Here is a 57671-nt window from a genome sequence, read left to right as displayed (position 1 = left end):
CCCACCGAAGTGGCGCTGTGCGGCCTGCCGCCTGCCGTGGCTTCATGGTCGCTGGCGCTCATCGGAATTACCAACGTTATCGGCAGCCTGATAGTAGGCTGGGCGGTCGGCCGCTGGCGCAGCAAATATCTGCTGTTTGCAATGTATGCTTCACGCGCGCTGCTGATTGCGGCGTATTTGGTGATGCCGCGAACCGATGTAGCGTTTTATCTTTTTGCGGCAGGGTTGGGTTTGACTTGGCTGGCTACGGTGCCGCCCACTGCCGCCATTGTCGGCAAACTGTTTGGTGTGCGTTATTTGGCCACCTTGTTCGGGCTGACTTTACTCTCCCACCAGATCGGCGGTTTTTTCGGAGCTTATCTCGGCGGCACGGCCATCACCGCATTCGGCGACTACGGCTGGATGTGGTATGCCGATATGGCATTGGCCGCAGCGGCGGCGTTGCTGAACCTGCCGATTCGTGAAAGCAAAATAGTGCGGGCAGAGAAAGGGTAAGTTGGACGGGTTTGCCGTTTACCCGGATTGGAGCATGTTTTCAGACGGCCTCAGCGTTTCAGACGGCCTCGAAATAACAACAGGGCGGTTGTTTGCCGCCCTGTTTTTTATGCGCCTGCGGCTTCTTCGAAACCCGTTACCTCCAGCCCGAATCCGGTCAGCCCGTTCATAGAAGAGGGCTTTCCCATCACGCGCATTTTCTGCACATTGAGGCCGGCGAGAATCTGCGCGCCGATGCCGTAGGTTTTCTTATCCCATTTTTTCACTTGGAAACTGTTTTTCGGCAGAGTGCGCTCGAGCAGGGCGCTGCCGTCTTCAGTGCGGTGAAGCAGGATAATCACGCCGCTTTCGGCCTGTTGGATGCGTTGCAGCGCGGCGGGCAGCGGCCAGCTATGGTTGGGGTCGGCCTGGAGAAAGTCCATCGCCGAAAACGGCTCGTGCACGCGCACGAGGGTTTCTTTTTCGGGGCTGATGCTGCCTTTTACCAGCGCCAGATGGGTTTCGCCGGAGAGTTTGTCGACATATACATGCTGCCGGAATCCGCCCCACGGGGTTTGCACGGCGGTGTCGCCCATTTCTTCAAGCAGGCTTTCGGTGCGGCTGCGGTATTCGATTAAATCGGCGATGGTGCCGATTTTGAGGTTGTGCTCTTCGGCGAACTTCATCAATTCGGGCATACGCGCCATGGTGCCGTCGTCGTTGAGGATTTCGCAAATCACGCCGGCGGGGGTGAGGCCGCTCATCTGCGCCAAATCAACGGCGGCTTCGGTGTGCCCGGCGCGCACAAGCACGCCGCCTTTTTGTGAGCGCAGGGGGAAGATGTGCCCGGGCTGGACGATGTCTTCGGGTCGGACGGCGGGCGATACGGCCGTCTGAATGGTAAGCGCGCGGTCGGCAGCGGAAATGCCGGTGGAGATGCCGTGGGCGGCTTCGATGGATACGGTGAAGTTGGTGCCGTATTGCGCACCGTTTTTCTGCGTCATCTGCGGCAGTTTGAGACGCTCGACCAGTTCATCGTTCATCGGCAGGCAAACGAGGCCTCGGGCGTGTTTGATCATGAAATTGACGGCCTGCGGGGTAACGAATTGGGCAGCTATCACCAAATCGCCTTCGTTTTCACGGTCTTCGGCATCGGTGATAATCACCATTTTGCCGGCTTTGATGTCGGCGAGGATTTCGGGAATGGGGGAGATGTTCATGGGTAGCCTTTGGTATCGGTTTGTGGTTTCAGCAGCTGCGGCCGATTGTAATGGCCGCAGGGTAGGTTGGCTATATGGCGAACCCACTTTATTTTCTGCTACGGGCAAACCGCAAGCAGTGCAGACCTCACGAAACCGCTTTTGTTGCCGCCCCGGCGGCCGGTAAAGCGTCTTTTCGGGCTAAGTTGCCGCAACGCTGTAACGGCAGTAAAGCGGATTGATTGTAGAAGCAAATACCGTGGCGGCAAATGCTTTAAAAATAGTTGCATGGCCGTCTGAAAAAACAAGAGCAGGTATCGAGCCTGCTCTTGTGTTTCGGGTGGCTTATTTTTCGGCAAACCAGCCGTAAGCCATAATGCGGTCGAAGCGGCGGGTGAGCAGGTCGGCCATGGGCATATCTTGTGCGGTGCGCAGTTGCTCGGTAAGCACTTCTTTCACGCGCTTGGTTATTTCGGCGTGGTTGCGGTGTGCGCCGCCCAGCGGCTCTTCGATGACGCGGTCAATCAAACCCAAATCGGCCAAACGTTTGGCAGTGATGCCCAGGGCTTGCGCGGCATCGGGGGCTTTTTCGGCGGTTTTCCACAAAATAGATGCGCAGCCCTCGGGCGAAATCACCGAATAAGTGGAGTATTGCAGCATATTCACGAAGTCGCCCACTGCAATCGCCAACGCGCCGCCGGAGCCGCCTTCGCCGATAATGGTGCACAATACAGGCACGTGCAGTTTGGTTAATTCATAGAGATTGCGGCCGATGGCTTCGGATTGGTTGCGCTCTTCTGCGCCGATGCCGGGGTAGGCACCGGGGGTGTCGATAAACGTTATCACCGGCAGGTGGAATTTTTCGGCAAGCTGCATCAGGCGCAGGGCTTTGCGGTAGCCTTCGGGGCGGGGCATGCCGAAATTGCGGCGGATTTTTTCTTTGGTGTCACGGCCTTTCTGGTGGCCGATTACCACCACGCTTTGGCCGTTGAAACGCGCCAAACCGCCGATAACGGCGTGGTCATCGGCAAAATGGCGGTCGCCGTGCAGCTCTTGGAAATCGGTGAAAACAGCGTTGATGTAATCCAGAGTATAAGGGCGTTGCGGGTGGCGCGATACCTGCGACACCTGCGCGGGGGTGAGTTTGTTGAAAATCGACTTGGTCAAATCGGCACTTTTCTTTTGCAGGCGGGCGATTTCTTCGGAAATATCCACGGCAGACTCACCCTGCACGAAACGCAGCTCATCGATTTTTTGAGTCAATTCAGCGATGGGTTGTTCAAAATCCAGAAAAACGGGTTTCATAATCATGCTCTTATTCGTTAGGATTCAAACGTAATGATACGCTAAGGAAACGGCTTTGGCAGCATCTGCCGCGAAATTCCAAAATGCCGCGGGTTGCCGCACGGCTGCGGTTGCGCTGCGGGATATTGACCGCCGCGCGCCCAAACTGTTCAGACGGCCTTTGCGCGCTGAAATTGCTGTTTGCCGGCGGGAGGCGTTTTAGTGCAAAAGCTCCCGATAAGATTGCGTATCTTATGCTAAACTCGGCCGCACATCAATCAATACGGCACCATTATGGACAATGCTCGCAACAACGCCGCCATGCGCCTCGACAAGTGGCTGTGGGCGGCGCGTTTTTTCAAAACCCGCGCGCTGGCGCAGAAGCATATCGAACTCGGGCGCGTGCAGGTGAATGGAGCGAAGGTGAAAAACAGCAAAAATATCAGTGCGGGCGACACGGTGGATTTAACGCTCAATTCACTGCCCTACAAAATCAGGGTGCTGTCGCTCAACCACCAGCGCCGGCCTGCGCCGGAGGCGCGTATGCTGTATGAAGAAGATCAGGAGACCGCCCGCCGCCGCCAAGAGCAGAAGCTGCTCGACCAGGCAAGCCGTGCCAGCGCGGCTTATCCGGACGGCCGCCCCACCAAGCGCGACCGCCGCCAAATCGACAAAATCAAGCGCGGCGGGTGGTAAGCTTTATGAGCGGCGTTTTTCAGACGGCCTGTTTTAATATCGAAACAGGATAATCGAACCTTCCGGCCGTCTGAACAACACCGGCAGGCCGTCTGAGCGGGGTGGCGGGACTTCCGCCGCATTCTTTCGGCGGCAGGCTGCGGCACCATAAAAAAACGGCATCCGCAGCCGCGCAAGGCTGCGGCAGATGTTGGGCAGGAGCATGAATATCGGCCGGTTGGCCGGTTTGCCCGATGAGGGGAGAAGCCGATTTTCAGGCCGTCTGAAAAGCCGCGAAAGTGCGTTTTCAGACGGCCTCAACACGGTTGCCGGGCTGCTCGGCGGCTGTTCGAACAAATGCACCCGCATTAGGGCGGTGGAGCCCCGCTGTGATTCGGAGCCGTGCTCAAAGCGGCTTGGCCTTGTGCAGGCCAAACTGATGGCAGGGCGGCTGCCGGTGTGCGGCTGTCTGAAACCGCCTGCCTGAGGTTACGGAACTGCGGCGGTTTCACGTATAATCCGCCGCTGATTCTCCCCACATTAAAACCGCCATGACCCCAGCCCGACTCGACCACACCGCCGCCGTACTGGCCGGTATGCTTACGTTCAAACAGCCTGCCGATGCGGTTCTTTCCGCCTATTTCCGCAACCACAAAAAACTCGGCCGCCAAGACCGCCGTGAAATTGCCGAAACCGCTTTTGCCGCCCTGCGCCACTATCAGAAAATTTCGGCGGCCCTCGACCGCCCGCACACACAGCCGCGCAAGGCTGCGCTGGCTGCGCTGGTGTTGGGCAGAAGCATGAATATCAGCTGGTTGGCGGGGCTGATCGATGAGGCGGAAGCCGATTTTTTAGGCCGTCTGAAAAGCCGCAAAAACGAGTTTTCAGACGGCCTGAATACTGCCGCCGAGCTGCCCCTGTGGCTGATTGGGCAAATGCGCCCGCACTATAGCGATGAAGCCCTGCTCGCGTTCGGGCGCAGCATCAACTGCTCCGCGCCGCTGGATCTGCGCGTCAACACCCTCAAAGGCAGGCGCGATAAAGTGCTGGCCGCGCTTCAGGCCGAAGGTTTAAACGCTGAAATGCCGCCTTATTCGCCGTGGGGTATCCGTTTGCACGATAAAGCCGCGTTCAACAGGTACCCGCTGTTTCTTGACGGCACGTTGGAGGTGCAGGACGAGGGCAGCCAGCTGCTCGCGCTGCTGCTCGGCGCCAGGCGCGGCGAAACCGTGGTGGATTTCTGCGCCGGCGCGGGCGGCAAAACACTGGCCGTGGGCGCGATGATGGCCAACAAAGGCCGCATTTATGCGTTTGATGTTGCCGAAAAACGCTTGGCCAATCTCAAGCCGCGCATGGTGCGTGCGGGTTTGACCAACATCCACCCCGAGCGCATCGGCAGCGAAACCGACCCGCGCATCGGCCGTCTGAAAGGCAAGGCCGACCGTGTGTTGGTGGATGCGCCGTGTTCGGGCTTGGGCACCTTGCGGCGCAACCCCGATCTGAAATACCGGCAGTCGCCCGAAACCGTGGCCAAGCTGCTGGCGCAGCAGCACAGCATTCTCCATGCTGCTGCTGCCCTGGTGAAAGCGCACGGCCGTTTGGTGTATGCCACATGCAGCATTTTGCCGGAAGAAAACGAGCGGCAGGCGGAGCGTTTCCTTGCGGAACACCCCGAATTCGAGCCGGTGGACTGCGCCGGCCTGCTGGCTGCGGCCAAAGTGGATTTAAACACAGGAGCGTATCTGCGTTTGGACACCGCAACACACCAAACCGACGGCTTTTTCGCTGCGGTGATGCAGCGCAAAGGTTAGGGCGGTTTTCAGACGGCCTCAATTCAGGCGGGGATATACCCCGCCGGCAACATGAATAACGAAATAACGGATATTTCAGACGGCTTCAACGGTTTTGGTAAAACTTCGGCACACAGCCTTTGAAAAACAGCGCGTTGCAGATTATTCGCCGTGTTTGCCCGCGTGCCGGGCGCGGACAATTTCGATAACGCCGGGCAGTACCGAAATCACGATAATCGCGCCCAGCACCAGGCCGAGATTGTTTTTCACCACCGGGATATTGGCGAAGAAATAGCCCGCATAAGAAAACAGCACCACCCACAACATGGCGCCGATAACGTTGTAGCGGATAAAGCGGCCGTAGTGCATATCGGCCATGCCGGCCACAAACGGCGCAAACGTGCGCACGATGGGCACGAAGCGGGCGATGATGATGGTTTTGCCGCCGTATTTTTCGTAAAACCGGTGGGTTTTGTCGAGATAGCTGCGCTTGAAGATCTTGGAATCGGGATTGGCAAAGAGTTTGGCACCGAAATATTTGCCGATGGCGAAATTGACCGCATCGCCGACAATCGCTGCCACAATCAGCAGCAGCACCATCATATGAATGTTCATCCCGCCGATAGCGGCAATGCCGCCTGCGGCAAACAACAGCGAGTCGCCCGGCAGAAACGGTGTAACCACCAAGCCGGTTTCGCAGAAAATAATCAGAAACAAAATGGCGTAAATCCAAGCACCGTATTGCGCGGCCAGTTGGGTGAGGTGTTGGTCGATGTGCAGAATAAAATCGATAACCGATGAAATAAATTCCATTTGAAGCGTGCTTTCGGAGTGTTTTTTAAGGCGGCCGTCTGAAAGCGGCGGCTGTGCCCGGGTTGTGTTCAGACGGCCCAAACAGGGTATAAGGTCTGTTATTTTAAGTGAAAAACCGCAGGCCGCCAAACGGCGCCGCTGCTTGCTGCCGTTTGCTGAAACCGCTTACAATGCAGTGTTTTAAAAAGCCGCGCAAACCACGCCGTGAACCAGTTGATTTTTGACTTTGCCTCCCGCGACTACCCTTCGTTTGATAAATTTCTGGGTAGGTCTAACGCCGAGTTGCTGTATATGCTGCAACAAGCGCAGGGGCAGTTTGTTTATGTGTGGGGGCAGCCCGGTTCGGGCAAGAGCCACCTGCTGCAGGCCTGGGTGGCGCAGGCTTCGCAGGCGGGCAAAAACGCTGTTTATGTCGATGCCGCCGACACCCCGCTGGAGGAAACGGCGTTTGAAGCCGAATATCTGGCGGTAGATCAGATAGACAAACTCGACAGCAGCGGGCAGGCGGTGCTGTTTGAAATATTCAACCGCTTGCGCAACAGCGGCTGCGGATTTTTGCTGCTCAGCGGCGGGGTGCCGCCGCACGCGTTGGTGTTGCGCGAAGATTTGCGCACCCGTATGGGCTATTGTTTGGTTTACGATGTCAAACCGTTGAGCGACCAAGAAAAAATCGATGCGTTGGTGAGTATGGCCGCTGCCCGTCAATTGGTGGTGGAGCCTGAAATCTTTCATTATCTGCTCAATCATTGGCGGCGCGACACCGACAGCCTGATGCAGATGCTCGACACCTTAGACCGCTATGCCGTTTCAATGGGCAAGCGCATCACCCTGCCGCTGTTGCGGCAGCTTCTGAAGGAGCAGGCATGAAAAACCTCGCCATTTTCGATTTGGACAACACTTTAATCAACACCGATTCCGACCACGCGTGGCCGCAATATCTGATTCAGAAAGGCGTGGTCGATGCCGCATACACCCGCGCCCAAAACGATAAGTTCTACCGCGACTACCAAAACGGCTGCCTGAATATCGATGAATTTCTGAAATTCCACTTGGAGCCGCTCGGCCGGTTCAGTAAAGAAGAGTTGGTCGAGATGCACGGCGAATTTACTGCCGCTTTTATTATCCCGCATATTTCGCCCATGCAGAAAATGCTGGTGGAAAGCCACCGCAGTGCCGGTGATGAATTGCTGGTGATTTCATCGACCAACGAATTTATCATCACCCCCATCTGCCGCCTGTTCGGCATCGAAAATATCATTGGAACTCGGCTGGAAACCGGTGCAGACGGCCGCTACACCGGCAATTATGTCGGCACGCCCAGCCTGAAAGAAGGCAAAATCACCCGCCTGAACGAATGGTTGGCTGCGCGCGGCGAAACGCTTGCAGACTACGGCAAAACCTATTTTTACAGCGACTCTAAAAACGACCTGCCGCTGCTGCATTTGGTGAGCGACCCAGTGGCCGTTAATCCCGATGAAATATTGCAGCAGGAAGCCGAAGCCCGGGGTTGGCCGGTTTTGAATTTCAAACTTTAACAAAGGCCGTCTGAATATGCTCCGTTTCAAGCCCGTTATCATCACTGCCACCGCGCCGAGCCGCGAAGAAGCCGAGCTTATCGGCCGCTTGTTGCTCGAAAACGGCTTGGCTGCCTGCGTGCAATATGAAAGTGTCAGCAGCCGGTATATGTGGAACGGCCAATTGTGCAGTGGTGAAGAAATCCGCTTGGTGATTAAAACTGCCCGCTGCCATTACAAGGCGGTGGAAAAAATTATTGTGCGCCACCACAGCTATGACTGCCCGCAAGTGCTGATGCAGCCGGTACAGGGTGGTTTTCTGCCCTATTTGAAATGGATGAAGGCACAGTTGGCACGGTAGCACGCTTTTTAAGCTGTATCCGATCTGCAGGACGGGCTTTCCGCCTGCTTCTGTTTATTGCTCTTGCCGATGATGAACACTACTATAGAAACCCACCCCTTGCCCCCGTTTTTGCCGGCAAACGCCCGATTATTGATGCTTGGATCGTTTCCGCCACCGCGTACGCGCTGGAAAATGGATTTTTATTATCCGAATTTTCAAAACGATATGTGGCGGGTGTTCGGCTTGGTGTTTTTCGGCGATAAAGATTATTTTGTTGAAGCAGGCGGCAAGGCGTTTAAAGAAAGTTTGCTGCGTTCGTTTTTAGCGGAGAAAGGCATTGCTGTCGGCGACACGGCGTATAAGGTACGGCGTTTGCAGGGTAATGCGGCAGATAAATTTTTGGAAATTGTCGAACCGGTGGATTTGGAGGCCGTGTTGGCGTGCATTCCGCGGTGCCGAACCGTGATGACCACAGGTGAGTTGGCTACGGACACATTGCTTGCTCTGATGCCGTCTGAAACTGCCAAGCCGAAAATCGGGGAATATGCCGAAGCGTTGTTTAACGGGCGGAATCTGCGTTTGTACCGCCTGCCGTCATCATCGCGGGCTTATCCGCTGGCATTGGAAAAGAAGGCGGAAGTTTACGGGCATTTTTTCAGGGAAGCCGGTTTGTTGTGAATTTGCCAACTTCGGGGAAGATATAATGAATCAGCTGATTAGGAAGGATCGTGAAAGCGAATGCGCGTTAGCTTGCAGGCCGATTGCTTTATCATCGGAGATACTGTTACCGTCCTAATTTCATCAGGCTTGCCTGATTTTCTGCAACTTTTCAACCGCCAGCAAATAAGGCGGTTGGTTTTGGCGGTTGATAAAACCGTATTTCAATACGGCATATTGCTACTGCGGTAAATCTGCCGCCCATTGTTCCACGGAATGTGCTTCATGGTATCCGGCATCATGGCCGGGATACAGAACCGCTACCAGCAAACCACCCGGTTTCAGCAATGCTAAGGAAGCCGTTAAAGCGGGTATGCTGGTGGCGGCTTGGGTGGTCAGCATTTTGTTGCCGCCGGGAAGCCAGCCGAAATTAAATACCGCAGCGGATAATGGTTCTTCGACATATTCTGCCAATGTTTCATGTCCTGCGCATACATATTCCACTTTGGTTCGGATGCCGGCATCGGCCAATCGGGCGGCAGTTTGCGCCAGTGCCTGCGCCTGTATGTCAAACGCCCACACTTTTCCTCCGGCGCCAACGCATTGTGCCAGCAACAAGGTGTCGTGGCCGTTGCCTGCGGTTCCATCAAGTACGCTTTCACCGGGGCGGATGCTGCTGCGCAGCAAATGATGGGCGAAAGGCAGAATATTATTTAGCAGCATTATCCGGCCGTCTGAAAAAAGAGATATAAAAAATACCTTACCGCATTGTTTCGGTAAGGTATTTGTATTGCTGCCTTATTCGGCCGGCTGTTGGGTTTCTACCTGAACAGGGGCTGCGGCCTGAGTTTGTTTGTGTTCCTGCTGTTGCAAACTCACTGCACGCGCGGGAACAATGGTGGAAATGGCGTGTTTATATACCATTTGTGTTACCGAGGTGTTGCGCAACAATACGACATATTGGTCAAATGATTCAACCTGCCCCTGAAGTTTGATGCCGTTTACCAAATAAATGGAAACCGGAACATGCTCTTTCCGTAAAGCATTCAAAAAAGGATCTTGTAGCATTTGTCCTTTAGCGGTCATTTTTATACTCCGTTATTATGGTTTTGAAATATTCGGGAAAACACTTTGTGATTGTAGCCCTGAATGCATTTTTTTGCCAACACTATTTCGGTAAGAATATGCAAACGTTTTTGGCGTTGTTTCAAAAATCTTCTAGTTGGAATAGCGGTAATGCGGTAGAGCTCTGCCTGCTACGGAAATACCTATGGTTAAAATCCGGTTGGTATTTTTTATGCCGATTGCTTGAAAAAGACAAGCGGCTGACGAGGCAGCCGTTTGTCTGATCCAAACGTTAAAACATACTTTTTTATTTGGTAGGTTTAACGGGAGCGGCAGGCTCTGAGCCGGCGGCAGCATCCGGACGTTCGAAGCCTTTATCTTTCATGCAGGCATCAAAAGCAGCACGGTCTTGGGTGTTGCCTACAGTCTGTTGGCATTCTTGCAGAGCCTGCTCAACGGTGATGTTTGCGGTTTCGGGCGCTTTGTCTTTATTGCTGGAGCAGGCAGTGAGAGCCAGGGCGGTGAAAGCGGCGGCGATTAATACTTTTTTCATGAATACAAGTCCTTTCAATTGAAATGGTTTTCAGCCGTCCGTGAAGTGTCGGACAGGCATGGGCGGCGTTAAGCCATCAAGATGCAGAACGAAGCTGCATTGTGTAGTCAGAGTGGATTTCATTTATTAAGTTTCTAAAAAAATGAAAGAAAGTGCTAATCTCTTATGTAAAAAAACGATCCAAATGTTAAAAAAATAAATTATTTATAATAAAACGTTTTTTAGTGAACTTTATTTCGCAACAAACGCAAAGGCCGTCTGAAAATTTTTCAGACGGCCTTTGTCAGCTTGGTTTCATATTATCCTGCACGCAGGTCAGTCTGCAGTCAGAACCACTTTCATGGCGCCATTTTCAGCCGCATGTTTGAAAACATCATAAGCTTTTTCCAACTCGCTGAACTTAAAGCGGTGGGTGAGCATTTTGGTGTAATCCACCGAGCTGGTGGAAATCGCTTTCATCAGCATTTCAGTGGTGTTGGCATTCACCAGGCCGGTGGTGATGGTGAGGTTTTTAATCCACAGTTTTTCCAGTTTGAAATCAACCGATGCGCCATATACGCCGACTACGGCCAGATTGCCGCCGGGTTTAACGATATCTTGGCACATATTCCAAGTGGCGGGGATGCCCACTGCTTCGATGGCGGTATCAACGCCGTCTTCGCCGACAATACCGGCCACCTGTTTGGCTACATCGCCCGAGGCGGGGTTGACGGTGTGGGTGGCGCCCAATTCTTTCGCCAGCTTCAGGCGGTTTTCATCCATATCGCACACAATCAGCACGGAGGGGCTGTATAACTGCGCGGTCAGCAGAGCCGACATTCCCACAGGGCCGGCTCCCGCGATAAATACAGTGCTGCCGGGTTTTACATCGCCATATTGAACGCCGATTTCGTGGGCTGTGGGCAAGGCATCGCTCAACAGTAGGGCAACTTCTTCATTTACATTGTCGGGCAGGGGAATCAGGCTGTTGTCGGCATAGGGTGTGCGCACATATTCGGCCTGGGTGCCGTCTATCATATAGCCGAGAATCCAGCCGCCGTTGCGGCAGTGGGAATACAGTTGTACTTTGCAGTTATCGCAGGTGCAGCATTTGCTGACGCACGAAATGATAACTTTATCGCCTTTTTTAATATTGTTTACTGCTGAGCCGACTTCTTCAACGATGCCGATGCCTTCGTGGCCGAGAATGCGCCCTGGCTCGATTTCGGGGTTTTTGCCTTTCCAAATCCCCAAGTCGGTGCCGCAAATCGTGGTTTTCACGATTTTCACGACTGTATCGGTGGGGTCGATAATTTGCGGCTTGGGTTTCTCTTCAAAACGGATGTCGCCCGCGCCGTAATAAGCCATTGCTTTCATATTGAATCCTTTGAGAGTGGTTGGACAGTAATGCGGCCCGTTATAGAGCAAACGCTGGTTTGTGTCAGATTTTATTATAAAATTCAATATGTTATATTGTATCAAATAGTGGTGGATCATATTAAAAAGCCGTCTGAAAACAATTGCTTTCAGACGGCCGTACGGCAGGGAATGCGTTAAACCACGGCTTCTTCTTTCTGCTTTTGCGGTTTGACCAGGTTTTCCCGGCTTAATCCGAACATCAGCAGCATCGGGCTGGCCACCAGCACAGAAGAGTAGATGCCGAATACGATGCCGATGGTTAGTGCCATGGAGAAGCCGTGCAGCGCGGCACCGCCGAAAATCAGCATGGAAAGTACCATGGCCTCGGTGGAGCCGTGGGTGATGATGGTGCGGCTCATAGTGGCGGTAATGGCGTTGTCGATAATCTGCGGCACGGTTTTATTGCGCATTTGAGGTTTGCGGAAATTTTCGCGGATACGGTCAAACACCACCACCGATTCATTCACCGAGTAGCCCAGCACCGCGAGAATACCGGCCAGCACGGTGAGTGAGAACTCCCATTGGAAAAAGGCAAAACAGCCGAGAATAATCACAATGTCGTGCATATTGGCGATAATTGCCGAAACAGCAAAACGCCACTCGAAGCGCACGGAAAGGTAGATAATGATGCCCGCCACCACCATGCCCAGCGCCAGAAGGCCGTTGGTTACCAGCTCGTCGCCTACCTGCGGGCCGATGAATTCAACCTGGCGCAGGGTAACATCGGGGTTGTCTTGTTTGAGCAGGTTCATCACATTGTTGGACAGCTGAGCAGAAGGCACGCCTTCTTTGTTCGGCAGGCGTATCATGATGTGCCGGTTGGTGCCCAATGCCTGCACTTGAACATCGCCCAGTTTCAGCGTGTCGAGACGCGCGCGCATTTTGTTGATGTCGGCACTTTGCCGGTATTGCACCTCCATTACCGTGCCGCCGGTAAATTCAACCGAGAAGTTCAAGCCTTTGGTAACCAGAAAAAAAACGGCAGCGATAAATGTTACCAGCGAGATAAACGTTGTGAGCTTGCCATAGCTCATAAACGGGATATCGCGTTTGATTTTGAATAGTTCCATATTGCTTACTCCTTGCCGGCCGTTTCGGTTTCGGGCTTCCACACCGAGCCGATAGAAATACTTTGCAGTTTGCGGCGGCGGCCGTACCACAGATTAACCAGCGCGCGGAACACCACAACCGAAGAATACATCGAAGTGAGAATACCCAAGCAGTGTACAACGGCAAAACCGCGCACGGGGCCGGAGCCGAAAATCAGCAGGGCGATACCGGCAATCAGCGAAGTGATATTGGAATCGACAATGGTTGCCCAAGCGTGCTGAAAGCCTAAATTGATGGCCTGCTGCGGCAGTGCACCTGCACGCAGTTCTTCGCGGATACGCTCGTTAATCAACACGTTGGAGTCGATTGCCATACCCAGCGTCAAGGCCAGCGCAGCAATGCCGGGTAGTGTCAGCGTGGCTTGCAGTGCCGACAGAATCGCTATCAGAAAGAGAATATTGGTGGTAAGCGCGATGGTGGAAAACACGCCCATCAGCCGGTAATACACCACCATAAAGGCAGCTACGGCAGCAAAACCCCAAAGGGTAGAATTGAAGCCTTTAGCAATGTTTTCTTTGCCCAAAGACGGGCCGATGGTGCGCTCTTCCACGATTTCCATCGGAGCCGCCAGCGAGCCGGCGCGTAACAGCAGCGAGGTATCGTTGGCTTCGGCGGCACTCATGCTGCCGGAAATCTGAACACGACCGCCGGTAATGGCAGAGCGGATAACAGGCGCGGTAACTACCTCCGCTTTGCCCTGGTCAATCAACACCATTGCCATGCGTTTGCCCACATTTTGCGAGGTGAGTTCGGCAAAGATATTGCCGCCGGTGCTGTCGAGATTGATATTGACGGCAGGCGCGCCCATTTCGTCAAAGCCCGGTTGGGCATCGTTGATGTTGTCGCCGGTAAGCTCGACCTGCCTGCTCACCAGAGTAGGATGCGGCTGTTCGCCCGCGCTGTAAAGCAATTCGTAACCTGAGGGCACATTGCCCGCCAAGGCCGTCTGAACTTGGGCGGGATCATCGGAAACCATGCGCACTTCCAACGTGGCGGTGCGGCCGATAATGTCTTTGGCTTTGGCGGTATCCTGCACGCCGGGCAACTGCACGACAATGCGCTCCGCTCCTGCCTGCTGAATCACCGGTTCGGCCACGCCCAATTCGTTTACGCGGTTGTGAAGGGTGGTGATATTTTGTTTGAGCGCATCGTTGCGCACTTTGTTGAGCACATCCTGCGACAGCGTCAGCACCAGATTGTTATCCTGCGGGGTCAGCGTGGCTTCGGGAAAATAATTGCGCAGCTGCGGCAGCACTTTCTGTAAGTCGGCGCGGTCTTGAAACGGCACAATCAGGCTGTTTTCGGTTTGGCGCACGGTGCCGGTACGGATTTTCTGGCGGCGCAGTTCGCGGCGGATATCGCCGGAATAGCGCTCAAAGGTTTTTTGCAGGGCAGCTTTCATGTCCACCTGCATGGTGAAGTGCACACCGCCGCGCAGATCCAAGCCCAAAAACATCGGGTTGGCCTTGATTTTAGCCATCCACTCGGGGCTGTCGGCCAGCAGGTTGAGCGCGGTGATATAGCCTTCTCCCATGGTGTTTTCAATCACATCTCGGGCTTTAAGCTGGGTTTCAGTGTCTTTGAAGCGCACTTTCAGCGAATTGTCGGCCACAAACATACCATCGGTTTGAATGTTGGCAGTTTTGAGTGCGGCGGCTACACGCGCTTCGGTTTGATCGTTAATGATGATGGATTGTCGGTTGGTGGATACTTGCACTGCCGGGGTTTCGCCAAACAGGTTGGGCAGGGTATAGATGATGCCCAAAATAACCGTGGCGGCAATCAACAGGTATTTCCAAAGCGGATAACGGTTCATATTAAACCTTTATTTTATAAATACAAACAGCCGCAGCACGAATGCAGCGGCTTTTCAAGCAGCAGGCTTATTCGACTTTGCTGGCGATGGCGTTGCGCTCCACTTCAACTTCTACCCCGCGCGCAATTTCCACAGTAAAAAACTGCTCGCCCACTTTGTTGACTGTGCCTTTGAAGCCCGAAGCCAAAATAACCTTGTCGCCGCGCTTGAGTTCAGCCAACATTGCTTGGTGGGCTTTGAATTTCTTTTGCTGCGGGCGCATAATCAGAAAATAAAACACCACCAAAATCAGCACCAGCGGGGCAAACTGCATCAACATACTCGGTTGGGCGGCATCGGCAGCATAAGCAAAATCAATCATGTTTTCATTCCTTAAATTGTTGGCAGGCGGCAAACAGTTTGGATTGCCGCTAAAAGTAAGCTATTCTAAAGGGCAGGGCGGATTTTTCCAAGAAATTTCCGTATGGCAGGGCTTGAAATGATGCAAAGGCCGTCTGAAAAACATGCAGCGGCGTTGAAAACGGAAAGCACGGCAATGAATATCGTTAAATATATGCGCACCAAATTGCGCCGCCTGCTGGGTCAAAAGGCCAAAACGGCGTGGATCAGCCATCCGCTGTTTCTACAGCACGAACCGGATACCGGTCATCCCGAATCGCCGAAGCGGATCGCAGCTATTGAAGCAGAGCTTGAAAGACAGGGCATCCGGAGCGTGATGCAGGCCGTGCAGGCGTCAGAAGTGGCCGACAAACAGCTGGCTTTGGTTCACCCGCGCAAATATCTGCGCTTTTTGGAGTCGGTGCAGCCGCCTGCGGGCAAAATCTACCGCCTGGATGGCGATACAGTGATGAGCCACGAATCGTTGCAGGCCGCACGCTATGCAGCGGGTGCGGTGGTGAAGGCGGTGGAAATGGTAATGAAAGGCGAAGCCTTTAACGCCTTCTGTGCCGTGCGCCCGCCCGGACATCATGCCCACAGCGGCAAAGCGGGCGGTTTCTGCCTGATCAACAATGTGGCCGTGGGCGCCATGCACGCCATTGCCAATTTCCGCCTGCAACGCATTGCCGTAGTAGATTTTGATGTACATCACGGCGATGGCACCGAAGAAATTTTCGGCAACGATCCGCGCATACTGTTTTTCAACAGCTTCGCGCAGGGGCTGTATCCGTTTCCAGAGACCGGGCGGAGCAAAGAGCGCAACAGCGTTGAAATCGAGTTTGCACCGCACACCGGCAGCCGCATGTTCCGCAAAGCAGTGCGTGAGCAATGGCTGCCCCGTTTGCAGGCATTCAAGCCGGAGCTGGTGCTGCTTTCGGCGGGTTTCGATGCCCACAAACAAGACGAAACCGGTCGTCTGAACCTGCACGAAGCCGATTTTGCCTGGCTGACCCATAAAATCATGCGCGCGGCCGAGAGCGCCGAAGGCCGTGTAGTGTCGGTGCTTGAGGGGGGCTACACCTTGGAAAGCCTTGCCGCATCGGCAGCAGCGCACCTTTACGTGTTGGCTGTACAGGGCAAACCCGAATGCGCATTGCAATACGACAGGCATCTGCGGCATAGTCTGTCGAAGGGGCGGGGAGGCGGAAAGCGGGTATAAGGTGCTACCGCACCTGCTGCTTTATGGAATGGAAAATATCCGTTGGAGCGCGATGCTCTGCACAACCCGCCGAGGCCGTCTGAAACATCAAAATCATCGTGATTGATGCCGTGCACCCATCACGAAAAACGGAAAAAAGCCGGTGTCGGGGGCGGCGTGGTGTATATTTTTGAGGCCTCTATTTATTAAGCACGGGTATTTTATATTCGGCGTTTTAATGCGCTTCGGTTTCCATCAGTTTTTCCACCTCCTGCAAAAATACATCCGCCGGCATCTGCTGCCCCATCCGCCCGCGGATAATGTAGAGATGCCTGGTAAATGTGCCGCCGTTTTGTTTGACAATATCTTTAAAATCATCAATAAAACGCTGCTCGAATTTGCTGTTCATCGAATTGAACAGAATCACCTGTTTTCCTGAAAAATCATGGTTTTTGGCAAACTGATAAATCTGCGGTGCCGGGTTGTACAACCACACGGGCGAGCCGATATACACCGTATCATAAGCACTTAAATCCACTTTATTAGGCGTAATATCCGCATCGGTATTGCGGGCATCTTGTAAGGCTTGTAGCCAGCCCCCCCAATTTGATTGTGGGCAGACTGCAAAGGCAATATATCGGCCCCAGTTAATTGGGTAATTTTGCGCGCCATGATTTCGGTATTGCCCGAGCGGGAGAAAAACACCACCAGGGTTTTGCTTGGCGCTTTATCTTTATCGGGCGCAAATTTTTCGATTAATTGTTGATTTTGCCGGTATTGATAGGAATCTATGCCCACGATAACCGCAGCGGCCGACGTAATGAGCAAAACTGCCGCGCTAACAACCCATAGCATCATTTTCGGGAAAAACCTCATAGCGACCGAATGGCGGCAATCAAACGCCCGGCATGATCAAGCGTATCGGCCTGTATGCGGGCGAGGTCGTCTGGGCTGCCTGCTCCTGCGATGTAGTGCATACTGTGCGAATAAACCGGTGTTTGAAAATCCATGCCGCACAAATGTGCTGTTTGGGAAAATTGCGGAAAAAATGCGGGCAGCTCCATGCCTTCGTGTCCGCCTGCCGAATAATCCTGCGCCGAGCCGCCTGCGGTAAACGAAACAATCAGTTTTTTGCCGTGCAGTTTATCGCCTGTCGAGCCATAGGCGAAACTGTGGGTATGCACGTCGTCGATCCATTTTTTCAGCAACGCCGGCGTGCTGTACCAATAAAACGGAAACTGCTACACAATTACATCGGCGCGGCTTAAGGCTTCTTGCTCGGCCGGCACGTTGATTTGGTAATCGGGATACAGTTTGTCTAGACGGCGCACTTCCACATCAGGCAATTGTTTTTGCACTTCGTTGATAATCAAGGTATTGGTGGTGGAGCCGTCTGAATCCGGGTGCTCTGAAATGATTAAAATATGTTTCATCTTGTTTCCTGAAATATATCGAAGCGGTGTATTTGCAGCATACAAATACACCGCCCGTATTCCATTAAATTAAAAAATAAATCAAATTATTTCATATATTTGTCTAAAAACGCCAACACGGTTGCCGGCTCTTTGCCAAACCAGTTGTAGCCGTCTTTAATCGGCAAACAGTTTCTGCCGCAGGCGCGCCAGCTGTTGGCCGACAGCGAACGCCTGTTTGCCCGAAACAGCAGGCAGCAAGACCAACATATCGCCGGCTCGGTGCGCATCGCCGTGCCGGATATGGCCTTGATGCAGGAAGTGCTGGGTGAACTTTGGGAAAAATTGGCCGGCTTCCCCGATTTGATTGATTGGCGGTCGGATTTGGGCTTGGTCGATGTGGTTGATGCGCAAATCGATGTCGGCATCCGTTTCGGCACGCCCGAAGACAGCCGTTTGATTATCAAAAAAGTCGGCACGGCAGAAGACTACATTGTCGCTAGCCCCGAATTGATCGCACAGACCGGTATGCCGGAAGACTGGCAAAGCCTGCAACGGCATTATCCCCTGAGCGCATTAATCAACCCCAACACAGGGCGGGTATGGAATTGGTATCTGTCCAACCAATACCAATTTTCCCCGGCCAGGCCGAAATTTGTCAGCAACCGCATGGAAAACGAATTGATCGGCGTGTTAAAGGGGCAGGCCTTCGCCTGCCTGCCGCGCCTGCTGTGCCAACCGTATTTATCAACCGGCGAACTGGTGGAATTGTTCCCTGAAATGGAACGCAAGAAGTGGACGGCGTATGTGTACCGCCCGCAACGCACGGTAACACCGCCGCGCATCCGCTTTGTATTCGATGCGTTGGCAGAAATTCTGGCGCAGAAACTAGCCCGTTCAAAACAGCCCGCCCGCCATGCGGACCAAGCTTGACGAAACACTATCCCCACCGCCAAACAGCAGATACAGGCCGTCTGAAAAGGTTTCAAAACATAAGCGCTTTTCAGACGGCTTTGATGCTTCAATCAGGCATTCCGATTTCAAACGGCTTTGGTGTTTTTCAAACCGACCTCCTTTCAACCTTTCAGAGGATCTTGCGTTCGGGTAGGGTTCCTTTTTTCAGACGGCTTGGATTTCGGTAGCGCGGCATATCTGCCGTAGGCGTGGCGGTCAGGAGCGCTTTGTTGTTGCGCTTCGGGTTTTGATAACGGGAACGGGCTTTATGGGGTTTTGGCAATGGCTGTTCTAAGTTCGGGCTAAGGCCGTCTGAAAGGTTTCTTGAATATAAGCGCTTTCAGACGGCCTTGATACTGCGCGGTATAAATTGGAGGGCGCGGTTTCGGCTATGCCGTTGCAGCGGCGGTGTGGTTTATCGGCAGGGGCTGGGGTTAAAGTTTTGGCAGTATTGAAAAGAATGTAAAAATGCCCCCTTTTTTCATGGGGTGCAACACCTTTTCATGGGGTGCAATATATTATAAGGCCGTCTGAAAGGGCATGAGGCCGTTTAATTAAACTCTTTCAGACGGCTTTGATGCTTCCAATCAGGCATTCCGATTTCAAACGGCTTTGATATTTTTCAAACCGACCTCCTGCCTTTCAACCTTTCAGAGGATCTTGCACTCGGGCAGGTTTCTGTTTTCAGACGGCTTTGTGTTTTGACGGCGCTAGGCTATGGCGGTTTTGGGTATTATCGCGTGTCGGCTGCAGCGCGGATTTCCTGTGTTTCCAAAATGCGCACGCCCGGTACTGCCTGTTTGGCGGCTGCTGCCAGGGCTTGCGCCAGTTCTGCCACGGGCATGGGCTGCATGGCGTGCAACAGGCCGATGCGGTTTAAGCGGTTCAATATCCACAGTGCGGTTTTTTCGCCGGTGCGGTCGGTGTTCGGGCGCACCAGGCTCGGCGGGCGGAAGATGCCGGGCGAGGCAAAACCCAGCGCGGTAATATCTTGCTCCAGCCTGCCTTTCATGCGGGTGTAAAACCCTTTCGATGCGGGGTTGGCGTAGGCGGAAGACACCAGCAGCAACTGTGGCACGCCGTTGGCTTGGGCGGCTTGTGCAAACCGGTATGGGTAGTCGTAATCAATTTGCCACTGCGCTTCTTTGCTGCCTGCGTCTTTAAGGGTGGTGCCGAGGCAGGAAAACAGCGCATTGCCGCGCACTTTGTCTTGCCAGATGCGGGTTTGCGCGAAATCGATAACATGAACCGCAAGTTTGGGGTGCTCAACGGCCACGGGGCGGCGCACGAAAATGCTGACCCGCCCGAAGGCGGAATCGTTCAGCAAGGTATCCAACAACGCGCGGCCGGTTGCGCCGGTGGCGCCGATAATGAGGGCGTGCATAGTCAATCCTTTATTTTATTGAGACTACTTTTCCATTGCCTTGCGCGACATTTTCAACACGGTTTTGCGCGGCAGCAGCGGAATTATCCATTCCAAGGCAAACTTCAGTTTGCCTTCGTTAAATGCCACCAGTTCGCCTTTTTCCATTGCCCGATAGCCGTATTCGGCCACTGATTGCGCCGATTTGGCGTTTTTCCATGCGCCCACATCCTGCAAACCGCCGGCATCTACGAAACCCGTTGCCACCGCACCGGGGCACAGCGCGGTAACGGTAACGCCGAATTCGCGCACTTCTTCGGCCAGCGCCTGGCTGAACGAAGTCACATAGGCTTTGCTGGCGTAATACACCGCCTGCAGGGGGCCGGGCATAAACGAGGCGGTGGAGGAAACGTTTAGGATTTTGCCGCTGCGCCGCGCCACCATGTCTTGCAGATAGAGATGGGTCAGCTCGGTGAGCGCGGTGATATTAAGTTGGATCATTTGCTGCTCTTTGGCCAATTCGCGCTCGAAAAAGCGGCCGTGACCGCCGAATCCGGCATTGTTGATCAAAATATCCACTTGAATGCCCGCCTGCTCGGTTTGGGCAAATACTGCCTGCGCGGCCTGCGGTGCGGCCAAATCCTGCGCAATCACGGTAACGTTGCTGCCGTATTGCGTGCGCAATTCCTGCGCCAGCTGTTCGAGTTTGTTTTGCGAGCGCGCCACCAAAACCAAACCGCCGCCGCGTTCGGCGTGAATGCGGGCCAGCTCCAAACCGATGCCGTTGGAAGCGCCGGTGATTAATGCGGTGTGTTTCATGTTGAATATCCTATTGAAAATATAAAGTAAAACAATAACGGTGCGGGGTTGCTCCACCGTGAAGCGCAGACGGCACGGCCTGCGGTTGGGCTGCCTCCCCGTTTTTATTCTGGATTGCCTTAAAAGATGAAATGAAATAGGGTGGCTCCGTATTATTCCGTCCCGCCTGCGGCGCGGCTGCGCTTTGATCCGGAGAACGGTTCGGCATGCCGCCCAAGCGGCAACAGCGGTTCCGTGCTTTCTGCACGGCCTGCGGCCTGCCGGGTGGCGGAAATGGGCCGAGTTTGCTGAAAAGGCCGTCTGAAAAAAGCATTACGGTTTCACCAGTGCGCGCCACATCATTTCAAAAGCGGCCTGCTGCCCGGGCAAGGAAGGCGCTGCCAGATGCTGGATGGCGGTTTCCGCCATGCCTTCCATCATCGGCACCGTGAAATCCAACGGCAGATAAAACCGCCCCGAGCGCTCGGCTTCATCGAGTATCTGCCACATCGGGGCAAACATTTCCCGCGCCTGTTGCCGCGTTTGCTGCGTCAGCAACAGCGAAGATTCCAATTGCCGCACCGCTGCCCGCTCGCGCGGATGACGCAGGCCCCAGTCGGTATAGGCATGCCACCATTGCCGCATCTGCTGCTGCCAATCACCACTGCCGCTGCCTGACACGGCGGCAGCAATATCGGCTTTGATGCTTAAATAGGCCTGGTTAAACAGCGCTTCTTTGCTGTCGAAATAGGTGAACAGGGTTCCGCCGGCTACGCCTGCCTGTTTGGCGATGTTGGCGGTGCTGGCCGACAATCCCTGTTCGGCAATCAGCGCGATGGCTGTTTGTATCAGCGTTTGGTGTTTTCTGCACTTAACGGTCTGGCCATTTCTGCTTCATAATGAATGACTGTTTAGTCATTAAATGGCAGAAAAACGGTGTGCCAAGCCGTTTGGGTGCCAGGGTTGAAAAACGTGCCGCTTGAAAAACTCAGGCCGTCTGAAAACTTTCAGACGGCCTGTTGCACCAATGGTGTTTAAAGGGGTAATCCTAAGGCGCGGAAACCGCGGTTTCGGGCAGCATATCTGCTTCGGTAAATTCCGGCTCGGGTGCGGTTTGGAATATTCTGCCGTTGAGTTTCAGACGGCCGTTATCCAGCTCAAGCAGGGTTTTGATATTGCCTTCATCAATGGTGAGATATTGCCCGTCCGCCATGGAATTGACGGTGCTCTCCACCATCAGGCGCAAAGTTTCGTTGATGTCTTCCAAGCTGGCGCGGCCTTCGGCAAGGTCTTCCGGATTCACGCTGAAAATATTGCCGGCCTGGCTGACGGCGAGCTGCTCGAGCAGTTTTTGCGGCACCTGCATATCGAAGCGGGCATGGGTTTTATCGAGCATGGCGCTGAGATTGTCCATATCGGCCTGGGTGAGCCCGTTGAAGCCCAGCCGGCCTTTCACATCAATTGTGCCCTGCGGTGTTTTGAAGGTGAAGTTTTTAACGTTTAGAACGGGGTTTCGGGTAAACAGGCCGGAGGCTTCGTCGCGGGCGGTTTTCAACAGCTCGCTTTGAATCTGCTCTTCGTTCATTTCTTTTGACGAAAGTTCGGCCATTTTGTTTTTAACGGCCAAAAGGCTTTTGGCATCCAGGTGTTCGGCAGTTACGTTGATGTCGAGCGGGCCGTAGCGGGTGTCGCCGTAAACGAGGGTTTCAAAGCGGAAGCGGCCTTCGCTGTCGATCCATTCGCCGTTTTCACGGGTTTGGGTGTCGAAACTGAGTTTTTCTACGGCGATTTTGGAAGGGGCAACGGTGCCGGTGGGGTTGATAAACGCGCCAATCTGCAAGTCGGTAATCAGATTGACCAATTCATTGATTTTGATGTGGTAGTCGAAACCTTCTTTCCAGTGCATAGAAAATTTATCCAGCTTGAAGCTGCTGCCGCCCAGTGCCAATTGGTTGCCGCCATCGGTGGTTTCGGTACGGATACGCAGGTTTTCCAGTGCAATATTGCCTTTGCCGGCCAGTTCGGCCAGCAGGGCGGGAGCGGTGTAATCGTGGCTATAGGCGGCGAATCCGGGTTGGTAGGCGGTGGTGCCGCTCAAGCCCTGCCAATTCAGTTTGATGCCCGAAAGCTCTTCATAATCGAATGCGGGCACGGTTAAAGACAGCTTGCCGCTGCCGCTGAGATGAACGGTGTTGGTTAGGCTGACGGGTGCCTGAGTGCCGAAAAAGCGCGCCAACACTTTGGCCGCTTCGGGGTGGTATTGGAATTCGGTTTCCACATGGGCGCGTATGGGCGTAAAACTGCCGGCAAACGGGCCGTGCTGAATATGGTTGATAATTTTAACAGGTTCTTTTAAAACGGTTTTTATGTTGTCGGGCAGGTATTTCCCGGTGTTGTGAAGCAATGTGGGTTTCAGCCGCACGACTGTGGTTTCGGTTGCGCCGAACCAGCCGCGCCGGTATTGGTGCGATTCGATGGTGAGAAAGCCGGATTGCGACAGGAGTTGTTGCTGGGCGGCCAGGCTCTCTTCGGCTTTGATGCCGAGATAGTAGGGCAGTGCGCCAAATAAGGCTGCCGATACGGCCGCAAGGGCAAGCAACAGGGAAATCAATAGCTTTTTCATGAATCGCACAATCAAACGCAAAGCGCAAAGCATAGCATTTTTTGCGCTGCCTGTCTTTGATTGGGCAGGGCATTCAGACGGCTAAAGGTTTTTGCCGCGCTTGATGGGGAAGGGCGGAAAATGGTATTGTGCGTGAATTTTGGTGCAAGGAGCAGATGATGAAAAAATTGTCCGGTGTGTTGGCCGGAGTATGGCTGGGCTTGCAGTTGGGCGTGGGCTATCTGGCTGCCCCCGTTTTGTTTCAGCATTTGGAAAGAATGCAGGCGGGTGCCTTGGCAGGAATTTTGTTCACCGCAACATCATATATCGGTCTGTTTGTTTGGCTGCTGGTTTATTTTACCGGCAGGTTGGAACAAAAACGAAATGATATGCGCAGGCATACGGGAAAATGGATTTTGCTGCTGCTGGCTTTGCTGGCGGTAAACCAGTTTTTGATTGCGCCTGTGATCGAAGCGCATAAAACAGGCACGGCAAACTGGCTGTTAATGTTGCTGGGCGGCTCGTTCGGCAGGTGGCACGGCGTTTCGACCATTATTTATATGGTGTGCAGCGTATTGGGGCTGGGTTTGGTGTTGCGCTTGGTTAAAATGGAATGGCGCTAGAATTGTCTGCCGATTGCCAAAGGTTATCGGATAGGCCGTCTGAAAAGCTTCTGTAACAGCCGGGCAGGCAGAAGTTTTTCAGACGGCCTGTTTGAATTTGGTGGGTTTGCGCTTTCAGTTGTCGGTGTTTTCGCGCCATAAAACCAGCAGTTTGCCGATATGCTGCACCAACTGTGCGTTTACCGCTTCGCACAGAGCCTGGCAAATAGCCGTGCGTTCGGCACGGTCGTCTCCCGATATGCGCACTTTAATCAGCTCGTGCGCTGCCAGCGCCGTGTCGGTTTCTTTGATAACGGATTCGGTCAGACCGTGCCGGCCTACCATCACAACGGGATTTAAATGATGGGCACGGGCTTTGAGCGTTAAAATTTCTTGGGTGGTGAGTGGGTCGGCCATATTTTTCTGCTTCAAATATCAAAATCGGTTAAAGGGGTTATTCTACGCGAAGCGGCGCTTTAAAGGGGAAAATAACGTACAATAACAGTTTTATTTTTGCATGGTTGCGGTATGTCTGTGCGTTCCAAATCTTCCAAAGCATGGCTTAACGAACACGTTAACGACCATTATGTACACTTGGCGAAAAAGGAAGGCTACCGCGCACGCGCGGCTTACAAACTATTGGAAATCAATGAAAAAGACAAACTTATCCGCCCAGGTATGGTATTGGCCGATTTGGGCAGCGCACCCGGCAGCTGGTCGCAGGCGGCAGCGCAGCTGGCCGGCAGTGGCGGAAAGGTGTTTGCTTTGGATATTTTACCGATGGATGCGATAGAGGGCGTATCGTTTATCCAAGGTGATTTTCGTGAAGATGCGGTTTTGGCCGAGTTTGAAAAGTTGTTGGCAGGCCGCCCGCTGGATCTTGTAATTTGCGATATGGCACCCAATATGTCGGGCAATGCCGTAACGGATCAGGCACGCAGTTTTGATTTGTGCGGGTTGGCTTTGGATTTTGCAGCCCAGCATTTGAAAACCGGCGGTAATTTTTTGGTTAAAGTGTTTCAGGGAGCAGGGTATCAAGAATATGCTGCGTCCATGCGCGCAGTGTTTGCTTCGGTGCAGACCAGAAAACCGAATGCCTCCCGCAATCGTTCCAGTGAGATTTATTTATTGGGCAAAAATAAACGCTGACAATGCGGATAGCCTGATTTACAATCCGTCTTTATTTTCGACCCTTATATGGAGCCTGTTTCAGTGGGGAATATGTTAAAAAACGTATTGGTTTGGCTGGTGTTGATTGTTGCCATGCTGATGGCGTTCAACGCAATCAGCGACAGCAAAGAAAACAAACAGCAAATCGAATATTCGCAGTTTATCGAACAAGTGAACAAAGGCGAAATCGCCAATGTGAACATTGAAGGCTCGGTGGTCAGCGGCTACCTGATTAAAGGCACGCGTACGGACAAAACCGAATTTTTCACCAATGCACCGTTAGATGAAAAGCTGGTTCCGACTCTGTTGGATAAAAAAGTGCGTGTAAAAGTTACGCCTGAAGAAAAACCGAGTATGCTCACCAGCCTGCTGTTCAGCCTGCTGCCAGTGATGCTTTTAATCGGCGCATGGTTTTATTTTATGCGTATGCAGGCAGGCGGCGGCGGTAAGGGCGGCGCATTTTCATTCGGTAAAAGCCGCGCCAAACTGTTGGACAAAGACACCAATAAAGTAACCTTTGCCGATGTGGCAGGCTGTGATGAGGCCAAAGAGGAAGTTCAGGAAATCGTTGATTATCTGAAGGCGCCCAACCGTTATCAGAGCCTGGGAGGACGTGTGCCGCGCGGCATCCTGCTGGCAGGCAGCCCGGGTACGGGTAAAACCCTGCTGGCCAAAGCCATTGCCGGTGAGGCACAGGTTCCGTTTTTCAGCATCTCGGGCTCGGATTTCGTGGAGATGTTTGTCGGTGTGGGTGCCAGCCGCGTGCGCGATATGTTCGAACAGGCCAAGAAAAATGCCCCCTGTATCATCTTTATCGATGAAATCGATGCGGTAGGCCGCCAGCGCGGTGCCGGTTTAGGCGGCGGTAACGATGAGCGCGAACAAACCCTTAACCAATTGTTGGTTGAAATGGACGGTTTCGAAAGCAACCAAACTGTGATTGTGATTGCTGCTACCAACCGCCCGGATGTGCTTGACCCCGCTTTGCAGCGCCCCGGCCGTTTCGACCGCCAAGTGGTGGTGCCGCTGCCCGATATCCGCGGTCGGGAACAGATTTTGAAAGTACACGCCAAGAAGGTGCCGCTTGACGAATCGGTGGATTTGGTTTCGCTGGCACGCGGCACGCCGGGTTTTTCGGGTGCGGATTTGGCCAACTTGGTGAACGAAGCAGCCCTGTTTGCCGGCCGCCGCAATAAAGTGAAAGTCGATCAAAGCGACTTTGAAGATGCAAAAGACAAAATCTATATGGGCCCCGAGCGCCGTTCGATGGTGATGCACGAAGATGAGAAGCGTGCCACTGCCTACCACGAGGCCGGTCATGCCATTGTGGCGGAAAGTTTGGAATATACGGATCCCGTCCACAAAGTAACCATTATGCCGCGCGGCCGTGCGCTGGGGCTGACTTGGCAGCTTCCCGAGCGCGACCGTATCAGCATGTATAAAGACCAAATGTTGAGCCAGATTTCAATTTTGTATGGCGGTCGTATTGCCGAAGATTTGTTTGTCGGTCGCATTTCTACCGGTGCTTCCAACGATTTCGAGCGCGCCACCCAAATTGCCCGCGAAATGGTTACCCGTTTCGGTATGAGCGACAAAATGGGGCAGATGGTTTATGCCGAAAACGAAGGCGAGGTGTTTCTCGGCCGCAGCGTAACCCGTTCGCAGCACATTTCCGAAAAAACCCAGCGGGAGGTGGATGCGGAAATCCGCCGCATTCTTGACGAGCAATATGCCGTGGCCTATAAAATCTTGGATGAAAACCGCGATAAGATGGAAACCATGTGCAAAGCATTGATGGAATGGGAAACCATCGACCGCGACCAAGTACTGGAAATCATGGATGGCAAGCAGCCCAGCCCGCCGAAAGATTACAGCTACAATATCCGTAAGGACGGCGATGCTGCGGCGCAGCCGCCGGCCGGAAACAGCGGTACCGGAGAAGCTGAAAATAACAGGCATGCTTCTGAAGAGAAGATAACCGGTCAAGCCATTGCAGCGGAAGCGGGCGTTTCGCAAGAAATGCACAATCCGGCAGATAAAGTATAAAATCCAATTAAATACAGCGGTCGTTAAGGCCGCTTTTTATATGCGTTGTGCAGGTGCGGGAAATGTTGAATGCAGCAAAGTAAATATAGGGTGCTACAGCATTGCTGCCCGGCCTTGCCGTATTTTTGCTGTCTGCGGTTCGGTGCCTTGTTTTATTCTTGTTGTTTGCTAAGTATATGGGAATTGAGATGGTTTGGAAGTTGGTTCGGCCGTCTGAAAAGTGCGTTCTGAAAAGTGCGTTTCAGTTTGCAGAATCTAAAGGCTGCTCATGGTGGGATACCGTCTTCACAAATAAGGGATAAACGATGGGGTGGGTTGGTCTGTAAACAAGCAGACGGCGGTTTCCAAAGAGTTTGGTGAGATATGCGGTTGGTTTGTTGGAAACAGCGGAGTTGCCGAATATGCGGTTATCAAAGGCAAACCTTATCCATGCCGGGCGGTATCGGTGGAAACACCGGACACGGCTGTCTGAAAACAATGGCGGCGTAGAGGGAAGTTTTTACCATGCTGCATTTCAGACGGCTCTTTATACGGTTTGGATCAGGTCGGGCGGATGTAAACAAGTTGCGGCGATTGGCGGAAAAGTAAAAAAACGGCTCTTTTCCGGCGGTGTCGAAGTTTTGCCAAACGGAACAGCCGCCGGCCTGCCGGCCTTTTTTTGACGGCTATGGTTTGAGGGAAGTGAAGATGAAAATGATCGGGCAATTACTGCAACATTCAGATGTCAGCCTCAGCGCTTTGGCAGAGGGCATTGAAGTAAACAATCCCGCCACCGGAGAGACGTTGGCCTATGTGAAAAAAACCGCTGCTCGGGCTTTGGATGCTTTGATTGAGCGTGCTGCTGCGGCGCAGAAAAGTTGGGCGGCCAAAACTGCATTGGAGCGTGCCGACATTTTGTGGTGCTGGTACCGGTCACTGAAGGACAATAAAGAAAATCTGGCGCGGTTGATAACGATGGAGCAAGGCAAAAGTTTGGCTGAATCGCGGGGAGAGATGGATTATGCCGCAAGCTTTATCCGCTGGTTTGCCGAAGAGGCCCGCCGTATCGATGGCGATATTCTCACCGGTGTGAAGCCTAACCAAAAAATTATGGTGATCAAACAGCCGATAGGGGTAACTGCCGCGATCACACCGTGGAACTTCCCCGCTGCGATGATTACCCGCAAGGCTGCTCCTGCATTGGCGGCAGGCTGCGCCATGCTGGTGAAACCCGCCGCGCTCACGCCGCTCTCGGCCTATGCGCTGGCAACATTGGCTTATCGGGCGGGCATACCAAAAGATTTGTTTGCAATCGTTAGCGGCAGTGCTTCGGAAATCGGCGGCGTGTTTGCCCGCAATGAGACCATACGCAAAATCAGTTTTACCGGATCCACCGAAGTGGGCGCAAAGATTTTTGCCGACAGTGCCGCCCAAATCAAAAAACTCAGCTTGGAGCTGGGCGGCAATGCGCCGTTTCTGGTATTTGACGATGCCGATTTGGATAAAGCGGTGGAAGGTGTGCTGGCCAGCAAATTCCGCAACAGCGGGCAAACCTGTGTCTGCACCAACCGCGTATATGTCCAGGCCGGAATTTACGATGAATTCTGCCGGCGTTTGTCTGAAAAAACGGCGGCACTCAAGCTGGGAAACGGTTTGGAAGACGGGGTAAACCAGGGCCCGCTGATTGAAGAAAAAGCGGTAGAAAAAGTGGAAGAACACATTGCCGATGCGCTGAAAAAAGGAGCAGTATGTTTGGTCGGGGGCAAACGCAGCAGTTTAGGCGGAACTTTTTTTGAACCGACCGTTTTGCGCGATGTAACCGCCGGAATGCGGGTGGCTTGCGAAGAAACCTTCGGGCCGTTGTGTCCGGTGTTTAAATTCGACAGCGAAGAAGAAGCCGTTGCTGCCGCCAATAATACCGAATTCGGTTTGGCCGGCTATTTTTTCACCCGCGATACCGCGCGCCAGTGGCGGGTGGGCGAAGCGTTGGAATACGGTATGGTCGGCATTAACACGGGCTTAATCAGCAATGAAGTTGCGCCGTTCGGGGGCATCAAAATGAGCGGCTTGGGGCGGGAAGGCAGCAAATACGGCGTGAATGAATATTTGGAATTAAAATATCTGTGCCTGGATTTGGCGTGAATGCACATATTTTCGATAAAAGGGAGCCGGCACCACAAACCACAAACCACAAACCACACAAAACCGGTGTTGCTGCTTTATCGGCCAAAAACCGCTATTTGGAGCTAAAGACACTGCCTTTGCCGTCTGCAACTTGCTGTCCGGCGGCGAGAATAAAATAACTCACTATATAGGTTGGCCGGAAGTGCTTTCAGACGGCCTCTAAACTGAAAAATGTGTATCATCACAATAGTTTATTAAAGAAGAACCCCTCATGTCCGACCATCATGATCATACACACCCGCATTCCCATGCTGCCAATAAGCAAGTGCTGCGGGTTTCGCTGCTGCTGATCGGCTCGTTTATGCTGGTTGAGGCCGCTGCCGGTTGGCTGGCCAACAGTTTGGCACTGCTTTCCGATGCGGGGCATATGTTTTCCGATGCGGCCGCCATCGCCTTGTCGCTGGCAGCATTCCGCTTCGGCGAGCGGCCGGCCGACAGCAAGCGCAGTTTCGGTTATCAGCGTTTTGAAATCATCGCCGCAGCAGTTAACGGCATCACTTTGCTGCTGATTGCCGCATGGATTGTGATCGAAGCCGTGCTGCGTTTGCTCAGCCCGAACGAAATTTCCGGCGCTTCGATGCTGGCGGTGGCGGCACTCGGTTTGGCTGTGAATGTTGCGGTGGCTTGGTATATGTTGAAAAATTCGGATACCGAAGGCAACATCAATATGCGTGCCGCCTATCTGCACGTGTTGGGGGATTTGCTCGGATCAATCGGAGCCATCATTGCAGGTATATTGGTGCTCTCATTCGGCTGGATATGGGCCGATTCGGTAATCAGTATGCTGATTGCGTTGCTTATCGGCAAAAGCGGCTGGGGCGTAACCCGAAACAGCCTGCATATTTTGATGGAAGGCACGCCCGCCGGCACCGATATGAACCAAGTGGCGGCCGATATTCTCAATATCGAAGGCATACAAGGGCTGCACGATATCCATGCTTGGACAATCACCAGCCGCCAACACGCACTTTCATGCCATATTGTGATTGACGGGGCTTTAAAGGTTGCCGAGGCTTACCGGATTGCACGGGCAGTAGAATCCGCCGTGCAGCGGCACGGCATCGCCCATGTTACTGTGCAGGCCGAGCCGCCGCAGCACGGGCATGAAGAACACGGCTGCTCGGCTGCGGCAAGCGGTGCGCAGCCCTGTGTTCACCATCATCATCACGGGCATCCACACTAAGCGGCAGGCACCTTACATTCCAAAAAAACAAAGGCCGTCTGAAAACTTTAGCAATGCAGATGTTGCGCTATTGAGTTTTCAGACGGCCGGAGGCTTTATAAAATTTTAAAAAACATCACAAGAAGTTTATCTGCCGCCATTCCCACTTGAGCGGGAGCTCGGATATTTGGCATCCAAATGTTTTTTAATCGGCATTTAAATATTTTCACCTGGATTTCCGCCTAAGCGGAAATGGCGGTATTGAAAGCTTTCAGACGGCCTTAAGGTATTTTCCAAGGCCTCGGCCGTGCCATACCGCCGCATTGGCAGCCGTCAGCGCGAAGGACGCGGACTTCTGCCCACGCTGCCCGCAGGCTTTTTCTTACCGCCGAAAGTACTGCCGCCGGCTTTGTGTGCTGCGGTTTTTTTATCGCCGTATTTTTTGCCGCCGAATTTTTTCTCACCGGGATTTCTGTCGCCGAATCTGCGCTCCCCCCAGCCGCCTTTGCCTTTGGGTTTGCCGGCGCCTTTGGCGCGCTTGCGGGTGGGTTCCAGGCCTTCTATGGTTGTTTCGGGCAGTTTGCGCGAAATATATTTTTCGATTTTATGCACTTTCACGTATTCGCTTACTTCGGCAAACGTCAATGCCAAACCGGTGCGGCCTGCGCGGCCGGTGCGGCCGATGCGGTGTACATAGTCTTCGGCCTGCTTGGGCAGGTCGTAGTTAATTACATGGGTGATGGTGGGCACATCGATGCCGCGCGCGGCCACATCTGTGGCCACCAGGATTTTACAGCGGCCCCGGCGCAAATCCATCAGCGTACGGTTGCGCCAGCCTTGCGGCATATCGCCGTGCAGACAGTTGGCGGCAAAGCCTTTTTCATATAATTCATCGGCCAGGGTTTCGGTCATGGCCTTGGTGGATGTGAAAATTACCGCCTGGCCGATATTGGCATCGCGCAAAATATAATCGAGCAGGCGGTTTTTATGGCGCATATCATCGCAATATAAAAGTTGCTCTTCGATTTTTCCCTGTTCATCCACGCGCTCCACTTCCACCACTTCGGGGTTTTTAGTGAGCTTGCGCGCCAGCCTGCCCACTACGCCGTCCCAAGTGGCGGAAAACAGCAGCGTTTGGCGGCTTTCGGGGGTGGCGGCCACAATGGTTTCGATGTCTTCGATAAAACCCATATCCAGCATACGGTCGGCCTCATCAAGAACCAGCACTTCGAGGCGGCTGAAATCCACTTTGCCGCTGTCCATCAAATCCATCAGACGGCCGGGAGTGGCCACAATCAAATCGATGGGTTTGGAAAGGGCGCGGATTTGATAACCGAACGAAGAACCGCCCACAATGCTCACTGTGCGGAACCACTTCATATTTTGGGCATAAGTGAGCGCGTTTTTTTCTACCTGTGCCGCCAATTCGCGCGTGGGCGTGAGCACCAATGCGCGCGGGCCTTTGCCGGGCTTGTCGCTGCGGCGGGTGAGCCGTTGCAGGGTGGGCAGCAGAAAGGCGGCGGTTTTGCCGGAGCCGGTTTGGGCCGAGGCCATGATGTCGCGCCCCTCCAAAGCATAGGGAACAGACTGCGCCTGCACTGGGGTTGGCGATTCGTAACCCGCGCTCGATAGGGCGGATAAAATGTTTTTATCGAGATTTAAGTCGGTAAATTTTACAGACATGGTTTTCCGGAAAGAAACAACAACACATTCCGTCTAAAACATTTTCAGACGGCCTGAAGCATGGGGTAACGTATTTACTTAAAGAAAAGATGTACGAAAGGTTGTTGCAAGCACTGTGGCTTGTGGTTAGCATCGGCAACAACCTGCAAATATGCCTGCAAACGAAGCAAATCAGAAAGCTTTAAAAAAATAAAGCCCGAAAGAGTGGAAGTTGGCTGAAGACGATGGCTTCAAATAAAATTTAGTCGAACGATTATATAGAAGCTGTGTTGATTGGTCAAGTCAAATATTTGACATACGGGCTGTAGCGGAAACAGGGCAAAAAAACACGGTTATCGGAAAGCGATTCCGGTTGTTGTGGGCAGGGTGGTATTTTAAAAATTTGTTATGGGTTTGAAAACTCTGACAATCAGCATCTTCTCTTTGCTTTTGAAGATGAAACGGTTATAATAAGAAAATTTTTCAGTTTTCAGGAAAAATGGCCCCACGGCCATTTTTTGTTTTTGGAGTGTTATGGATATTCAAACTATTCTCGATAAAACCCTGCCCGGTTTGGGTTACGAGTTGGTGGATTTCGAATTGACTGCGCAAGGTGATTTGCGCGTGTTTATCGATAAAGAGGGCGGCGTTACCGTGGAAGACTGCGCTACAGTGAGCAATCATTTGAGCCGCCTGTTTATGGTGGAAGATATTGATTACAAACGCTTGGAAATCTCCAGCCCCGGCCTTGACCGTCCGTTGAAAAAAGCTGCCGACTTTGTGCGTTTTGCCGGAGGGCAGGTCAAAGTCAAAACGCGTCTGCCGATAAACGGCCAAAAAAACTTTATCGGCTGTATCGAGGCCTGTGAAAACAATACCGTGCGCATTTCCTTCGAAGGAAAAACTGTCGAAATCGGGCTGGATAATATCGACAAAGCCCGCTTGCGCCCGGAATTCAAATTTTAAAAATATCGTTTTACGGAGAGTTAAGAAAATGAGTCGTGAGATGTTGCTGCTGGCCGAAGCATTGGCCAGTGAGAAAAACGTAGATCCCGAAGTAGTGTTTAATGCGCTGGAGTTTGCACTGAGTACTGCTGCCAAGAAAAAAACCGGCCGCGAACATATGGATGTGCGCGTAGAAATCAACCGCGACACTGGAGAATACAAAACTTTCCGCCGTTGGCTGATTGTGGCCGATGAAGACTACACCTATCCCGATGTGGAGAAGACCATCGAAGAAATCCAGGAAGAGATTCCCGGAACCGCCATCCAAATCGGCGAATATTACGAAGAGCAGCTTGAAAACGAAGGTTTCGGCCGCCAAGCCGCGCAAACCGCCAAGCAGATTATCCTGCAACGCATCCGTGATGCCGAACGCGAGCAGATTCTCGAGGAATTTTTGGCACGTAAAGAAGATATTGTAATGGGGATTGTGAAGCGTGTGGAACGCCACGGAACCATTATCGAAATCGGTAGGCTCGATGCATTGCTGCCGCGCGACCAAATGATTCCGCGTGAAAATTTCCGCAACGGCGACCGTGTGCGTGCGCTGTTTCTGAGAGTGGACGAAATCGGCAGTTCCGGCCGTAAACAGGTGATTCTGAGCCGCACTTCGCGTGATTTTCTGGTAAAACTGTTTGCAATGGAAGTGCCGGAAATTGAAGACGGCCTGCTTGAAATCAAAGAAGCGTCCCGCGATCCCGGGCACCGTGCCAAAATCGCAGTGAAGGCCAATGACCAACGCATCGACCCGCAAGGAACCTGTATCGGTGTACGCGGTTCGCGCGTGAACGCCGTAACCAATGAACTGGCCGGGGAGCGTATCGATGTGGTTTTGTGGTCTCCCGAAACCGCACAGTTCGTTATCAACGCCCTGTCGCCGGCCGAAGTAACCCGCATTTTGATTGATGAAGACAAACACGCCGTTGATGTGGTGGTGGCGGAAGACCAATTGGCGCCGGCCATAGGCCGCGGCGGTCAAAACGTGCGTTTGGCAGCGGATCTGACCGGCTGGCAGCTGAATATCATGACTGTGGCAGAAGCGGAGGAACGCAATGCGGCCGAGGATGAAGCCATCCGCAGGCTGTTTACCGAGCATCTGAATGTAGACGAAGAAACTGCCGAAGTGCTGCTTCAGGAAGGCTTCGCCACGCTGGAAGAGGTGGCTTATGTGCCTGCCGCCGAACTGTTGGAAATAGAAGGTTTTGACGAAGCTATCGTAGAAGCGTTGCGCAACCGTGCACGCGATGCCATTCTCACGCTGGCCATTGCATCAGAAGAAAAACTCGATGATATCGATGAAGATATGCGCAATCTCGAAGGTATCGATCAAGAAATGTTGCGCGATCTTGCGCAGGCGGGCATCACCACACGAGATGAGTTGGCAGAACTGGCCGTTGATGAATTGATCGAAATCACCGGCGTGAGCGAAGAAGAAGCCAAGCAAGTGATTATGGCTGCCCGCGAACACTGGTTTGCCGAAGAAAACTGAGGGGGTAAATATGAACAATACAACAGTAGAACAATTTGCCGCCGAACTGAAAAAGCCCGTGGGCGATTTGCTGAAACAACTTGCCAGTGCCGGCGTGAACAAAAGCAGCGGCAGCGACAGCATTACTTCCGATGACAAACAACAATTGTTGGCTTATCTGAAAAAATCACACGGCAGCGGAAGCGGCAGCGGTACCATCAGCATCAGCCGTAAAAAAGCCGAAGTCAGCACAGTAGGGGGTGTGCAGGTGGAAACCCGCCGGCGCAGCCGAAAAGTAGTGAGCCCGTTGTCTGCTGAGTTGGCTGCCGAAGCAAAGGCCAAAGCGGAGCAGGCAGCACAGCAACAGCAGGCTGCCGAAGCGGCGGCGTTGGCAGAACGTGAAGCGGCGCAGCGTGTCGAAGCCGAAAAAGCGGCTGCCGAAGCGGCCGCGCAGGCTGAAGCAGCGAGGCTGAAAGCCGAGCAGGAAGCCCTAGAAGCGCAGCAGATGCAGCAAGCCGAACAGCAAGAAAAACTGCTTCAGACGGCCAAGGCAGAAGAAACAGCCGTTGCGGAAGAAAAACCGGTCAAAAGCAAAAACAAAGAGCAAAAACAGCAGCAGCCCGCCGCCGTGCGCCCGGTGGTCAGCGCAGAAGAGCAGGCACTCCGGGACGAAGAAGCCCGCCGCGCCGCCGCTATGCGCGCCCATCAGGAAGCACTGCTGAAAGAAAAGCAGGAACGGCAAGCCCGCCGCGAAGCAGCCAAACTGCAGGCGCAGCAGGAAGCGAAAGCCGCCAAAGAAGGCAAAACGGCCGAGCAGCGTTCTGCCAGGCCGTCTGAAAAGGCTCCGTTGTCAGCCGTGTCGGCGGCAAAGCCGGAATCTTCGGCACGTCCGAAAAAAGGCGAACGCCACAGCCGGGACGACATGGAGAGCCGTCCGCGCGGAGGCAAAGGCGCGAAAGGCCGCAACCAAGCCTCAGGGCAGGAAGAACGTGTGCGCGGCGGCAAAAAGGGCAAGAAGCAGCTTAAGCTGGAGCCGAACCAACACGCTTTCCAAGCACCTACCGAGCCCGTGGTGCATGAAGTGTTGGTGCCTGAAACCATCACCGTGGCCGATTTGGCGCACAAAATGGCGGTAAAAGGCGTGGAAGTCGTGAAAGCCTTGATGAAAATGGGCATGATGGTAACCATCAACCAATCCATCGACCAAGATACGGCTCTGATTGTGGTGGAAGAACTCGGCCACATCGGCAAACCTGCAGCAGCCGATGATCCGGAAGCTTTTTTGGATGATAATGCCGTGCAGGTCGAGGCAGAGCAACTGCCGCGTCCGCCGGTGGTTACGGTGATGGGACACGTTGACCACGGCAAAACCTCGCTGCTTGACTATATCCGCCGAGCCAAAGTGGTGCAGGGTGAAGCGGGCGGCATTACCCAGCATATCGGTGCCTATCATGTGGAAACGCCGCGCGGCGTGATTACCTTCCTTGATACGCCCGGCCACGAAGCGTTTACGGCGATGCGCGCCCGCGGTGCCAAAGCCACCGACATTGTTATTTTGGTGGTGGCAGCAGATGACGGCGTAATGCCGCAAACCATTGAGGCCATTGCCCACGCCAAAGCAGCGGGCGTGCCGATTGTGGTGGCGGTAAACAAAATCGACAAAGAGGCCGCCAATCCCGAGCGTATCCGCCAAGAACTGACGGCACACGAAGTCGTGCCTGACGAATGGGGCGGTGATACCCAGTTTGTCAACGTGTCGGCCAAACAAGGCATCAATATCGATACCCTGCTCGAAGCTGTGTTGCTTGAGGCGGAGGTGCTGGAATTGACCGCTCCCGCCGATGCGCCTGCCAAAGGCATCATTGTGGAAGCACGCCTCGATAAAGGCCGTGGTGCGGTTGCTACCTTGCTGGTGCAAAGCGGTACGCTGAAAAAAGGCGATATGCTGCTGGCAGGAACGGCCTTCGGCAAAGTGCGTGCGATGATGGATGAAAACGGTAAACCGATAGATGAAGCCGGGCCGTCTATACCCGTGGAAATTCTGGGATTGTCAGACGTACCCAACGCCGGCGAAGATGCGATGGTGTTGGCCGATGAGAAAAAAGCCCGCGAAATCGCCCTGTTCCGCCAAGGCAAATACCGCGATGTGCGTTTGGCCAAACAGCAGGCGGCCAAGCTGGAGAATATGTTCAGTAACATGGGCGAGGGCCAGGCACAATCGCTGTCGGTGATTATCAAGGCCGATGTTCAAGGCTCTTACGAAGCCTTGTCGGGCAGCCTGAAAAAACTTTCTACCGATGAGGTAAAAGTCAATGTACTGCACAGCGGCGTGGGCGGCATCACCGAGAGCGATGTCAATTTGGCGATTGCTTCGGGTGCCTTCATTATCGGCTTTAACGTGCGTGCCGATGGCTCCGCACGTAAGCTTGCCGAAACCGAAAACGTGGAAATCCGCTACTATAATATTATTTACGATGCCATCGATGATGTGAAAGCAGCCATGAGCGGCATGCTGGCGCCGGAGCAGAAAGAGCAGGTTATCGGCTCGGTGGAAATCCGCCAGGTTATCAGCGTATCGAAAGTGGGCAATATCGCCGGCTGTATGGTTACCGATGGTATTGTGAAGCGCGATTCTCATATCCGCCTGATTCGCAACAATGTGGTTATCCACACGGGCGAACTTGCTTCACTAAAACGCTTCAAAGATGATGTTAAGGAGGTGCGCATGGGTTACGAGTGCGGCCTGATGCTGAAAAACCATAACGAAATCATGGAAGGTGATACGCTGGAAGTGTTTGAAATCGTTGAGGTGGCACGTTCGCTGTAGCGGTTGTCAGACGGCTAAAAGGCCGTCTGAAAAATAAACTGCGCTTCAATCCAAACAGTTTAATCAAGCGGCTTCTTAGAGCCGAATCCTGTATCGGACAGGATTCGGCTCTTTTCAATTCAATTTAATCATGACGGGGTTGGATATGGCCGGCCTGCTTTAAAACAATCGTGCGGCATTAAAGAACCCAAAGAGAATGATTTGGCAAGCCTATGATAAAGCAGCAAAATCGTTTTTTTAGTATTTGAATCAGAACTGCGCGGCTTTGCTGCGCCTTCCGGCATTCTCGGTACTTTTAAAAATCCCCGAAATGGGCCTTCAAGCAAAAAACGAAAAGTGTAAACCATACCGGATTTTTCTATTCTCTCGAACTTTTGCAAAAATGTCCTGATGCCGTCTGAAAGACTGATGCCGCTATTCCCGCGCAGGCAGCAATCTTGAAATCGGTGAAACAAATATCAGACGCTAAACAGCCGGATTCCTGCCTGTGCAGGAACAGCGGCAAATAGATTTCTTGGGATTTTACGAAGGTTGAGGCCTTTCACTATTGGAATCCGCGCGAATAAAACCAATGTTGGAAAATCCTTGCAATCCCATCCTGACAGGGTTGGGGGCGTGCGCCAAAAAATCCTTTTCGTGTATTACGAAGCATCAAACGCAATGACAAGAAAAGCAGACGGCAGCATGATCAATGCAGGCAGAAAGTGTGGCCAGCAACATACAAACTGCTAAGTGGTTGTAGGGAACGCGCCATTCATTATCATAAAGCTGCCTAAAGCATATTAATGAAAACAGCCGCCGTCATTCCGGGCTCGGTGGACAAGCAGGCCCTGCAGGCTTAACGGCTGCTTTGTGCAGCCGCAAAATCAGGCCGTCTGAAAAAATGATTGCAACCCCGGGGTTGCCGTCAGCAATCTTCTGATGACGGATATTGCCTGTCGGGGCAGAGATTCTGCCGTGATGTTGTATGACAGTCTCCGCATCAAGCTGTGCCGGCAGACGGAGCTGAACATAAACCTGGTGTGTCTATCTTGAAGCCGTTGCGGCATATCGAACCGGGTTTATGTTTTTTCCGTGGTTGAATGATGAAAACCGGCAATAGAGTTATTCATCGTCTTCCGGGTGGTTGCTGATGCGTATTGCCGTGTGGATGGTGCCGGTGAGCGCGGCGGGCAGAGATTTGTCGGCAGAAAGTTTTTGCAGGTAGGTTTCATCGATATCGCCGGTGGGATAGCAGCCGCTGAAGCATGAAGCATCGAATGAATCGATGGCAGGGTTGAGTGATTTCACCACCTGCTCCAGCTCGCCCAAATCTTGGAAAACACAGCCATCGGCACCGATTTCGCGGGCGATTTCGTTTTTGTTGCGGCCGTTGGCAATCAGCTCTTCGCGGGTTGGCATATCGATGCCGTAAACGTTGGGGTAGCGTACTTCGGGGGCAGCCGAGGCAAAATAGACTTTGCGGGCGCCGGAAGCGCGCACCATTTCGACAATTTCTCGGCTGGTGGTGCCGCGAACGATGGAATCATCGACCAACAGCACACTTTTTCCTTTAAATTCAGATTCCATCGGGCTGAGTTTTTGGCGTACTGATTTTTTGCGCGTGGCTTGACCGGGCATGATGAAGGTGCGGCCGATGTAGCGGTTTTTAATCAGCCCTTCGCGGTAGGGTTTGCCTAAATGGTGCGCCAGCTCCATTGCACTGGGGCGGCTGGTGTCGGGAATCGGCATCACCACATCAATATCGTTGAGCGGCAGCTCGCGCCTCACTTTTTCGGCCAGTGCTACGCCCATGCCCAAGCGGGCGCGGTAAACGGAAACATTGTCGATTACTGAATCGGGGCGGGCGAAGTAAACGTATTCGAACAGACAGGGGCTGAGGCTGGTGTTTGCGGCGCACCGGCGTGAGAAAAACTGCCCGTCTAAAGAAATGAAAACGGCTTCGCCGGGGGCAATGTCGCGTTCCAAATCAAACTCGATGGCATTGAAGGCAACCGATTCGGAAGCAACGGCATAGGCAGTGCGGCCGTCTGAATCGGTTTGTGTGCCCAGCACCAGCGGGCGGATACCGAGCGGATCGCGGAAAGCCACCAGCCCGTAACCGGCAATCACAGCCACCACACCGTATGCACCGCGTATGCGTTTGTGCAGTTTGGCAACGGCCTCGAAGATATTGTCAACGCTCAGTTGCGAAGCATCGGAGTCGGTAACTGCACGGCGCAATTCATGGGCAAACACATTGAGCAGCACTTCCGAATCGGAGCGGGTATTGATGTGGCGCAAATGTTTGTGGCACACGTTTTCATAGAGCTCTTCGGTATTGGTAAGGTTGCCGTTGTGCGCCAGCACGATGCCGAACGGCGAGCTGACGTAAAACGGTTGCGCTTCGGCCGCGCTCTCGGCGTTGCCTGCGGTAGGATAGCGCACATGGGCGATGCCGGCATTGCCTGTCAGATCACGCATATTGCGGGTGCGGAACACATCGCGCACCATGCCTTTGCCTTTGTGCATATGGAAAATGCTGCCTTCTACGGTAACGATGCCGGCAGCATCTTGGCCGCGGTGTTGCAGCATTTGCAGGCCGTCATAAAGGCTTTGGTTTACAGGTTGGTAGGCTACCATGCCCAATACGCCACACATTTTTTTCTCCGAACGTTTTTAAAGAGGTTGATACTGTATTTTATCTGCAAGGGCGGCCGGCAGATAGGGTACGGCAAATTGTGCCAGCGATTCGAAATAGCCCGCACTGACCGACTGCCGCCAGCCATCGGTTTGCGGCAGATCGGTAAACGAGCAGACGATTACCGCCAACGTAACCAGCAAAATACCTTTCAGTGCCCCGAATGCGCCGCCGAGCAGGCGGTTGATGCCGCCCAAACCCGAGGCCTGCGCGGCACCGGTAAGCAGCGAGCGCAAACAACGCTGCAGCAGCCATGCGGCAGCAAACAAAACGATAAAAGACAGGGATACGGCCAAAGGGCGCGGTTCGAATGAGCGGAACGCGATTTCCGAAAAAGGTACGGCGAATGTTTTGGCTGCAAGAAATGACGCAATCCAAATGATTAAAGAAGCTGCTTCGGCAATCATGCCGCGCATCATTGAAACGATAATGCACAGGCCGATCAGGCCGGAGGCGAGAAGGTCGAAGGTGGCCATCAGGGTTGTCCGATTATGATGCCGTCTGCCCCTTTTTTGCGCAGCCGTTGCAAAGCTTTGCCGGCGGTTTCCCGATCAGGGTAATGGCCGGTGCGCACGCGGTAAACCTTGCCTTTGCTGGTTTCCACTTCGGTGATGTAGGCGCTCACGCCTGCATCGGCCAGTTTCTGCTGCGTTTGTTTGGCTTGATCGCGGCTGCTGTATGCGCCGGCCTGAATAATGGCTTTTTGGGAAGCGGGTTTGCCTTCCAAAATGGTTTTGGGGTCGCTTTTTTCAACCGATGCTTGCGCAGATTTGTTGTTTAACGCATCTTGCGCGGCTTTGCGGTTGGTTTCCTGCTGTTTTTTCCTGGCAGTTTCGGCCGCGCGTTTTTCAGATTCTGCCTTGGCGTGTGCCTCTTGCTGCGCTTTCAGACGGCCTCTTTCCTGTTCGGCCGCGTGTGCCGCTTTTTGGCGTTCGGCTTCTTTGGCTGCTGCCTGCTCGCGCGCTTTGCGTGCTTGTGTTTCCTGCTCGGTTTTCTGTGCTGCTGCCTTTTGCTGCGTTTGCCGGTTCAAGCGTTCGGCAGCCGCTTTTTGCTGTGCCTGCTGTTTCAAGCGCACGGCTTCGGCTTTTCTTGCAGCGGCTTTGCGTTCGGCTTCGGCATCGGGTTCGACACGGTTGTTAATCACCACCACGGGCGGCGGGGCGGACTCTTCCGGCTTGGGTTGCGGCTTGGGTTGGGGTTTGGGCGTTTCGGCCTGCACGGGTTTGGCGGCAGGTTTGGTTTGCGCCGCTTTTTTTTCGGCCGCCGCCCTTACGGCTGCTGCTGCGGAGGTTTGAGCGGTGGATTCGGATATTGCCTGCCCGGCGGGTGAAGGCTGCACCGCTGTTTGCGGGGATTGCCCGGCAAGCGGGTTGCTCAGTTCTGTGGTTTCGGTATCGGCCGGGGCGGGTTCCAACACGACAGCAGGGGATAAGTCGGAAGCATCATCGGCAGCGGCGGCTTGGTTGGCAGTCTCTGTCTGCGCTGTGGCTTCCGATTCGGCGGAGGCGGTTTTTTCGATACTGATGTTGCCGGCGGCTTCTTCGGTGCTGCTTTGGTTCAACACATTGGCCAGCAAAATGCCGGCAAATATCACCAACGCAGACGCGCCAACCAAACGGCGGCGGTTTTTGCGCTTCAGTTTTTCGTATTCATTGAGTGAATGGAAACGGTTGTTTGACATGAATCCGCCTTGTTACAAAGTAGCCATGGCCTCGGCAACGGTGTGGAAAGAACCAAAAACCGTGATTCTATCATTTTCCCCGGCCTGCGCCAAAGCTGCCTGATAGGCCGTTTGAATATTTTCAAAGCTCTGCACGGCGGTTATGCCGTGGTGGTTGAGTTTCTGTTTTATTTCTGCCGCAGACATACCGCGCGGCAGATGCAGTGGGGCGATATACCATTGGTCAAACTGGTCTTTCACGGTGTCGATCACGCCGTCTGAATCTTTGTCGGCCAAAATGCTGAACACGGCGGTGCGTTTTTCGGCGAAAGGCAGGGCAATCAAGCTTTGGCGCAGGGCGCGGGCGGCGTGCGGGTTGTGGGCGACATCGAGAATGGTGAGCGGGTGGCCGGGCAGCACTTGGAAGCGGCCGGGGTTGTGAACCAGCAGCAGAGCGCGTTTGATGGAGCCGATATCGACAGGCAGGCGCGGGTTGAGGCATTCGATAACGGCCAGCGCACAAGCGGCGTTGCCCAGTTGGTAGGCACCGCGCAGGGCGGGTATGGGCAGGGCGTTGCGGTTGCGTTTGAGGCCGTCTGAAAGCCCCGATGCGGCAGCGGGGTGGAAGTGGAACGACCATTGCTGCTCCATACGGCTGAAATCGAAATCGCGCTTGGCCAAAAGCAGGTCGGCACCGATATTTTCGGCGTGATGGCGCAGCGGTTCGGGCGGAGGGTTTTGGCCGCAGACAGCGGGTTTGCCGCTGCGGAACACGCCGGCTTTTTCGTGGGCGGCCGCTTCAACGGTGTCGCCCAGAAACGATTGGTGGTCGAGATCGACACCGGTTACCACGGCGCAGTCGGCATCAAAAATGTTTACTGCGTCCAAACGCCCGCCGAGACCGACTTCCAACACCATCACATCAACGTTTTCGCGCATAAAAATATCAACGGCGGCCAGCGTGTTGAATTCGAAATAAGTGAGGGAAACGCTGCCGCGCGCCGCTTCGATGCGCTCAAACGCAGCCGTAATCGCTTCATCGCTTACAGGCTCGCCGTTGATGCAGATGCGCTCGTTGTATCGGAGCAGGTGCGGGCTGGTGAGTGTGCCCACTTTAAAACCGGCCTGCTTGTAAATCTGGGTGAGAAACGCACACACCGAGCCTTTGCCGTTGGTGCCTGCCACCACAATCACGGGGCATTGCGGCTCCAGCCGCATGGTGCGTTTCACTTCACCCGCGCGCGCCAAACCCATATCAATCAGCCCCGCGCTGTGGGCGGTTTCGAGGTGAGATAACCAGTCGTTTAATGTTGTCATTTTGAGTAGATAAATGTGTGTGGGGCCGTCTGAAAACAGGGAGTGTTTGGCTTGGCAGAAACCGGTTTCCTTTGGGAAACGGAGTTTTAGCTCCGCAGAAACTTGTTTCCTTCGGAAAAGGCGTTTTAGCTCCGCAGAAACTTGTTTCCTTCGGAAACGGCGTTTTCAGACGGCCTTGAAAGGAAAGGTTAATCTTTAGGCTGCCCCCAGCGTGCCCAAACCAGCAGGCGGCGGAAGTTTTCGCGCTCCGTCATATCGGGCAGTACAAACTGCCATATTGTGCGGCCGCCCACATCCCATTTCAAAAACATGGCGTAAGGCGAAACCAGGCTGCCCGGGCGCAACACGGCTTCAAAATCGGCTGGCGGCCGGCCGGTAAACACCACCGCCCTCCCTTGCGGGCTGACGGTGATTTTGTGTACGGCATCGGCGTGGCGCAGGTTTTGGCTGTGCCACGCCCGGAAAAAAGCGGCAGCCAGCAACAGCAGGCCGATGATGCGTGCTGCGCCGTAAAATTCGGCAAAACAGAGACAGGCCGCGCAAAGGTGCAAAAACACTGTTAGGGCTTTGCCGGCGGGCGAGGGTTTGAAGGCCGTCTGAAAAGGGCGCATCTTACATCATGTTGTCGAATACGGGGGTGATGTTCAGCCCGGCTTCTTCCATATCGAACACCATGTCGTGAATTTCCACTTCGAAATATTCCCAAAAGGCTTTCAGACCCATATCGGCCGGCCATTGGCTGCGGGGAATGTCCCAACTGGAAATTTCGGCTTCGAAAATGGTTTGGTAACGCTCGTCAAAATAGGAAACCACCGCTTCCGGCTCGTCAAACTGCGGCACGAGAAACACCGAGCAGTTGCTGCGGATTTGCTCCAGCGTTAAATCGGGCATATTTTCATCGGTCTGTTTGAGCCAGGCGAGAAAGTTTGCGGTGGGTTTGAGCACCACGGCGGTGCGGTCGACAAAATACATGGTGCGTCCTTGCAGGTGGGTTTCAGACGGCATTGTACTGAATATCGGCGGCAAACCGAAAGGCCGTCTGAAAAATCTTTTCAGACGGCCTGTTATTGTGCTTTGCGGCGGTTTGGGTTTAGTGGTCGCTGGCTTCTGCCGCGCCGATGCCGGTCATGGAGCGGACATATTGTGCTTCAAAGCCTGCTTTATCCAGCCCGGCCTGTTTGGATTTGTCGGTAATCGAGAAAAACCAGGCAGAAACAAAGGCCAGCGGAATCGAAAACAGGGCGGGGTTGCTGTAGGGGAAGAGGGCTTCTTTGTGGTGCAGCACTTTCACCCACACGGTCGGGCCGAGGATAATCAGCACAAAAGCCGCCAGCAGGCCGAGAAAGCCGCCGATAACCGCGCCGCGCGTAGTCAGGCCTTTCCAGAACATCGACAGGGCGAGAATCGGGAAGTTGGCCGAGGCCGCCAGTGCGAATGCCAAGCCCACCATAAAGGCAACGTTTTGGTTTTCAAAGGCGATGCCCAACACGATGGCCATCACGCCCAAACCTAAGGTAGCCAAACGCGATACGCGCATTTCCTGCTCTTGCGAGGCTTGGCCTTTGCGGAAAACCGAAGCGTAAAGGTCATGGCTCACGGCCGATGCGCCGGAAAGGGTCAGGCCGGCCACTACTGCGAGAATGGTGGCGAACGCTACGGCGGAAATAAAGCCCAAAAAGAGGTTGCCGCCGAGTGCGCCCGACAAGTGAACCGCCGCCATATTGGTGCCGCCTATCATTTCTACAACGGATTTGCCCTCTTTAATCATGGTGGTGAAGAACTGGGGGTTGTCTTTGGTAACGAAGATAATCGCACCGAAGCCGATGATGAAGGTTAAAAGATAGAAATAGCCGATGAAGCCCGTGGCCACAAATACTGATTTGCGTGCTTCTTTGGCATCGGGTACGGTAAAGAAGCGCATCAGGATATGCGGCAGGCCGGCGGTGCCGAACATTAATGCCAACCCCAGCGAGAGTGCGTCTATCGGATTGGAAACCAAGCCGCCGGGCGACATGATGGCAGCGCCTTTTTCGTGGATTTCGGTGGCTTTCAAAAACATGTTTTCCAAGCTGAAGCCCGAGGCTTTCAAAATCATAAAGGCCATAAACGAAGCGCCCGAAAGCAGCATCACGGCTTTGATAATCTGCACCCAGGTGGTGGCCAGCATGCCGCCGAACAACACATAAGCCACCATCAGCGCGCCCACAATAACCACGGCGGAAGTGTAGCTCATGCCGAACAGCAGTTGGATCAGTTTGCCTGCGCCTACAACTTGGGCTATCAGGTAGAGAATCACCACCAATAAGGAGCCGCTGGCGGCAAATACGCGCACGGGCCCTTGTTTGAGGCGGTAGGCCACCACGTCTGAAAAAGTGAATTTACCGAGGTTGCGCAAACGTTCGGCAATCAGAAACAAAACGATGGGCCAGCCCACCAAGAAGCCGGTGGAATAGATCAGGCCATCGTAGCCGGTGGTGTACACCATGGCCGAAATGCCCAGAAACGAGGCGGCGGACATAAAGTCCCCTGCAATGGCCAGGCCGTTTTGAAAGCCGGAAATGCCGCCGCCGGCGGTGTAGAAATCTTTGGTGGATTTGTTTTGCTTGGCCGCCCACTTGGTGATGAACAGCGTTGCGCCCACGAAAATCAGAAACATCACAATCGCCGAAATATTCAGCGGCTGTTTTTCCACATCGCCGGTTAAGGCGTCTGCCCAAACGCTGCCCGAAGCGAGCAGAGCCGGAATACCGATTAAAAATTTATTCATGTTTATTTTTCTCCCTGAACTTCACGCACAACTTCTTGGGTCATTTCTTCAAATTTACCGTTGGCTATGCTGACATAGATGCCGGTGGTGATAAATGAAAACACAATCACGAAGATGCCGGCGTAAACGCCCCAAGTGGTGATGCCGCCCTCGGATACGGGTTTGCCGAACATTTCGGGGGCAGTACCGATCAGCCAGATATAAGCCACATACATCACAAAAACAACAGCCGAAAATCCCCAGCCTATCATCGCTTTTTGTTGCGCCATCTGTTTGAATTTCGGATGTGAGAGCACTTGCCGTGCAGTTTGTTTATCCATTACTTTCTCCTTTACAGAACGCTTACCGGTAAACGAAACGGATTAAAATGAAAAAACATTGCCGTGGCTAATATTATTTTCTGATAGTATCAATCCGTCCGGCTGATAATGCGCCGGACGGAGTTGATTTTTAAAGCAATCACCGCTCGGGAAAATCTTTCAGACGGCCTGAAGATATGCCGAAACACCATCATCAAGGTATGCTGCTGCGGTGCAGTATCCCGGGGCAGATCTGATTGGCCGGGCGGCCGCCGCCCGCAGCGGGTCGGCCGTTACCCTACCGGCTTTCGCAGAAGAAAAATATGGATTACAACCAGCTTAAAACCTTTATCGAAGTTGCCCACATCGGCAACCTGACCCAGGCAGCCGAGCGTTTGCACTTGTCGCAGCCGGCCGTTTCAGCGCAGATTAAATCGCTCGAAAAGCGATTGGACGTTACCCTGTTCAAACGCACCACCAACGGCATGGCACTCACCCCGGCAGGCGAAGTGTTCCTGCCGGAGGCCGAAGCCCTGCTGCAACACCACCACAAACTCGACTGCTTTGCCAAAACCCTTTCAGAACATTATGTTACCCATGCTGATCTCGGCCTTATCCACCCCGTTGCGCCCGACAGAATCACCGCTCTGACACAAAGCATCCTGAAGCAAGACCCCGATATCATGCTGCATATCCAATACGGCATGAGCGGCGAAATCGAGCAGCGGGTGTTGGACAAACAACTGCACGGCGGCTTCTTTCTCGGCCCCGTTACCCGCCGCAGCCTGCGCAGCCTGTTTCTCGGCGATATCCAATATTCGCTGGTCTGCCATGCAGGCGAAGCCGGCCGCATCAAGGCAGGCCTGCCCGGAAGTTTGGAAGAGTATGCGTGGATTGAAATGTCGGTGGTGTCGAGCAGCCGCAAACATATGCAGCAGTTTTGGCGCAAATACAAAATCTCGCCCAAACAGCAGATTATCTGCGATTACCCGCAAACCATCATCGATTTGGTTTGCGAAGGCACAGGGCTGGCGATGATACCTGCCCAAAAAGCAGAAGCTGCGTGCGCGGCAGGCAAACCCATCTACATTCTTGACGAATACCGCCAAAACTTGCCGCTTCACTTTATTTATCTCGATGAGTTTGAAGAAGATCCTATATTGAATCTGTTGAAAGAGTGTGTGGAAAGCGTATGGGCGGATACGGTTGTTTGATAACGGGCGGATGTTTTTCAGACGGCCTGAGCGGTTAAACATAACCGCGTTGTGTACACGGTAAGATTTGGGAAAAAACGGCTGTGCAGCATCGCGAAAGAGATACCGCTTTACCGGAAGCATCGGGCAACGGATGCCGGAAAGCCATGAAGCTGCCTTGCCGTGTTGCGGCCATTCACAAAAGGGCGCAGTTTCTTCGGACGGTGTGCCGAACGCTTAAACTGCCCTCTCCCTACGCCATTGTTTCAGTTTGAGTGTTAAAAAACACGGCCGCCTCGGCCGCGGAACCTCATATGCGTTTGGCGGAAAACGGGAAATGCCCGTTCCGGGCATGGGGAGATGAAAATAAAGAGACTGCCGCCAACCCACTAAAAGCATAAGGCTGCAGGCAGTGTAAGGAACCCATGCCGTAATGATGTTAAAACGGCTTGGCCGTAAGGGTATGGTCTGCATCAAACAGGCGAATCAGCGGCCGGGCAAGGCCGTGTCCAGCGCGGCGGCAATATCCGCCCAAATATCATCAACATCCTCTACGCCGATAGAAAACCGCAGCAGGCCGGTTTTGATGCCGGCAGCGGTTTTGATTTCGTGCGGTACACCGCTGTGCGACTGTGAATAGCAATGGTTAATCAGGCTTTCCACCCCGCCCAGGCTGGCGGCCATCTGAATCATGTTCAGGTTTTTAATCACGCTGTCGGCAGCTTCTTTGCTGTCGTTTTTCAGCCAGATGCTCACCACCCCGCCGAAATCTTTCATCTGCCGCCCGGCTAAGGCGTGGTGCTCGTGCGAGGGCAGGCCGGGGTAAAACACTTTTTCCACCGCAGGGTGTGTTTCCAGCCGTTTGGCGATCTCCAGCGCGTTTTCGCAATGCCGCTGCATACGCAGAGCCAGCGTTTTGATGCCGCGCAGCACCAGTGCGCAGTCCATCGGTCCGGCCACACCGCCGGTGTTCGTCATCATGGTGCGCATAGGGCGCGCCAATTCTTCGGTTTTTACTGCCACAACACCCATCAGCACGTCCGAATGGCCGCACAAATATTTGGTGGCCGAGTGAAACACAATATCGCAGCCCATATCGAGCGGGTTTTGCAGATAAGGCGTAGCGAAGGTGTTGTCGATGCCCACCAGCGCGCCGGCTGCTTTGGCTTTTGCCGCCAGCGTTGCAATATCCACCAGCCGCAGCAGCGGGTTGGACGGGCTTTCCAGCCATACCATCGCCACATTTTGATGTGCGGCCAACGCCTTATCGAGATTGGCAGGGTCGGTTAAATCGGCAAACACCACATTTACGCCCCACGAGGCATACACCTCGGTGAGTAAATCATAAGTGCCGCCATAGATGTCGCCCACCGCAATGATGGTGCAGCCCGGGCGCAGAAAAGTGCGGAACACGCAGTCGATGCCTGCCATGCCGCTGCCGAAGGCAAAGCCCGCCGCTCCGTGTTCCAGCGCGGCTAGGGTGTCTTCCAGCACTTTGCGGGTGGGGTTGCCTGCGCGGGCATAACGAAACGGAATCTGCTCGCCGATTTCTTTCATGCGGAACATGCTGTTTTGGTAAACCGGAGGCATGATGGCGCGGTTATGTTCATCGGGATCATAGCTGCTGTGGATAACTTCGGTGGCAAATTTCATGGCGCATGCCTTTAAAATATTAGGTAAATATAATAAACAGCGGGATTTTAACACTATCCCGAAAATTGAAACAATCAATGCCCGGCTCCACCCTAAGTGATATAATTTCGCATTTGCAGCCCTGTGGGTTTCAGACTTCCGCCCGGGCAGCCGCCCGCCCCGTGCGGCTTCAGGCAGAGCGATATTGAAGCTAAACAGCTGCTTATATTAAACGGCACACACAAAACCGGGCAGCGAAGCGGGGGCAGGGGTAAGGCTGTATCGTTTTGTGTTGTTTTATCAAAAAAGCAGGCCGGCAGTGCAGAACTGCCTGAGGCCGTCTGAAATAAAATTTCAAACGGCCTTGCATTTAAGGCCGGCGCACACACATTAAAGGCTCTCCAAGCCCCGATTCTGAGGACACTCCCGCATGAACACTATTGCAGACGTGCAATCCACCCGCGATTTGCGCAATTTGCCGATTAACCAGGTCGGCATCAAAGACTTACGTTTCCCTATTGCCATCAGTACCGCAGAAGGGGTGCAGGCTACCGTTGCCCGCTTGGGCATGACGGTGTTTCTGCCGGCCGACCAAAAAGGCACCCATATGTCGCGCTTTGTTGCGTTGATGGAGCGTCAAACCGAAGCGTTGGACTTCGGGCGTTTGAAAATGCTTACCGAAGAAATGGTGGCACTTTTGGATTCGCATTCGGGAAAAATCAGCGTGTCGTTTCCCTTTTTCCGAAAAAAAAGCGCGCCTGTGTCAGGCATAGAATCATTGCTTGATTACGATGTAACGTTAAGCGGAGAAATCGAAAAAGGCGAATACCGCCAAACGCTCAAAGTGTTGGTGCCGGTAACCAGTCTGTGTCCGTGTTCGAAAGAAATTTCGCAATACGGCGCGCACAACCAACGCTCGCACGTTACCGTAACCATTACCTGCGGCCGCGAAGTGGCCATAGAAGAAATCATTGATTTGGTGGAATCGCAGGCTTCGTGCCAGCTTTACGGGCTGCTCAAACGCCCTGATGAGAAATATGTTACCGAGCAGGCTTATGAAAACCCGAAATTTGTGGAAGACATGGTGCGCGATGTTGCCACCCGCTTAATTGCCGACAACCGCATCTGCGGCTTTACGGTCGAAAGTGAAAACTTCGAGTCGATACACAACCATTCGGCTTATGCCTATATTGCCTATCCCTAACGGTAACGGTTGATTTTCCTGTGCGATTTGCGCTTTCTGCCGGTTGTGCAGGAGGCGGGTTTATCTGCCGTACCGCAGTTTTCCAGCCGCATCCGTTGCAGCCGGTTTATATTTCGACTTTCGACAGCTGTGCGCAGAAGGCATTTTCTGCTTGAGGCCGTCTGAAAACAAGTGAAACTGTTTTTCAGACGGCCTGATACTTCACCGGCAGGCTGTCGCACCTATAGAAATGTCCTCAAGCTGCACAGTGTCTGCAAACGCTGCTACAATGCGCCTTTGCCTTATTACCTTGATTAGATACTATGTTTGTAGCCGTAGAAAAATACAAAACGCCCGCCAAAATTTTATTAGGCCTGATTGCGCTGACTTTTGTCGGCTTCGGCGTCAGCACCGTGGCCGCACCGGGATACGATTATATTGTTAAAGTGGGCGGCCAAAAGGTTAGCGAACACCAATTGAACACCGCCCTGCAGAATATGCAGGCCGCCGGCGGTAACGAATCGCGCGATGCGGTGTTTAATGCTTTGGTGCAGCGCGCATTATTAACCGAAGGCGCGCGCGAAATGGGCATCTCCGTTTCGCAGGATCAAATCAAGCAGATTATTGTGGACGAACCCGGCTTTCACGACCAAAACGGCAAATTCAGCCAAAATCTGTTCAACCAATATCTGAACCGGCGTCAAATGTCGGAAGATGCGCTGATTGAAGAAATCCGTAACGAATTTATGGTCAATAACCTGATCAGCCTTGTGAATAACGGCAACCTGGTCAGCGATGCCCAGGCAAAACAGTTGATTGCCGCCACACAGGCCGAGCGTACCGTGCGGTCGGTGTCGTTCAGCCCCGAGGCGTTTGCGCGGCAGGTGAAAGTAGATGATGCCGCGCTGAAAAAATATTATGAAGCCAATCAAAAAGACTATGTGATTCCGCAGGCGGTTAAAGTGGAACATGTGGCTCTGAATATTCAAGATGTGGCCCAGCAGCAAACCGTGGGCGAAGAGGAGCTTAAAAAAGCGTTCGAGCAGGAAAGCACCGCTGCCAAACCGAAGCGCGAAATCGCGCATATTCTGTTTGCCGCGCCCCAAGATGCCCCCGATGATGTGAAAGCGGCCGCCAAAGCAGAAGCCGAAAAAGTGCGGGCGCAGCTTAAAGCCGCTCCGTCTAAATTCGCCGCATTGGCCAAACAATATTCCCGTGATGAGGCATCTGCCGGCAACGGCGGTAATTTGGGTTATCTTCCGCAAGACGGGGGGTTGTTGAAAGAGTTTGAAGACCGTGCATTTTCTTTGAAAAAAGGCGAAATCAGCGAAGTGGTTCAGACGGCCGCCGGCTACCACATCATCACCATTCTGAATATTCAGGACAAACCTGCATTCGAGCAGGAAAAAGCCCGCCTGGAAGCAGAGTTGAAGCAGAAAAAAGCTGTGGCGGCCTTTAACGAAGCCAAAGAAAAACTGGCCGAAGAAGCATTCAACAACCCCGGAAGCCTTGCAGAAGTTGCCAAAAAAACCGGCCTGAAGCTGCAAGCCCCTGTCGATTGGCTCACCAAAGAAAACGGCAAGGCCGCCGGGATGCCCGATAACCTCATTAACGCCATTTTCAGTGATGACGTAATGAAGAAAAAGCATAATTCCGAGCCGGTTACCGTTAATGAAGGCTTGGTGTGGGTGGTGCGTGCAAAAGAGGTTCGCGCACAAAACACCCAGCCGTTTGAAGAAGCCAAAAAATTTGTAGAAGCAGACTATCTGCGTGCCGAAGCCGCCCGCCTGGCGGAAGTTGAAGCAAAACAGGCACTGGCAGATGTGCAGAAAGGTAAAGCGGCCGATTTGAAATGGTCGCCGGTTTCGCAGCTGACGGCAGAGCAGGCGCGTCAGTCTATGCCGCCGGAAGCCTACGCACAATTGATTAAGGCCCGTCCCGAAAACGGAAAGCCGGCTTATGTGTTGCTGTCGAATCTGCCTGCGCCGGTATTGGTGGAAGTGCAGAGTGTGAAGGTGCCGGAAAATATCACAGAACAATTGAAGCCTGCCAAATTGGCATTGGCTGAAAATCAAAGCAATGCTTCTTTCGCCGCTTTGATCGGCCATCTGAATGCCACCATCAAGCAAACCCTGGGGGCGCAGAAAGTGAAGTCGGAGTAGCCGGTAACGGTGTCGGTGTACAGCCAAACAGCGCAAAACGATAATCATGGTTCGGCCTTAACCGATCCACAGAGAATAGTTTGGCAAACCGTTAAAGCGGTAACCCAACCGGCTCCAGAGACCGGGTTCTCTTCAGCTTTTCAAACTTTGTTTTGTCTGTGCTGTTTCGCTATAAATATAGGGCGGTTAAAATTACCGCCTTATATTTTGCGGAGTATTTTCAGACGGCCTAGAGGGTTGATATAGTCAATTAGGCAGATTTTACCAACGCCTGTATTGGAAATTTTCTAAAGATGCCCGACCGGGCGGCTACGCTTTTGTTTGTCTGCAAAAAAACAAAGAGTAAAGCATTGCTTGAGTTGGCCAAATGATTGGAGCTCCCTATTGAATCGCCGAAATGAACAAGCATACAGGGCAGGCAGGATATCGGAAGATGCTAATAACGCTTGAACCTTATGATGTTTTGCATTTCATCACTGCCGCATTATCGGACATCAGCATTTGCTCTGACAAAACCCTTGCAGCGTTCCCGCCAACTGTTGAAGTCTTACCGCACTAATCTAACGGTTGCCAAAATGCTGCAAGGGTTTTCAATCAGTTTTTAACATCACGGCTGAGAATACTCATTCAAAAGGCGCAACTTCCAAGCCGAACATCGCGCGGGCGGTGTTGAGCATCTGGCAGCTGAACCCCCATTCGTTGTCATACCATGAAAACACTTTCACCATATTGCCCGCAGTTACTTTGGTGAGCGTGCTGTCGAAATGGCTGGCTTGGCTGGTGTGGTTGAAATCCATAGAAACCAGCGGCAGGGTGTTGTAGCCGAGCACGCCTTTCATCGGGCCGTCTGAAGCAGCTTTCACAATGCTGTTGATTTCTTCTGCACAGGTGTCGCGGCCTGCTTCGAAACTCAAATCCACCAAAGAAACGTTCACGGTGGGTACGCGGATAGCAAGGCCGTCCAAGCGGCCTTTCAATTCGGGCAGCACCATGCCCACTGCCCTGGCCGCACCGGTTTTGGTGGGAATCATGTTTTCCACGCCGCTGCGGGCACGGCGCAAGTCTTTGTGGCGCACATCGGTAACGGTTTGGTCGTTGGTGAGTGCGTGGATGGTGGTCATCAGGCCTTTGTTGATGCCGATGCCTTCGTGCAGGGCTTTGGCAATGGGAGCCAGGCAGTTGGTGGTGCACGATGCGTTGGAAACCACAGTCATTTCGGGCGTGATCACATCATGGTTTACGCCGTAAACGATAGTGGCATCAACATCTTCATCGGCAGGTGCCGAAATCAGCACTTTTTTTGCACCCGATTCGAGATGGGCTTGGGCTGCAGCCTTGCTGGTAAACGCTCCGGTGCATTCCATCACCAAATCCACACCCAAGCGTGCCCACGGCAGTTCGGCAGGATTGCGGGTGGAAAAAAAAGGGATTTTGCGGCCGTTGATAATCAGGTGGTTTTCAGCGTGGGAAACATCGGCGGCAAAGCGGCCGTGAACGGTGTCGAATTTGGTGAGATGGGCATTGGTTTCGAGGCTGCCGCTGGCATTGACCGCCACAACTTCAAGTTGTTTTTCCAGTTTGTAATCATAGATTGCGCGCAATACTTGTCGTCCGATGCGGCCGTAGCCGTTGATGGCAATCTTAATGCCCATTTTTTTCAGTCCTTTTTGTTGAAACAGCGGTGGTAAAATATGCAGGCCGTCTGAAACGCTGCGGCGGAACGCCCGAATTATACCGTGTTGTAGTGCGGTGTAGTCAAGATGGATTACAGGCGGTTACAGCATAACGCGCAATCTGCCCGAAACGGTTTTTTGCTGCTTTCCGGCAGATTCAGGCTTGCAAACCGAAGATTGGCCGTTGGGAAGCACAATGCCTGAAACCTACCTGCTTTGTCGTGCGCAGGGCTTCACCGTTATAATAGGCCGTCTGAAAAACGATAAGGAAGCATCATGCATACAGAATCGGTATTGCCCCTATTGCAAACCCTGCACAACCAAATCTGCGCCGCGCTCGAAAAAGAAGACGGCGGGGCGGGTTTTGTTTCAGACTGTTGGCAGGGCAGACTCGGCAAGGGTGAGAGCAGGGTGTTGAAAAACGGCGCGGTGTTTGAGCAGGCGGGGGTGAATTTTTCGCATGTGGAAGGCAGCGCCATGCCCGCTTCGGCCACCGCATACCGCCCGGAGCTGGCGGGTGCGCCGTTTGAGGCGGCGGGCGTATCGCTGGTGGTTCATCCGAAAAACCCTTATGTACCCACCAGCCATGCCAATGTGCGCTTTTTCATTGCCCACCCCGAGGGCAGGGAGCCGGTGTGGTGGTTTGGCGGCGGTTTCGATTTAACGCCGTTTTATCCGTTTGAAGAAGATGTTTTACATTGGCACCAAACTGCGGCTGCCGTGTGTGCGCCGTTTGGCAGCGATGTTTATCCGCAATACAAACAATGGTGCGATGAATATTTTTATCTGAAGCACCGGGGCGAAGCGCGCGGCGTGGGCGGCCTGTTTTTCGATGATGTGAACCGCTGGCCTTTCGACACTTGCTTGGATTTTATCCGCGCAGTCGGCGGGGGCTACACCGAGGCCTACCTACCGATTGTGGCGCGCCGCAAACATACGCCGTATGGGGAGCGCGAGCGCAACTTCCAGCTTTACCGGCGCGGGCGTTATGTGGAATTTAATCTGGTGTGGGACAGGGGCACGCTGTTCGGCCTGCAAAGCGGCGGGCGCACGGAGAGCATTTTGATGTCGATGCCGCCGCTGGTGCGCTTCGAATATGCCTACACGCCCGAAGCAGGTTCGCCGGAGGCGCGGTTAAACGAATTTTTAAAGCCGCGCAACTGGCTGGGTGGCTAGGCTTGACCCCCGATTTGAGATTTAAGCAAACACTCCGGCAGGGCGTATAATAAAGCTCCCGCTGAAAACGAGTATGCCATGATAAACGCACAAACTTTAGACGTAACCGGATTGAAATGCCCGCTGCCGATTCTGCGTGCCAAAAAAACACTGGCGCAGATGCAGGCAGGAGACTTGCTTGTCGTGCTTGCCACCGATGCCGCTGCGCCCGATGATTTCGCCGCCTTCTGCCGCCAAACCGGCCATGTGCTGCTGGAATCTTCCGAAGTCCGCGGCGTGTTCAGGCTGGTGCTCAAACACAGATAAGGCCGTCTGAAATGAGCGTTTTCCGCCCCGCGTTGCCTGTGTTGACGGTTTTATTGTCTGCCTGCGGGCAGAACAGCGTTGCGCCGGAGCAGGCTGCCGTTTATTCCATTGGCGCGATGCAGCTTTTCACGCAAGCCTATGCCGATCAGAGCGGTAGTGCGGGCAGCCCCGCCGCTTGGGCGCAGCGGCACAACCTGCAGCCATTAACCGCCGAAGCCGTACAAAAACTGCCGGCGGGCATGATGGAATCAGACGTACAGGCCGTGTTTTACTTCGGCACCGCACCCGCTTCGTGCAGCGTCAAAACCGCCGTTGCCGGTGAGGCTGCCGCCCGCCGCGCCTTTATCACGCCGGTCGAACAGGGCAGGGCGGGAACAGCGGCGCGGTTCCGCTCGGAAAACACCACCGTTCCGCCGTTTCCGTTCCGCCAATTGGTTGACACCCAACCGGATTCGGAAAACGGCGGAGAAATTCTGCAGGCTGCCGACACACCGCCTTTCGAATATGTGTCCCCACAGCCGGCGCTCCACCTTGTCCGCAGGCCGCGGCAAACCAGCCCGGTTGTGAATCTGTAACAATCAGGCCGTCTGAAACATTTCAGACGGCCTTTAATGCAATTCAATGTTGAATACAGCCAAAGGAAAATTATGCAAACCCTTACCATTATCCAACCCGATGATATGCACCTGCACCTGCGCGATGGTGAAGCACTCAAAACCGTATTGCCGTTTAGTGCCCGCCAAATGGGGCGCGCCGTGATTATGCCCAACCTGAAGCCCCCCGTGGCCGGTGTGGCTGATGCATTGGCCTACAAACAGCGCATTTTGAGCGCATTGCCTGCCGGCAGCACTTTCGAGCCGTTGATGACGCTCTATCTCACCGACAAATCCACTCCCGAACTCGTGCGCGAAGCCAAGGCCGCCGGCATCGTTGCTTTCAAACTCTACCCGGCGGGTGCCACCACCAATTCCGATTCGGGCGTAACCGATTTATTCAAACTGCTTCCCGTTTTAGAGGAAATGGCCGCGCAGAACATTCTGTTTCTGGTGCACGGCGAAGTTACCGACCCCGAAATCGATATCTTCGACCGTGAAGCCGTATTTATCGAACGCGTGATGAAGCCCGTTTTAGATAAAGTGCCGGGCTTGAAAGTTGTGTTTGAGCACATCACCACCGCCGATGCCGCCCGTTTGGTGATGGAAGCCGGCGACAATGTAGCCGCCAGCGTTACCCCGCAGCACTTGCTGCTCAACCGCAACGATTTACTGGTGGGCGGCGTGCGCCCGCACCACTACTGCCTGCCCGTGCTCAAGCGCGAAAGTCACCGCAAAGCTTTGGTTGAAGCCATAACCGGAGAAAAATCACAAAAATTCTTTTTAGGCACCGATTCCGCGCCGCATGCACAATCCGCCAAAGAAAATGCCTGCGGCTGCGCGGGCATTTTCAGCGCCGCCACCGCCATCGAGCTGTATGCCGAAGTGTTTGAAAAAGCCGGCGCGCTGGACAAACTCGAAGCCTTTGCCTCGAAAAACGGCGCCCGTTTCTACGGCCTGCCCGAAAACCCACGCACCATTACCCTGGTGAAACACCCCCGTGAAGTGGTTTCCAAAATACCGTTCGGCAACGGCGGTTCATTAGTGCCGATGCGGAGCGGAGAAAGTATCGATTGGACGGTGGAATATTAAAAACCTTTCAGACGGCCTGACCAACCGGTTGGGGCCGTCTGAAAGATGATTCGCGAAGAAGGATGAATTTAATGTAAAAACGGGTTCCTCTTCAATCACCGACATAATGATCTGTATAAAGTTCTATTGAAAATGTTGCGGGAAGATCCTTTAACATGGATTTTGCTTCCTAAGCCTCTAAATTAATATTCCATTCTCATTCTTTCATAAACGTTATATTTTCATTGAGACTGTATTAGATTGGCAGTTATGTCGCCCTACAAAAATGAAGATAAAAACTAAGAAAAAGGGGCTGTACTAGATAACTAGGGAAATTTAACTTCAGGTTAGAATAATCCCTATGAGAAAAAGTCGTTTAAGTCAGTACAAGCAAAACAAACTGATTGAACTATTTGTTGCAGGTGTTACCGCCCGCACAGCGGCGCAATTAGTTAGCGTCA

The 57671-nt window shown here is 53.4% G+C and carries 53 protein-coding genes and 3 pseudogenes (1 of these 56 running past the window's edge); 26 read left to right on the top strand and 30 right to left on the bottom strand.

Translation table 11 applies throughout. From position 1 onward, the window contains the following. Positions 1–495 carry the 3' end of an MFS transporter gene (locus IR141_RS03550; RefSeq protein ID WP_135034295.1) on the top strand. It extends 744 nt beyond the left edge of the window, so 495 of the gene's 1239 nt are visible here — the last part of the coding sequence; its start codon lies beyond the left edge, outside the window; the stop codon is at positions 493–495. Positions 496–602: 107 nt separating this feature from the next. Here IR141_RS03550 and ribBA read toward each other — a convergent pair whose 3' ends face one another. Then, a complete protein-coding gene (ribBA, locus tag IR141_RS03545) occupies positions 603–1694 on the bottom strand; it encodes a bifunctional 3,4-dihydroxy-2-butanone-4-phosphate synthase/GTP cyclohydrolase II (RefSeq protein WP_135034294.1) in 1092 nt (363 codons plus the stop codon). 324 nt (positions 1695–2018) lie between these two features. Further along, positions 2019–2978 carry an acetyl-CoA carboxylase carboxyltransferase subunit alpha gene (locus IR141_RS03540; protein WP_135034304.1) on the bottom strand — a complete coding sequence of 320 codons (960 nt, stop codon included), beginning with the start codon at positions 2976–2978 and terminating at the stop codon, positions 2019–2021. A gap of 273 nt (positions 2979–3251) precedes the next feature. On the opposite strand from IR141_RS03540, the gene IR141_RS03535 reads away from it, so the two are divergent. The 3 genes from IR141_RS03535 to IR141_RS03525 all read left to right on the top strand — a co-directional run bounded on the left by IR141_RS03535 (position 3252) and on the right by IR141_RS03525 (position 5443). After that, on the top strand, positions 3252–3653 hold the full coding sequence (locus IR141_RS03535) for an RNA-binding S4 domain-containing protein (RefSeq protein WP_135034293.1): 402 nt from the start codon (positions 3252–3254) through the stop codon (positions 3651–3653). A gap of 187 nt (positions 3654–3840) precedes the next feature. Beyond that, the gene (locus IR141_RS03530) at positions 3841–4119 is read left to right on the top strand and encodes a hypothetical protein (RefSeq protein ID WP_194198369.1); all 279 of its coding nucleotides are present in this window, start codon (positions 3841–3843) and stop codon (positions 4117–4119) included. A 64-nt stretch (positions 4120–4183) separates the two neighbouring features. Continuing rightward, complete coding sequence (locus tag IR141_RS03525; RefSeq protein ID WP_135034291.1) at positions 4184–5443, top strand: RsmB/NOP family class I SAM-dependent RNA methyltransferase; 1260 nt, start codon at positions 4184–4186, stop codon at positions 5441–5443. Between the two features lie 141 nt (positions 5444–5584). Here the strand turns inward: IR141_RS03525 and IR141_RS03520 are convergent, their stop codons facing one another. Further along, entirely contained in the window at positions 5585–6235 is a 651-nt protein-coding gene (locus IR141_RS03520) for a DedA family protein (RefSeq protein ID WP_135034290.1), read from the bottom strand. A gap of 204 nt (positions 6236–6439) precedes the next feature. Here IR141_RS03520 and hda point away from each other — a divergent pair, with 204 nt between their 5' ends. The 4 genes from hda (at position 6440) to IR141_RS03500 (ending at position 8770) form a co-directional block, all read left to right on the top strand. Further along, complete coding sequence (gene hda, locus IR141_RS03515; RefSeq protein WP_135034289.1) at positions 6440–7102, top strand: DnaA regulatory inactivator Hda; 663 nt, start codon at positions 6440–6442, stop codon at positions 7100–7102. Further along, entirely contained in the window at positions 7099–7770 is a 672-nt protein-coding gene (locus IR141_RS03510; protein ID WP_135034288.1) for an HAD family phosphatase, read from the top strand. The genes hda and IR141_RS03510 overlap by 4 nt, the downstream gene beginning before the upstream one ends. 16 nt (positions 7771–7786) lie before the next feature. Beyond that, positions 7787–8110, top strand: a complete 324-nt coding sequence (gene cutA, locus IR141_RS03505; RefSeq protein WP_135034287.1) for a divalent-cation tolerance protein CutA — start codon at positions 7787–7789, stop codon at positions 8108–8110. 69 nt (positions 8111–8179) lie between these two features. Next, positions 8180–8770: a uracil-DNA glycosylase family protein gene (locus tag IR141_RS03500; RefSeq protein ID WP_209304403.1), complete on the top strand. Its 591-nt coding sequence runs from the start codon at positions 8180–8182 to the stop codon at positions 8768–8770. 123 nt (positions 8771–8893) lie between these two features. Here the strand turns inward: IR141_RS03500 and IR141_RS03495 are convergent. The 7 genes and pseudogenes from IR141_RS03495 to yajC all read right to left on the bottom strand — a co-directional run bounded on the left by IR141_RS03495 (position 8894) and on the right by yajC (position 15052). Beyond that, a pseudogene (locus IR141_RS03495) lies at positions 8894–9472 on the bottom strand (class I SAM-dependent methyltransferase). A gap of 75 nt (positions 9473–9547) precedes the next feature. Continuing rightward, a complete protein-coding gene (gene hfq, locus IR141_RS03490; protein WP_135034286.1) occupies positions 9548–9835 on the bottom strand; it encodes an RNA chaperone Hfq in 288 nt (95 codons plus the stop codon). A gap of 286 nt (positions 9836–10121) precedes the next feature. Next, the gene (locus IR141_RS03485; protein ID WP_135034285.1) at positions 10122–10367 is read right to left on the bottom strand and encodes a hypothetical protein; all 246 of its coding nucleotides are present in this window, start codon (positions 10365–10367) and stop codon (positions 10122–10124) included. A gap of 315 nt (positions 10368–10682) precedes the next feature. Next, positions 10683–11723, bottom strand: coding sequence for a zinc-dependent alcohol dehydrogenase family protein (locus IR141_RS03480; protein WP_135034284.1), 1041 nt, complete (start codon positions 11721–11723; stop codon positions 10683–10685). Between the two features lie 176 nt (positions 11724–11899). Further along, positions 11900–12835, bottom strand: coding sequence for a protein translocase subunit SecF (gene secF, locus IR141_RS03475; RefSeq protein WP_135034283.1), 936 nt, complete (start codon positions 12833–12835; stop codon positions 11900–11902). Positions 12836–12840: 5 nt separating this feature from the next. Next, positions 12841–14691 carry a protein translocase subunit SecD gene (gene secD / locus IR141_RS03470; protein ID WP_135034282.1) on the bottom strand — a complete coding sequence of 617 codons (1851 nt, stop codon included), beginning with the start codon at positions 14689–14691 and terminating at the stop codon, positions 12841–12843. Between the two features lie 67 nt (positions 14692–14758). Further along, positions 14759–15052 carry a preprotein translocase subunit YajC gene (gene yajC / locus IR141_RS03465; protein WP_135034281.1) on the bottom strand — a complete coding sequence of 98 codons (294 nt, stop codon included), beginning with the start codon at positions 15050–15052 and terminating at the stop codon, positions 14759–14761. Positions 15053–15226: 174 nt separating this feature from the next. On the opposite strand from yajC, the gene IR141_RS03460 reads away from it, so the two are divergent. Continuing rightward, entirely contained in the window at positions 15227–16288 is a 1062-nt protein-coding gene (locus IR141_RS03460; RefSeq protein ID WP_135034302.1) for a histone deacetylase family protein, read from the top strand. A 214-nt stretch (positions 16289–16502) separates the two neighbouring features. On the opposite strand, the gene IR141_RS03455 is transcribed toward IR141_RS03460, so the two are convergent. The 3 genes and pseudogenes from IR141_RS03455 to IR141_RS03445 form a co-directional block, all read right to left on the bottom strand. Next, positions 16503–16805, bottom strand: a complete 303-nt coding sequence (locus tag IR141_RS03455) for a flavodoxin (protein ID WP_167743024.1) — start codon at positions 16803–16805, stop codon at positions 16503–16505. After that, positions 16796–17125 (bottom strand): hypothetical protein, encoded by a 330-nt coding sequence (locus IR141_RS03450; RefSeq protein ID WP_167743022.1) that lies wholly within the window; start codon positions 17123–17125, stop codon positions 16796–16798. Before IR141_RS03450 ends, IR141_RS03455 begins: the two co-directional genes overlap by 10 nt. Before the next feature lie 14 nt (positions 17126–17139). After that, a pseudogene (locus IR141_RS03445) lies at positions 17140–17700 on the bottom strand (NAD(P)H-dependent oxidoreductase). A gap of 195 nt (positions 17701–17895) precedes the next feature. Here IR141_RS03445 and IR141_RS03440 point away from each other — a divergent pair. After that, complete coding sequence (locus tag IR141_RS03440; RefSeq protein ID WP_135034279.1) at positions 17896–18612, top strand: LysR substrate-binding domain-containing protein; 717 nt, start codon at positions 17896–17898, stop codon at positions 18610–18612. A gap of 754 nt (positions 18613–19366) precedes the next feature. Here IR141_RS03440 and IR141_RS03435 read toward each other — a convergent pair. The 4 genes from IR141_RS03435 to IR141_RS03420 form a co-directional block, all read right to left on the bottom strand. After that, on the bottom strand, positions 19367–20017 hold the full coding sequence (locus IR141_RS03435) for an NAD(P)H-binding protein (protein WP_135034278.1): 651 nt from the start codon (positions 20015–20017) through the stop codon (positions 19367–19369). A gap of 24 nt (positions 20018–20041) precedes the next feature. Next, a complete protein-coding gene (locus tag IR141_RS03430; RefSeq protein WP_135034277.1) occupies positions 20042–20815 on the bottom strand; it encodes an SDR family oxidoreductase in 774 nt (257 codons plus the stop codon). A 312-nt stretch (positions 20816–21127) separates the two neighbouring features. Next, a complete protein-coding gene (locus IR141_RS03425) occupies positions 21128–21643 on the bottom strand; it encodes a TetR/AcrR family transcriptional regulator (protein ID WP_256359852.1) in 516 nt (171 codons plus the stop codon). A gap of 199 nt (positions 21644–21842) precedes the next feature. Further along, positions 21843–23417 carry a YdgA family protein gene (locus IR141_RS03420; RefSeq protein ID WP_135034275.1) on the bottom strand — a complete coding sequence of 525 codons (1575 nt, stop codon included), beginning with the start codon at positions 23415–23417 and terminating at the stop codon, positions 21843–21845. Between the two features lie 155 nt (positions 23418–23572). Between IR141_RS03420 and IR141_RS03415 the strand changes: the two genes are divergently transcribed. After that, entirely contained in the window at positions 23573–24019 is a 447-nt protein-coding gene (locus IR141_RS03415) for a DUF4149 domain-containing protein (RefSeq protein WP_368665547.1), read from the top strand. 114 nt (positions 24020–24133) lie between these two features. Here the strand turns inward: IR141_RS03415 and yhbY are convergent, their stop codons facing one another. Beyond that, positions 24134–24415 (bottom strand): ribosome assembly RNA-binding protein YhbY, encoded by a 282-nt coding sequence (yhbY, locus tag IR141_RS03410; RefSeq protein ID WP_135034274.1) that lies wholly within the window; start codon positions 24413–24415, stop codon positions 24134–24136. Between the two features lie 111 nt (positions 24416–24526). Between yhbY and IR141_RS03405 the strand changes: the two genes are divergently transcribed. From IR141_RS03405 to IR141_RS03390, 4 genes are all read left to right on the top strand, one after another. Next, positions 24527–25147, top strand: coding sequence for an RlmE family RNA methyltransferase (locus IR141_RS03405; protein WP_135034273.1), 621 nt, complete (start codon positions 24527–24529; stop codon positions 25145–25147). A gap of 63 nt (positions 25148–25210) precedes the next feature. Beyond that, complete coding sequence (ftsH, locus tag IR141_RS03400; RefSeq protein WP_135034272.1) at positions 25211–27214, top strand: ATP-dependent zinc metalloprotease FtsH; 2004 nt, start codon at positions 25211–25213, stop codon at positions 27212–27214. Positions 27215–27901: 687 nt separating this feature from the next. Then, positions 27902–29335 (top strand): NAD-dependent succinate-semialdehyde dehydrogenase, encoded by a 1434-nt coding sequence (locus tag IR141_RS03395; protein ID WP_135034271.1) that lies wholly within the window; start codon positions 27902–27904, stop codon positions 29333–29335. A gap of 253 nt (positions 29336–29588) precedes the next feature. Beyond that, entirely contained in the window at positions 29589–30560 is a 972-nt protein-coding gene (locus IR141_RS03390) for a cation diffusion facilitator family transporter (protein ID WP_135034270.1), read from the top strand. A gap of 312 nt (positions 30561–30872) precedes the next feature. Here IR141_RS03390 and IR141_RS03385 read toward each other — a convergent pair whose 3' ends face one another. Continuing rightward, positions 30873–32222, bottom strand: coding sequence for a DEAD/DEAH box helicase (locus tag IR141_RS03385; protein WP_135034269.1), 1350 nt, complete (start codon positions 32220–32222; stop codon positions 30873–30875). 513 nt (positions 32223–32735) lie between these two features. Here IR141_RS03385 and rimP point away from each other — a divergent pair. The 3 genes from rimP to infB are packed head-to-tail and all read left to right on the top strand — an operon-like array spanning position 32736 to position 37498. Beyond that, positions 32736–33167, top strand: coding sequence for a ribosome maturation factor RimP (gene rimP, locus IR141_RS03380; RefSeq protein WP_135034268.1), 432 nt, complete (start codon positions 32736–32738; stop codon positions 33165–33167). Positions 33168–33195: 28 nt separating this feature from the next. Continuing rightward, a complete protein-coding gene (gene nusA / locus IR141_RS03375) occupies positions 33196–34692 on the top strand; it encodes a transcription termination factor NusA (protein ID WP_135034267.1) in 1497 nt (498 codons plus the stop codon). A 10-nt stretch (positions 34693–34702) separates the two neighbouring features. After that, positions 34703–37498 (top strand): translation initiation factor IF-2, encoded by a 2796-nt coding sequence (gene infB / locus IR141_RS03370; RefSeq protein ID WP_135034266.1) that lies wholly within the window; start codon positions 34703–34705, stop codon positions 37496–37498. Between the two features lie 128 nt (positions 37499–37626). Here the strand turns inward: infB and IR141_RS03365 are convergent, their stop codons facing one another. From IR141_RS03365 to IR141_RS03325, 9 genes are all read right to left on the bottom strand, one after another. After that, entirely contained in the window at positions 37627–37878 is a 252-nt protein-coding gene (locus IR141_RS03365; protein ID WP_135034265.1) for a hypothetical protein, read from the bottom strand. A gap of 724 nt (positions 37879–38602) precedes the next feature. Beyond that, on the bottom strand, positions 38603–40138 hold the full coding sequence (gene purF, locus IR141_RS03360; protein ID WP_135034264.1) for an amidophosphoribosyltransferase: 1536 nt from the start codon (positions 40136–40138) through the stop codon (positions 38603–38605). A gap of 18 nt (positions 40139–40156) precedes the next feature. Further along, on the bottom strand, positions 40157–40654 hold the full coding sequence (locus tag IR141_RS03355; RefSeq protein WP_135034263.1) for a CvpA family protein: 498 nt from the start codon (positions 40652–40654) through the stop codon (positions 40157–40159). Further along, on the bottom strand, positions 40654–41859 hold the full coding sequence (locus IR141_RS03350; protein ID WP_135034262.1) for an SPOR domain-containing protein: 1206 nt from the start codon (positions 41857–41859) through the stop codon (positions 40654–40656). The genes IR141_RS03355 and IR141_RS03350 overlap by 1 nt, the downstream gene beginning before the upstream one ends. 12 nt (positions 41860–41871) lie before the next feature. Beyond that, entirely contained in the window at positions 41872–43155 is a 1284-nt protein-coding gene (folC, locus tag IR141_RS03345; RefSeq protein WP_135034261.1) for a bifunctional tetrahydrofolate synthase/dihydrofolate synthase, read from the bottom strand. Between the two features lie 188 nt (positions 43156–43343). Beyond that, positions 43344–43766: a protein YgfX gene (locus IR141_RS03340; RefSeq protein ID WP_135034260.1), complete on the bottom strand. Its 423-nt coding sequence runs from the start codon at positions 43764–43766 to the stop codon at positions 43344–43346. Position 43767: 1 nt separating this feature from the next. Then, the gene (locus tag IR141_RS03335) at positions 43768–44127 is read right to left on the bottom strand and encodes a hypothetical protein (protein WP_135034300.1); all 360 of its coding nucleotides are present in this window, start codon (positions 44125–44127) and stop codon (positions 43768–43770) included. Positions 44128–44245: 118 nt separating this feature from the next. Then, positions 44246–45922: a cation acetate symporter gene (locus IR141_RS03330; protein ID WP_135034259.1), complete on the bottom strand. Its 1677-nt coding sequence runs from the start codon at positions 45920–45922 to the stop codon at positions 44246–44248. Positions 45923–45924: 2 nt separating this feature from the next. After that, positions 45925–46242 carry a DUF485 domain-containing protein gene (locus IR141_RS03325; RefSeq protein WP_135034258.1) on the bottom strand — a complete coding sequence of 106 codons (318 nt, stop codon included), beginning with the start codon at positions 46240–46242 and terminating at the stop codon, positions 45925–45927. Positions 46243–46544: 302 nt separating this feature from the next. On the opposite strand from IR141_RS03325, the gene IR141_RS03320 reads away from it, so the two are divergent. Next, positions 46545–47435, top strand: a complete 891-nt coding sequence (locus IR141_RS03320) for a LysR family transcriptional regulator (protein WP_135034257.1) — start codon at positions 46545–46547, stop codon at positions 47433–47435. A gap of 465 nt (positions 47436–47900) precedes the next feature. Here the strand turns inward: IR141_RS03320 and IR141_RS03315 are convergent, their stop codons facing one another. Continuing rightward, complete coding sequence (locus IR141_RS03315; protein ID WP_135034256.1) at positions 47901–49067, bottom strand: PLP-dependent aspartate aminotransferase family protein; 1167 nt, start codon at positions 49065–49067, stop codon at positions 47901–47903. Between the two features lie 409 nt (positions 49068–49476). On the opposite strand from IR141_RS03315, the gene folE2 reads away from it, so the two are divergent. After that, positions 49477–50250, top strand: coding sequence for a GTP cyclohydrolase FolE2 (gene folE2, locus IR141_RS03310; RefSeq protein WP_135034255.1), 774 nt, complete (start codon positions 49477–49479; stop codon positions 50248–50250). 302 nt (positions 50251–50552) lie between these two features. Continuing rightward, the gene (locus IR141_RS03305) at positions 50553–52391 is read left to right on the top strand and encodes a SurA N-terminal domain-containing protein (protein WP_135034254.1); all 1839 of its coding nucleotides are present in this window, start codon (positions 50553–50555) and stop codon (positions 52389–52391) included. A gap of 623 nt (positions 52392–53014) precedes the next feature. On the opposite strand, the gene gap is transcribed toward IR141_RS03305, so the two are convergent. Further along, positions 53015–54043, bottom strand: a complete 1029-nt coding sequence (gap, locus tag IR141_RS03300; RefSeq protein ID WP_135034253.1) for a type I glyceraldehyde-3-phosphate dehydrogenase — start codon at positions 54041–54043, stop codon at positions 53015–53017. A gap of 297 nt (positions 54044–54340) precedes the next feature. On the opposite strand from gap, the gene hemF reads away from it, so the two are divergent. From hemF to IR141_RS03275, 5 genes and pseudogenes are all read left to right on the top strand, one after another. Continuing rightward, on the top strand, positions 54341–55240 hold the full coding sequence (hemF, locus tag IR141_RS03295; RefSeq protein ID WP_135034252.1) for an oxygen-dependent coproporphyrinogen oxidase: 900 nt from the start codon (positions 54341–54343) through the stop codon (positions 55238–55240). 81 nt (positions 55241–55321) lie between these two features. Then, positions 55322–55546, top strand: a complete 225-nt coding sequence (locus IR141_RS03290; protein ID WP_135034299.1) for a sulfurtransferase TusA family protein — start codon at positions 55322–55324, stop codon at positions 55544–55546. Positions 55547–55557: 11 nt separating this feature from the next. Beyond that, positions 55558–56121 (top strand): hypothetical protein, encoded by a 564-nt coding sequence (locus tag IR141_RS03285; RefSeq protein WP_135034251.1) that lies wholly within the window; start codon positions 55558–55560, stop codon positions 56119–56121. 72 nt (positions 56122–56193) lie between these two features. Continuing rightward, the gene (gene pyrC / locus IR141_RS03280; protein WP_135034250.1) at positions 56194–57231 is read left to right on the top strand and encodes a dihydroorotase; all 1038 of its coding nucleotides are present in this window, start codon (positions 56194–56196) and stop codon (positions 57229–57231) included. A gap of 340 nt (positions 57232–57571) precedes the next feature. Further along, positions 57572–57671, top strand: a pseudogene (locus tag IR141_RS03275) (IS1595 family transposase); the annotation flags it as partial.

It is taken from the genome of Neisseria sp. 19428wB4_WF04, from assembly GCF_015235335.1.
Classification (GTDB): domain Bacteria; phylum Pseudomonadota; class Gammaproteobacteria; order Burkholderiales; family Neisseriaceae; genus Neisseria; species Neisseria musculi.
This window is presented reverse-complemented; position numbering and strand designations above follow the sequence as displayed.

What these genes read in the sequence shown, in the direction of transcription:
- IR141_RS03285 (WP_135034251.1), top strand. Translation starts at nt 55,558, where the DNA reads ATGAGCGTTTTCCGCCCCGCGTTGCCTGTGTTGACGGTTTTATTGTCT.
- IR141_RS03405 (WP_135034273.1), top strand. Translation starts at nt 24,527, where the DNA reads ATGTCTGTGCGTTCCAAATCTTCCAAAGCATGGCTTAACGAACACGTT.
- IR141_RS03385 (WP_135034269.1), bottom strand. Translation starts at nt 32,222, where the DNA reads ATGTCTGTAAAATTTACCGACTTAAATCTCGATAAAAACATTTTATCC.
- IR141_RS03415 (WP_368665547.1), top strand. Translation starts at nt 23,573, where the DNA reads ATGATGAAAAAATTGTCCGGTGTGTTGGCCGGAGTATGGCTGGGCTTG.
- IR141_RS03535 (WP_135034293.1), top strand. Translation starts at nt 3,252, where the DNA reads ATGGACAATGCTCGCAACAACGCCGCCATGCGCCTCGACAAGTGGCTG.
- IR141_RS03335 (WP_135034300.1), bottom strand. Translation starts at nt 44,127, where the DNA reads ATGTATTTTGTCGACCGCACCGCCGTGGTGCTCAAACCCACCGCAAAC.
- IR141_RS03485 (WP_135034285.1), bottom strand. Translation starts at nt 10,367, where the DNA reads ATGAAAAAAGTATTAATCGCCGCCGCTTTCACCGCCCTGGCTCTCACT.
- IR141_RS03525 (WP_135034291.1), top strand. Translation starts at nt 4,184, where the DNA reads ATGACCCCAGCCCGACTCGACCACACCGCCGCCGTACTGGCCGGTATG.
- IR141_RS03520 (WP_135034290.1), bottom strand. Translation starts at nt 6,235, where the DNA reads ATGGAATTTATTTCATCGGTTATCGATTTTATTCTGCACATCGACCAA.
- gap (WP_135034253.1), bottom strand. Translation starts at nt 54,043, where the DNA reads ATGGGCATTAAGATTGCCATCAACGGCTACGGCCGCATCGGACGACAA.
- nusA (WP_135034267.1), top strand. Translation starts at nt 33,196, where the DNA reads ATGAGTCGTGAGATGTTGCTGCTGGCCGAAGCATTGGCCAGTGAGAAA.
- rimP (WP_135034268.1), top strand. Translation starts at nt 32,736, where the DNA reads ATGGATATTCAAACTATTCTCGATAAAACCCTGCCCGGTTTGGGTTAC.
- hfq (WP_135034286.1), bottom strand. Translation starts at nt 9,835, where the DNA reads ATGACCGCTAAAGGACAAATGCTACAAGATCCTTTTTTGAATGCTTTA.
- folE2 (WP_135034255.1), top strand. Translation starts at nt 49,477, where the DNA reads ATGAACACTATTGCAGACGTGCAATCCACCCGCGATTTGCGCAATTTG.
- purF (WP_135034264.1), bottom strand. Translation starts at nt 40,138, where the DNA reads ATGTGTGGCGTATTGGGCATGGTAGCCTACCAACCTGTAAACCAAAGC.
- IR141_RS03460 (WP_135034302.1), top strand. Translation starts at nt 15,227, where the DNA reads ATGAATATCGTTAAATATATGCGCACCAAATTGCGCCGCCTGCTGGGT.
- IR141_RS03530 (WP_194198369.1), top strand. Translation starts at nt 3,841, where the DNA reads ATGTTGGGCAGGAGCATGAATATCGGCCGGTTGGCCGGTTTGCCCGAT.
- IR141_RS03390 (WP_135034270.1), top strand. Translation starts at nt 29,589, where the DNA reads ATGTCCGACCATCATGATCATACACACCCGCATTCCCATGCTGCCAAT.
- IR141_RS03540 (WP_135034304.1), bottom strand. Translation starts at nt 2,978, where the DNA reads ATGAAACCCGTTTTTCTGGATTTTGAACAACCCATCGCTGAATTGACT.
- IR141_RS03340 (WP_135034260.1), bottom strand. Translation starts at nt 43,766, where the DNA reads ATGCGCCCTTTTCAGACGGCCTTCAAACCCTCGCCCGCCGGCAAAGCC.
- IR141_RS03510 (WP_135034288.1), top strand. Translation starts at nt 7,099, where the DNA reads ATGAAAAACCTCGCCATTTTCGATTTGGACAACACTTTAATCAACACC.
- IR141_RS03395 (WP_135034271.1), top strand. Translation starts at nt 27,902, where the DNA reads ATGAAAATGATCGGGCAATTACTGCAACATTCAGATGTCAGCCTCAGC.
- folC (WP_135034261.1), bottom strand. Translation starts at nt 43,155, where the DNA reads ATGACAACATTAAACGACTGGTTATCTCACCTCGAAACCGCCCACAGC.
- IR141_RS03480 (WP_135034284.1), bottom strand. Translation starts at nt 11,723, where the DNA reads ATGAAAGCAATGGCTTATTACGGCGCGGGCGACATCCGTTTTGAAGAG.
- infB (WP_135034266.1), top strand. Translation starts at nt 34,703, where the DNA reads ATGAACAATACAACAGTAGAACAATTTGCCGCCGAACTGAAAAAGCCC.
- IR141_RS03420 (WP_135034275.1), bottom strand. Translation starts at nt 23,417, where the DNA reads ATGAAAAAGCTATTGATTTCCCTGTTGCTTGCCCTTGCGGCCGTATCG.
- pyrC (WP_135034250.1), top strand. Translation starts at nt 56,194, where the DNA reads ATGCAAACCCTTACCATTATCCAACCCGATGATATGCACCTGCACCTG.
- hemF (WP_135034252.1), top strand. Translation starts at nt 54,341, where the DNA reads ATGCATACAGAATCGGTATTGCCCCTATTGCAAACCCTGCACAACCAA.
- IR141_RS03430 (WP_135034277.1), bottom strand. Translation starts at nt 20,815, where the DNA reads ATGAAACACACCGCATTAATCACCGGCGCTTCCAACGGCATCGGTTTG.
- IR141_RS03500 (WP_209304403.1), top strand. Translation starts at nt 8,180, where the DNA reads ATGATGAACACTACTATAGAAACCCACCCCTTGCCCCCGTTTTTGCCG.
- yhbY (WP_135034274.1), bottom strand. Translation starts at nt 24,415, where the DNA reads ATGGCCGACCCACTCACCACCCAAGAAATTTTAACGCTCAAAGCCCGT.
- ribBA (WP_135034294.1), bottom strand. Translation starts at nt 1,694, where the DNA reads ATGAACATCTCCCCCATTCCCGAAATCCTCGCCGACATCAAAGCCGGC.
- secD (WP_135034282.1), bottom strand. Translation starts at nt 14,691, where the DNA reads ATGAACCGTTATCCGCTTTGGAAATACCTGTTGATTGCCGCCACGGTT.
- secF (WP_135034283.1), bottom strand. Translation starts at nt 12,835, where the DNA reads ATGGAACTATTCAAAATCAAACGCGATATCCCGTTTATGAGCTATGGC.
- IR141_RS03325 (WP_135034258.1), bottom strand. Translation starts at nt 46,242, where the DNA reads ATGGATAAACAAACTGCACGGCAAGTGCTCTCACATCCGAAATTCAAA.
- IR141_RS03450 (WP_167743022.1), bottom strand. Translation starts at nt 17,125, where the DNA reads ATGATGCTATGGGTTGTTAGCGCGGCAGTTTTGCTCATTACGTCGGCC.
- yajC (WP_135034281.1), bottom strand. Translation starts at nt 15,052, where the DNA reads ATGATTGATTTTGCTTATGCTGCCGATGCCGCCCAACCGAGTATGTTG.
- IR141_RS03315 (WP_135034256.1), bottom strand. Translation starts at nt 49,067, where the DNA reads ATGAAATTTGCCACCGAAGTTATCCACAGCAGCTATGATCCCGATGAA.
- IR141_RS03350 (WP_135034262.1), bottom strand. Translation starts at nt 41,859, where the DNA reads ATGTCAAACAACCGTTTCCATTCACTCAATGAATACGAAAAACTGAAG.
- IR141_RS03305 (WP_135034254.1), top strand. Translation starts at nt 50,553, where the DNA reads ATGTTTGTAGCCGTAGAAAAATACAAAACGCCCGCCAAAATTTTATTA.
- IR141_RS03435 (WP_135034278.1), bottom strand. Translation starts at nt 20,017, where the DNA reads ATGCACGCCCTCATTATCGGCGCCACCGGCGCAACCGGCCGCGCGTTG.
- IR141_RS03355 (WP_135034263.1), bottom strand. Translation starts at nt 40,654, where the DNA reads ATGGCCACCTTCGACCTTCTCGCCTCCGGCCTGATCGGCCTGTGCATT.
- cutA (WP_135034287.1), top strand. Translation starts at nt 7,787, where the DNA reads ATGCTCCGTTTCAAGCCCGTTATCATCACTGCCACCGCGCCGAGCCGC.
- IR141_RS03320 (WP_135034257.1), top strand. Translation starts at nt 46,545, where the DNA reads ATGGATTACAACCAGCTTAAAACCTTTATCGAAGTTGCCCACATCGGC.
- IR141_RS03330 (WP_135034259.1), bottom strand. Translation starts at nt 45,922, where the DNA reads ATGAATAAATTTTTAATCGGTATTCCGGCTCTGCTCGCTTCGGGCAGC.